At 48.6% G+C, this 42088-nt stretch carries 38 protein-coding genes and 1 rRNA gene; 33 read left to right on the forward strand and 6 right to left on the reverse strand.

All coding sequences use genetic code 11. The features are described from left to right. Window positions 1-5 precede the first annotated feature (5 nt). The 12 genes from rrf (at window position 6) to LBW89_RS26395 (ending at window position 10562) form a co-directional block, all read left to right on the forward strand. A 5S ribosomal RNA gene (rrf, locus tag LBW89_RS26340) occupies window positions 6-122 on the forward strand. A gap of 566 nt (window positions 123-688) precedes the next feature. Continuing rightward, window positions 689-1114: a GNAT family N-acetyltransferase gene (locus LBW89_RS26345; protein WP_225040850.1), complete on the forward strand. Its 426-nt coding sequence runs from the start codon at window positions 689-691 to the stop codon at window positions 1112-1114. A 200-nt stretch (window positions 1115-1314) separates the two neighbouring features. Further along, window positions 1315-1710, forward strand: coding sequence for an RDD family protein (locus LBW89_RS26350; protein WP_148457421.1), 396 nt, complete (start codon window positions 1315-1317; stop codon window positions 1708-1710). Window positions 1711-2019: 309 nt separating this feature from the next. Then, entirely contained in the window at window positions 2020-3291 is a 1272-nt protein-coding gene (locus LBW89_RS26355; protein ID WP_225040851.1) for an ABC transporter substrate-binding protein, read from the forward strand. A 153-nt stretch (window positions 3292-3444) separates the two neighbouring features. Then, window positions 3445-3834, forward strand: coding sequence for a hypothetical protein (locus LBW89_RS26360; protein WP_225040852.1), 390 nt, complete (start codon window positions 3445-3447; stop codon window positions 3832-3834). Window positions 3835-4060: 226 nt separating this feature from the next. After that, window positions 4061-5203, forward strand: coding sequence for an ABC transporter substrate-binding protein (locus LBW89_RS26365; protein WP_225040853.1), 1143 nt, complete (start codon window positions 4061-4063; stop codon window positions 5201-5203). 164 nt (window positions 5204-5367) lie between these two features. After that, on the forward strand, window positions 5368-6747 hold the full coding sequence (locus tag LBW89_RS26370) for an LTA synthase family protein (protein ID WP_225040854.1): 1380 nt from the start codon (window positions 5368-5370) through the stop codon (window positions 6745-6747). Window positions 6748-6791: 44 nt separating this feature from the next. Next, a complete protein-coding gene (locus LBW89_RS26375; protein ID WP_225040855.1) occupies window positions 6792-8090 on the forward strand; it encodes an erythromycin esterase family protein in 1299 nt (432 codons plus the stop codon). Window positions 8091-8145: 55 nt separating this feature from the next. Then, window positions 8146-8313, forward strand: coding sequence for a hypothetical protein (locus tag LBW89_RS26380; protein WP_170287187.1), 168 nt, complete (start codon window positions 8146-8148; stop codon window positions 8311-8313). A gap of 148 nt (window positions 8314-8461) precedes the next feature. Further along, window positions 8462-9241: a TetR/AcrR family transcriptional regulator; helix-turn-helix transcriptional regulator gene (locus tag LBW89_RS26385; RefSeq protein ID WP_225040856.1), complete on the forward strand. Its 780-nt coding sequence runs from the start codon at window positions 8462-8464 to the stop codon at window positions 9239-9241. Window positions 9242-9351: 110 nt separating this feature from the next. Continuing rightward, window positions 9352-9972, forward strand: coding sequence for a class I SAM-dependent methyltransferase (locus LBW89_RS26390; protein ID WP_225040857.1), 621 nt, complete (start codon window positions 9352-9354; stop codon window positions 9970-9972). 80 nt (window positions 9973-10052) lie between these two features. Further along, window positions 10053-10562 carry a DinB family protein gene (locus LBW89_RS26395; protein WP_148457438.1) on the forward strand — a complete coding sequence of 170 codons (510 nt, stop codon included), beginning with the start codon at window positions 10053-10055 and terminating at the stop codon, window positions 10560-10562. Window positions 10563-10634: 72 nt separating this feature from the next. On the opposite strand, the gene LBW89_RS26400 is transcribed toward LBW89_RS26395, so the two are convergent. The 3 genes from LBW89_RS26400 to LBW89_RS26410 are packed head-to-tail and all read right to left on the reverse strand — an operon-like array spanning window position 10635 to window position 13533. Next, window positions 10635-11630: a CobW family GTP-binding protein gene (locus LBW89_RS26400; RefSeq protein WP_225040858.1), complete on the reverse strand. Its 996-nt coding sequence runs from the start codon at window positions 11628-11630 to the stop codon at window positions 10635-10637. A gap of 27 nt (window positions 11631-11657) precedes the next feature. Continuing rightward, complete coding sequence (locus LBW89_RS26405; protein ID WP_225040859.1) at window positions 11658-12590, reverse strand: TIGR03943 family putative permease subunit; 933 nt, start codon at window positions 12588-12590, stop codon at window positions 11658-11660. 13 nt (window positions 12591-12603) lie between these two features. Beyond that, window positions 12604-13533 carry a permease gene (locus LBW89_RS26410; RefSeq protein ID WP_225040860.1) on the reverse strand — a complete coding sequence of 310 codons (930 nt, stop codon included), beginning with the start codon at window positions 13531-13533 and terminating at the stop codon, window positions 12604-12606. 176 nt (window positions 13534-13709) lie between these two features. On the opposite strand from LBW89_RS26410, the gene LBW89_RS26415 reads away from it, so the two are divergent. The 8 genes from LBW89_RS26415 (at window position 13710) to LBW89_RS26450 (ending at window position 21284) form a co-directional block, all read left to right on the forward strand. Beyond that, window positions 13710-14327 (forward strand): DUF421 domain-containing protein, encoded by a 618-nt coding sequence (locus LBW89_RS26415; RefSeq protein WP_148457446.1) that lies wholly within the window; start codon window positions 13710-13712, stop codon window positions 14325-14327. Window positions 14328-14519: 192 nt separating this feature from the next. Beyond that, window positions 14520-15509, forward strand: a complete 990-nt coding sequence (gene bioB / locus LBW89_RS26420; RefSeq protein WP_225040861.1) for a biotin synthase BioB — start codon at window positions 14520-14522, stop codon at window positions 15507-15509. A gap of 74 nt (window positions 15510-15583) precedes the next feature. Next, window positions 15584-16276, forward strand: coding sequence for a response regulator transcription factor (locus LBW89_RS26425; RefSeq protein ID WP_148457450.1), 693 nt, complete (start codon window positions 15584-15586; stop codon window positions 16274-16276). Continuing rightward, complete coding sequence (locus LBW89_RS26430; protein WP_148457452.1) at window positions 16273-17280, forward strand: sensor histidine kinase; 1008 nt, start codon at window positions 16273-16275, stop codon at window positions 17278-17280. Before LBW89_RS26425 ends, LBW89_RS26430 begins: the two co-directional genes overlap by 4 nt. A 110-nt stretch (window positions 17281-17390) precedes the next feature. Beyond that, entirely contained in the window at window positions 17391-18146 is a 756-nt protein-coding gene (locus LBW89_RS26435; RefSeq protein WP_148457454.1) for an ABC transporter ATP-binding protein, read from the forward strand. Next, on the forward strand, window positions 18143-20080 hold the full coding sequence (locus tag LBW89_RS26440; RefSeq protein ID WP_148457456.1) for an ABC transporter permease: 1938 nt from the start codon (window positions 18143-18145) through the stop codon (window positions 20078-20080). The genes LBW89_RS26435 and LBW89_RS26440 overlap by 4 nt, the downstream gene beginning before the upstream one ends. A gap of 52 nt (window positions 20081-20132) precedes the next feature. Next, the gene (locus LBW89_RS26445) at window positions 20133-20987 is read left to right on the forward strand and encodes an undecaprenyl-diphosphate phosphatase (RefSeq protein WP_148457458.1); all 855 of its coding nucleotides are present in this window, start codon (window positions 20133-20135) and stop codon (window positions 20985-20987) included. A gap of 90 nt (window positions 20988-21077) precedes the next feature. Continuing rightward, the gene (locus tag LBW89_RS26450; protein WP_211373367.1) at window positions 21078-21284 is read left to right on the forward strand and encodes a hypothetical protein; all 207 of its coding nucleotides are present in this window, start codon (window positions 21078-21080) and stop codon (window positions 21282-21284) included. 78 nt (window positions 21285-21362) lie between these two features. On the opposite strand, the gene LBW89_RS26455 is transcribed toward LBW89_RS26450, so the two are convergent. Further along, complete coding sequence (locus LBW89_RS26455) at window positions 21363-22388, reverse strand: hypothetical protein (RefSeq protein ID WP_225040862.1); 1026 nt, start codon at window positions 22386-22388, stop codon at window positions 21363-21365. Window positions 22389-22578: 190 nt separating this feature from the next. Here LBW89_RS26455 and LBW89_RS26460 point away from each other — a divergent pair, with 190 nt between their 5' ends. The 7 genes from LBW89_RS26460 to LBW89_RS26490 all read left to right on the forward strand — a co-directional run bounded on the left by LBW89_RS26460 (window position 22579) and on the right by LBW89_RS26490 (window position 32445). Further along, window positions 22579-23223: a hypothetical protein gene (locus tag LBW89_RS26460; protein ID WP_225040863.1), complete on the forward strand. Its 645-nt coding sequence runs from the start codon at window positions 22579-22581 to the stop codon at window positions 23221-23223. A 161-nt stretch (window positions 23224-23384) separates the two neighbouring features. Continuing rightward, window positions 23385-25592, forward strand: a complete 2208-nt coding sequence (locus LBW89_RS26465; RefSeq protein ID WP_225040864.1) for a bifunctional alpha,alpha-trehalose-phosphate synthase (UDP-forming)/trehalose-phosphatase — start codon at window positions 23385-23387, stop codon at window positions 25590-25592. 207 nt (window positions 25593-25799) lie between these two features. Beyond that, window positions 25800-26675 carry a UTP--glucose-1-phosphate uridylyltransferase GalU gene (galU, locus tag LBW89_RS26470; protein ID WP_148457467.1) on the forward strand — a complete coding sequence of 292 codons (876 nt, stop codon included), beginning with the start codon at window positions 25800-25802 and terminating at the stop codon, window positions 26673-26675. 165 nt (window positions 26676-26840) lie between these two features. Next, window positions 26841-29480 carry a PAS domain S-box protein gene (locus tag LBW89_RS26475; protein WP_225040865.1) on the forward strand — a complete coding sequence of 880 codons (2640 nt, stop codon included), beginning with the start codon at window positions 26841-26843 and terminating at the stop codon, window positions 29478-29480. A gap of 181 nt (window positions 29481-29661) precedes the next feature. After that, the gene (locus LBW89_RS26480) at window positions 29662-29910 is read left to right on the forward strand and encodes an ArsR/SmtB family transcription factor (protein ID WP_412067034.1); all 249 of its coding nucleotides are present in this window, start codon (window positions 29662-29664) and stop codon (window positions 29908-29910) included. An 80-nt stretch (window positions 29911-29990) separates the two neighbouring features. Beyond that, on the forward strand, window positions 29991-31172 hold the full coding sequence (locus LBW89_RS26485; RefSeq protein WP_225040867.1) for an MFS transporter: 1182 nt from the start codon (window positions 29991-29993) through the stop codon (window positions 31170-31172). A 19-nt stretch (window positions 31173-31191) separates the two neighbouring features. Then, entirely contained in the window at window positions 31192-32445 is a 1254-nt protein-coding gene (locus tag LBW89_RS26490) for an ISL3 family transposase (RefSeq protein WP_225040868.1), read from the forward strand. A 138-nt stretch (window positions 32446-32583) separates the two neighbouring features. Here LBW89_RS26490 and LBW89_RS26495 read toward each other — a convergent pair whose 3' ends face one another. Further along, entirely contained in the window at window positions 32584-33486 is a 903-nt protein-coding gene (locus LBW89_RS26495; protein WP_148457475.1) for an aldo/keto reductase, read from the reverse strand. 659 nt (window positions 33487-34145) lie between these two features. On the opposite strand from LBW89_RS26495, the gene LBW89_RS26500 reads away from it, so the two are divergent. The 6 genes from LBW89_RS26500 (at window position 34146) to LBW89_RS26525 (ending at window position 40515) form a co-directional block, all read left to right on the forward strand. Beyond that, window positions 34146-34487: a hypothetical protein gene (locus LBW89_RS26500; RefSeq protein WP_148457477.1), complete on the forward strand. Its 342-nt coding sequence runs from the start codon at window positions 34146-34148 to the stop codon at window positions 34485-34487. A gap of 401 nt (window positions 34488-34888) precedes the next feature. Next, window positions 34889-35581, forward strand: coding sequence for a hypothetical protein (locus LBW89_RS26505; protein ID WP_225040869.1), 693 nt, complete (start codon window positions 34889-34891; stop codon window positions 35579-35581). A 736-nt stretch (window positions 35582-36317) separates the two neighbouring features. Beyond that, window positions 36318-36494, forward strand: coding sequence for a group II intron maturase-specific domain-containing protein (locus LBW89_RS26510; protein WP_225040870.1), 177 nt, complete (start codon window positions 36318-36320; stop codon window positions 36492-36494). A 407-nt stretch (window positions 36495-36901) separates the two neighbouring features. Further along, a complete protein-coding gene (locus tag LBW89_RS26515; RefSeq protein WP_170287188.1) occupies window positions 36902-37078 on the forward strand; it encodes a hypothetical protein in 177 nt (58 codons plus the stop codon). 274 nt (window positions 37079-37352) lie between these two features. Then, complete coding sequence (locus LBW89_RS26520; RefSeq protein WP_148457481.1) at window positions 37353-40145, forward strand: glycoside hydrolase family 3 C-terminal domain-containing protein; 2793 nt, start codon at window positions 37353-37355, stop codon at window positions 40143-40145. 217 nt (window positions 40146-40362) lie between these two features. Beyond that, window positions 40363-40515, forward strand: coding sequence for a response regulator (locus LBW89_RS26525; protein WP_148457483.1), 153 nt, complete (start codon window positions 40363-40365; stop codon window positions 40513-40515). A 147-nt stretch (window positions 40516-40662) separates the two neighbouring features. Here the strand turns inward: LBW89_RS26525 and LBW89_RS26530 are convergent, their stop codons facing one another. Then, window positions 40663-41553 carry a DUF2268 domain-containing protein gene (locus tag LBW89_RS26530; protein ID WP_148457485.1) on the reverse strand — a complete coding sequence of 297 codons (891 nt, stop codon included), beginning with the start codon at window positions 41551-41553 and terminating at the stop codon, window positions 40663-40665. Between the last annotated feature and the right edge of the window lie 535 nt (window positions 41554-42088).

Genomic DNA, 42088 nt, shown 5'->3' on the forward strand with positions numbered 1-42088 from the left:
TCATGTTTGGTGGCGATGGCGGAGGGGTTCCACGCGTACCCATCCCGAACACGACCGTTAAGCCCTCCAGCGCCGATGGTACTTGGACCGAAGGGTCCTGGGAGAGTAGGACGCCGCCAAGCGAACTGAGAAAGAGCACTACCGTATGATGCGGTAGTGCTCTTTTTGTTTGTTAAAAGCGAAATACCTGCAAATCTGCAGGAATTTCCGAGCGTTTTAGCCTCGAAAAGCGAAAAAGATGCAAAAGTGCAGGGATTTTCGGCCATTCCGCCCGAATGGAGCCCCTACAGCGAAAAAAGCCTGCAGATTTGCAGGAATTTCGCTCAGCGGGGGCTATTTCCCCAAAAATTCCTGCACATTTGCAGGAATTTTTCCCTCCGCAAAAGTTTTCTCCTATCTAATGACTTATTATCCTTATAAGCTACAATAGGAGGGGCTGCTGTGAAAAAGCGACAGGGTCAGTGAGTAGAACACCACATTATTTTGCTGCGAGCTACCGTCCCTAGGTTATTATATGTATAATCATGGAAGAAAGAAAGTAAGTAAGTATCTACTGGACATGGGGGAGAGATCCAAATTCCAATGAAAGCGAGAATTTAGATATGAATTTACACATTCGTAAAATGACTGAGAAAGATCCTAATCATTATTTTCAATGCTTTTGAAGAACAAGGTTGGCATAAGCCGGTTGAGTTATATCACAAATATTTTTAAAGAGCAGGGTTGTGGTGAAAGAATTTCTTTGGTTGCTGAATCAGAAGGGGAATTTGCTGGGTACGTTAACGTTCTTTGGAGTTCGTATTATGACTATTTTAGAGAATGTAATATACCTGAAGTGTGTGATTTTAATGTCTTAAAGAAATACCAACGACGGGGTATAGGATCAAAACTTATGGACAATGCAGAGGAAATCATCCGTGAGAAATCTCGGGTAGCGGGTATTGGTGTTGGTCTGTTTTCAGATTACGGTAACGCCCAAATACTTTATATAAAACGCGGATATATTCCGGACGGTAAAGGGATTCACAATGGTGAACAATATGTAAAGCATGGTGATAGCATTATAGTAGATGGTGACATCGTTTTATATTTAAAAAAGCAGTTAATGAACTAATTAAACAGAGTATCCGCGCTGTTGCCTTGCTGACTAAATGAAGGAGAAAATTTCAACGGGCTTCCCCGTCTATTAAACACAAGCCCAAGATTAATTTCTCCAGCAACGAGGCAGGTATAGAATCTCAAGCAACCCGGAAACAAATCGTCAAGAGGATCATAAATTTAAAATAATCTACTTTATAAGGAGTGTGACCAACAATGCAAGCCGGATTTTGGATAAGGTTGGGGGCAGCGATCCTGGATGCAATCATCGTGGGTATTCCTTTGGCTATTCTTTCCTATATTGTGACCGGAGATTTTGATGATAATATTATAACCAACCTATTGTCCTTCTTATATACATTGCTCTTGCCTGTTGTATGGGGAGGGTATACGATCGGGAAACGGATCTGCGGAATAAAAATCAGAAAGGTGAGCGATCTATCCCCGCCTGGGATTGGTACGATGTTATTGCGTAATGTAGTTGCCGGCATAATTTATGCAATAACCTTCGGCATTGCAACCATTGTCAGTGCATTTATGGTTGGGCTCCGCGAAGACAAAAGATCGATTCATGATATTATTGCGGGAACGGAAGTCGTATATGAAGGGTAGTATGAAATTTTAGTAGGAGTATGATGCTAGCTTAAAAATAAAAAAGACTCTGGACGAAGAAGATAAGAGCAGGCGCCTCGATCGGAGGCGTCTTTTTAATTTGAGAGCACGGAATCCGAGACGGATGGACGCAAACGGTTTTGAATGATTGCTTGGGGTCTGTCATATGGAAAAGCGCATATGCAATACTATTTTTGAATCTTGACGCAATACTAACAAATAAAGTAAGATTGCTACAAAAGTAATTATATACCAATTAAATAAATTTTTAACTTATGCTTGCTCGTTGGAAATGGAGGTTTTGCAAGATTGTCTTCGAAGATAAAAATGATAGTCTGCACTCTGCTATGTACGATTCTAATTTCCGGCTGCTCCAAGGAAACTGGATCTTTTACCAAGGACAAAGATGTAACATTGGACGTTGGATATACCAAAGAGGAGCATTTCAAACAAAGGTATTCGGCTTTACTCGAAGACGATTATCCGAACTTCAGGGTTAATGTTGTCTCGACGAAAGAGCTGTTAAATCCCGATACGAACCCTGTACAATGGGTAAAAGAAAATCAGGTGGATCTCATTTATTTGCCTTCGGAACTTATGGATTCATTTGTACAAGAAGGGTTGCTTGCGGATATCGGTCCATCGATTCAAAAGGACGATTTTGACTTGGAACGATTTGTGCCCAGCGTCATTGAATTAACTAAAACGTATGGTAGCGGAAAGATCTATGGTTTACCGACGAATTTTTATGGCAGCGCCATTGTTTATAATAAGAATTTGTTTGAGAAATATAAAATTCAATATCCCGAGGATCAAATGACATGGGAGAGCATTCTATTGCTATCCAGCAGATTCCCGTCAACCGATTCTAACAATATCAAAGGAATTTCGCTTAAGAATACGAACTTATTGGATTTGATTTTACATATTGGACAAACATCCGGCCTCAAGGCATACGACCGCCAACAACAGCAAGTGTCTTTTAACGGCAAATCATGGATTCCTATTTGGGAAAACGCTATTCAGTCCTATACTAATGGGGCTTTAGATATCAACGCGGATCAAAACTCCTATTTGACTCCTTTTTTGGCGGGAGAGAGAGCGATGGCCGTAGTAAGTTACGATGACTACAAGCGTCTGGAGCAAGAGAAGCTTCCTTTCGATTGGTCAACCGTTACCATGCCTATTGATCCGGCTCAAGCGGATCAGTCCGATTCCTTACGGGTACCCGGATTTTTCGTCATTCTAAATTCCTCGGACGATATGGACGCGGCTTGGGAACTACTTAAATTTTTCTGTTCCGAAGATGTCGCCCGTTGGGAATACCGTTCCGATTACGGATTTTCCTCTTTATTGGATCAAGTGGTTTCCGAATTTGAAGATAGAGAAAAAGTGACCCCTTTTTATAAATTGTCACCGAAGCTAGATCACGATCATGATATGTTGCCAAACGAGTTATTGACGATCTCACAGCAGACTTTAGACCAAATTTTAAGTCGCACGCTCTCCGTACAAGAAGGATTGGATTCATTACAGACGAAGGCCGACCAAGAATTAAAAAGGATGACACCAATGGATTGATGTAGGTGGAGTCGATTGACTTCTGATTGCATAGATGAAGCTTGCAAGCTAATTACTAGTGTTAGTTTGTAAGGATTTTTTCATCATGTTCGTACCTACATGCTTACTTCCGGAAAAATCAGAAAAATTAATTTTGGGAGGAGACCTGATTTTATGAAGAAAAGGCGGAGTATTGCCGCATTTGCCGTTGTAATGGCTGTAACCGCAGCTATTCCGGTTTTTGCCGCCAAAGATTCGGACGCGACTACCGATGCGTATATCGGTTATTCGCAACAATCGAGCAGTTACGTCAGGGGCAAGGCATATGCATCATCAGCAAATTCAAAATTCAAAAGTATTAACGTGACCGGAACATTTTATCAAGGTTCTACAAAAAAGGAGTCGGGGAGCTCATCCGCAACGAAAAAGGGATATGAGGCGGCATGGTACACAAAAGACAGCACGTATTCTAGCTCCAATTCCTATTCTTTGAATGCCGCATCGCGAACATATTACACCGATGGAACATCCAGCGATCAATCCTACGCTTCAGCTAGTTGGTAAAATTCGATCTTAAGAAAAGGGGGAGCATTCCCCCTTTTTACAGTGAGGGAAACAGTAGATGTTACGTAAATGGACCATCATTTTTTTATCAATAAGCCTGCTGATGGCGTCCGGATGTTCGATCCGTCCTATGAAGGAGCCTGTTACCATTACGATAAATTTTCCTTCCGAGAAGCTATTCTATCAAATGTATGGGCATGATTTTGAGGACAAATACAGTCATATCATGATTCAAGTCATCAACGAGGATCTGGGCGACAAGTCGACGGTGCCCTCTGCCGATGTGCTGTTTATGGATCAAGTTACCGTCTACAACCGGCTGGTGGAGGAAGGGAAACTTCTTAATTTGAAACAAAAACTCAGTGATAAAAAATATCCGATCTCGGAGTTTAGCCCTGTCGTCGTGAATGCATTGCGATCGGAAGCGGACGGTCACTTATACGCCCTAAGTCCATCTTTTATCAGTCATGCTCTCTATTACAATAAAGATCTTTTTAGGCAATACGGGATTCCGCTACCCCAAAACCGAATGACCTGGGAAGAAGTGCTTGCTCTTGCAAAAAGGTTTCCGGAACAAAATGCGGACGGTGAGACCTTGTATGGTTTTAAATCAAATTATTACATAAATATACCGTTCTCGATGATCCTTAGAATCGGTCAGACGGAAGGCCTGACTTTTGTGGATGCTCGAACATTGCAGGTGAATATGGATTCAGCCGCATGGCATAGCATATTTCAGATGGTCGTCGAGGCTTTTCGGGATAAAGCCGTATATGACAAGGATGACGATCCAACGGGTGAAATCGAACCGGCACCTATATTGACCGGCCATGCCGCGATGGAAATTCAGTCTTACACGACAGCCTATAATTTTGAAAATTACGGCCGGTTTATCGGTGCCAAACCTATCCATTGGGACATGGTAACCGTTCCGGTAGGTAGCAGAAGTCGAGGGCAAAGCGATTATTACGAGGTACAGGAGATTTACGGAATCTCCTCTCAAACGCAGCATGAAGAAGAAGCTTGGGAGTTACTCAATTTCATAACGAACGATACGCAGAAATTGACAAAGAATCAGCAAGATCAACTATCCATGGGCTTGCCCGCAAGAATGGATGTGATTAAAGCTGTGCAGGGCCACGATTTATCTCCCTTGTACGAGCTGGAACCCGTAACGAAAAGCAACAATCCCTATGACTATATCCATCATGAAATCATAAACGCTTTTAAAGAAGTGGGACAAAACGTGATCGAGGGAGCCATAGAGAATAAAATCACGGTAGACGAAGCGATTGAAAGGATTGAAACAGAAGGACAGGCGGCGATTGACGAAATGAAATTAAAGCTGGAGCAAATGCCTGACGAGTAGTGGCGATTGAAGCTAAAGAGCTTCGAGTCAAATGCGAGCACGAAAAAAGCGCCGAAACACGGCGCTTTTTCTTTTGCATCGGGAAGGCGTAAATTTAACACATAATCCGAACCGGACGGCGGCAAATTATTGAGATACTAATGTCTGAACGGAGTGGTTTTCGTATGGGAAAAAGCGCCGGAAATATATTGGCCGTTCTGGTACTCGGTGCTTCGCTGCTGTATTGGTTTCATACCGTTGGTGAACCTTGGCTCCGGCCTTCCCCGCCCGCTTCACAATCCGAATGGGTGCAAGCCTTGAACCAGCATCGCAGTCTTGATGAAAACGGCAAGGGAAAAGTGTTTTTTGGCGCGGCGAAGGGCTGCAATTTGATCATGATTCAATTGGAATCGCTGCAAAACTTTATGCTTTACGCTTCCATTCAAGGGCAGCAGGTCACCCCGGTTTTAAATCGGCTGGCTCGGGAAAGTTTGTATTTCCCGTATATTTTTCAGCAAATCGGACGTGGGAATACGTCGGATGCGGAATTTATAAGCAATACGTCCCTTTACCCGATCGGGGGCAAAGCGATGTCGGAAGCCTTTGGAGACCGGATCATCCCGAGTCTTCCCCGGCTGCTCAAGACTTCGGGATATACGTCCCGGACGTTTCATGTGAATGAAGCGAGCTTTTGGAACCGGGATGAGCTTTATCCGGCATTAGGTTTCGATCAATATTACGACAAGCCCTATTTCCCGGCAACTTCATTTAACCATTTCGGTGCATCGGACGAGGAATTATTCCGGGTAGGTATTCAGAAGATCCGGTCGTTCCGGGAGAGGGGACAAAAGTTTTACACGCAGTTCGTGACGGTATCCAGCCATTCTCCTTTTGTCATTCCCAAAAAAATGAAGCGTATCAAACTGACGAAGGATTTGGACAAGACACGCCTCGGCGACTATATCCATGCCATTCATTACGCCGACTATGCCTTAGGCACTTTTATTGAGCAATTGAAACGGAGCGGGGTTTGGGATGAATCCGTGGTGGTCGTCTACGGCGATCATTTTGGGTTAAACAGACAGCTGCACAAACCGGAAGAGGTCAGCAAAGGCTTGGGGGTCCCCTATCACGAACCGATCAGTCGATTAAACGTTCCTTTGATCATTCATTTGCCCGGTCAGGAGCAAGGCCGGGTGATCGAGCGGACAGGCGGACAAATGGACATTTTGCCGACGTTGGCGAACCTGATGGGAATCGATCTGGTGCAGCGAAAGTTTACGGTGTTCGGGCAGGATTTGCTGAATGTGAAGCATCATCTGGTAGGGGGGCGGTATTATTTGCCGGAGGGCTCTTTTTTCAAAAATGAGGTGTTGTTTATACCGGGAAAAAACGGATTTCGGGACGGGCGGGCGGTGTCGCTGCGAACGTTCCAGGCGATTGAAGACAGGACTTCGCTCAAGGAGGATTACGAATCCGTTTTAAGGCTGCTCAAGCAGTCCGACTCCTTTGTGAAGCAACTGCCGCGGAGAAGCGAAAATATTGCCATACATAGAACGCCTTGAATTTTCGAAAAGTATGGAAAGAAAGCGGCGAAAGGAGGAAGATCATGCAGCGGTTGGTACAGGATGCGCCGACGGTGGAACAACTCCGAAGCAGGATTCTTCGTTATCGGAACCCGGAGGATCTCCGGCCTATCGTTCAAGCTGCGAGACGGGCACGTGTGGTGCTCTTGGGTGAAGCGTCTCACGGAACCTCGGAATTCTATACGACGCGCGTGGAGTTGACCAAGCGGTTGATTGCCGAATCCGATATCCGGTTTATCGCGGTCGAGGGAGACTGGCCTTCCTGTTTTGAATTGAATAAATACGTAAAGGACCTAGAGGATAATGAAGCCAATTCAGCGAGGGAAGCGATGGAGGCCTTTAACCGGTGGCCGTCCTGGATGTGGGCCAACCGGGAAGTCGAGGAGTTTGCGGAATGGCTCAGAGCTTACAACTTGCAGCGGTCACCGCGGGAGAGGATCGGTTTTTACGGTCTGGACTTGTACAGTTTATGGGAATCGATGCAGCAGATCATCGGGTATTTGCAGCGTACGGGTTCGCCGCTTCTGGAGCAGGCCCTTCATGCTTTCGCCTGTTTTGAGCCCTATGGTGAAGACTCTCAGTCTTACGGAATCTCGGCCGGCCTGCTTGGTGAGAGCTGTGAGGAAGAAGTGATTCGCTTGCTGCAGGAGATACGTACTTCGGACAGAGGGGCCGGAGGACACCAAAGCCATCGCGGCGGGGAAGCGGAGCTTAGTGCGGAACTCAATGCCCTGGTTGCTGCGGATGCCGAGCATTATTACAGAACGATGGTCCGAGGCGGGCCGGAGTCCTGGAATGTGCGGGATCGCCATATGGTTCACGCCCTGAAGAAACTTCTGGACTTTCATGGCTCCGATGCGCAAGCGGTGATTTGGGAGCACAATACGCACATCGGTGACGCCCGGGCAACCGATATGGCCGAGGACGGCATGGTGAATGTAGGCCAACTCGTTCGGGAGCAGTATTTGAAGCATGATACGTTTAGCGTGGGCTTCGGCACCCACCACGGGGAAGTTCTGGCCGGGTCCGCCTGGGGAGCTCCGGTCGAAGTGATTACGGTTCCTCCCGCAATGAAAGGGAGTTGGGAAGATTTATTGGCGCAGGCCGGGGAAGGAGAAGATCTGCTGCTCCTTTTTACGGAGGAACATTCCCGTGAGGCGATTCCTGAACTCGTGGGACATCGGGCTATTGGGGTGGTGTATGATCCTCGGCATGAACGTGGGAATTATGTGCCTTCCGATATAGCGGCCAGGTACGACGCTTTTATCTATCTCCATGAAACCCATGCTCTCCATCCGCTTCCTTTGGAGTCCCTGGTTTAAAAACCGACGGATTCCCTTTTGCCCTCAAACTCGTACTGGGAGGTGACAAGAACCGATGAGCAACAAAATCGAAGCCATTCGGGCGGACCATCAAAATTTCCTCGACAAGACCGAGGATGAAGTAAAGGAAGTTCCGGCGACGACAAATGTCAACGATGCTGTGGAAGCGATCACGGCACATATTAACAAATACGACGTTCCGGAAGAAAAAGAAGACAAATGAATGAAGCAAGAGTGCAAAGGAACCCGCGCGGGTTCCTTTTTTCCGTTATGCACGGCGCTGAACTTGACACCCTATTTTGCATAGAATATTATATTAACATACTTATAGGTATTTATAAAACATGCCGACGGGCAGGAGTGAACGCGAATTGACAGTACGGGATCAGGTTTACAAAGCGGCCGGGGAACTGGTAAGAAGCAAGCCATTCGATCAAATTACTTTTGCCGAAATCGCAAAGCGCGCGGGGGTGCATTGGACGGCGGTGCGCCGGCATTTTGGAGACAAGCAGGGAATGCGGAAATGGCTGATGGAACAACAGATGGAGCGGCAGGGCTCTCTTGCCGATACCCGCACGCGAATACTTGAGGCGGCCGCCAAAGTGTTTGCCGAGCAGGGATATGCCCAGGCCTCGTTGGAGAAAGCCGCGGCGGAAGCGGGTTTGACTAAAGGAGCCGTTTACTGGCATTTTCCGAGCAAGCAGGATTTATTTCTGGCCATTATCGAGCGTAACTTGACCCAGCAACTGCAGCAGTTACCGCTGGATATCGAACAGCTGTTGGGAGCGGAGAATCCCGAAGCGGCCTTGATCGCATGGCTCTATGCCCAATTTGCGTGTTTGGAGGACGGCGATGGCGGGTCGATGTTGTTCTTTGAATTTGTAACGTCGAGCCGGGAACCGGAAATTCGTGCGAAGCTTCAGCAGGTATATGGTAAAAGTCTGGAGGCGATCGGGGATTTCCTGGCGCAAATGCAGCAGAAAGGCTACATTGCCGAGGGGCTCGACCCGCGAGCGATAGGAATTATGGTTGACGGTCTAATCAAAGGCCTGCTCATCGAATGGCTCATTGATCCGGTACGCTGTGAGTTGAAGCCTTTGCTTGAGACGGTGGCCCAAGTATTGTGGCGTGGAATTGCGCCAAGAACCTAAGAAACGACCCGTAATACATAGCTTCTGTATATACGGGTTTAAATTATAACGTCAACATACCTTTTGGTATTTTGATAGATATCTTTGTAGTATGCTATGGAGGGGAGACAATGAGCGTAAACAAAAATATCCGTAGGTTTGAGAAGCAAGCGGTCGTTTATGATAAAAAAAGAGAAAAACGTGAACTCGGCACCTTACGAAGGCGGCTTTTGGATTCCGCAAGCGGAAAGGTGTTGGAACTTGGCATCGGCGCGGGGAGCAATCTTCCTTTTTACCGGAAAGAAATCAGATTAACCGGCGTTGATTTTAGCCCGGCCATGCTGGGGAGAGCTAAGGCGGCGAATGACCGTTTATATGGCATTGAGGCAAATTTTATACAGAGCGATATAGACACGCTGGAGTTGAAAGAGAAATTGTATGATACGATCGTCTCGACCCTTACCCTGTGCGCTTATCGGGATCCGGGCAAGGTATTACGGCGGATGAGCCGATGGTGCAAACCGGGAGGCCGAATTCTTTTGCTGGAACATGGGTTGAGTTCGAATTCAGTTCTGGCGTTCGGACAGAAGCTTGTCGATCCCCTGGCTTACCGCTTTGTCGGTTGCCACCATAGCCGGGATATCATGAAGCTGGTTGCGGATTCTCCGCTCCAAGTCCAGCATGCCGAGCATGCGATGGCCGGGATGGTTCATCTCATATGGTGTGAACCGCCCGCATCGGATCAAGGCTGATCATTTGAGAAGCCCTTCCGCCAACTGGTATACTAATAGTACATTCTTACATATCCATATCAAGGAGGTTAGATTAGTCTATGTACCATACAATCCAGGAATTTTTGGACGATTGGCGGCAGGAAGAGGCACTTACGATTAAAGTGCTGGAACGGTTGACGGACGCTTCCTTAAAGCAAGCGGTGTCGGAACAACAGCCTCGCAGCTTGGGCGATTTGGCTTGGCATCTGCTTGGCGGACTTGGGGGCATCTTGGGAGGTGCGGGGCTTCGGATCGAAGGTCCCGATTTTAAAGCCCCCGCACCGAGCAGTGCGGCGGAAATCCTGGAAGGCTACCGGCAAATGAGCGCCGCGGCTACTAACGCGTTGAAAGCGCAATGGAATGATGCAAAACTGTCTGAAAGTCTGAAGCTGTTCGGGTTTATCGATACAACCTATAGCGGCGTCTTGACCACGGTAGTTCGGCACCAAATCCATCATCGCGGCCAAATGACCATTTTGATGCGTCAAGCCGGCGTCGTGCCACCGGGTGTTTACGGGCCCAATGAGGAAGAAGGGGCTGCCATCCGCGCGGCACAAGGCGGAAAATAGGCGGGCACCGCAAAAAGCAAAGCCTTCTAATCGCAGGGGTTATACCCTTAGGTTAGAAGGCTTTTTGCCGCATTAACAGACGGAGCGCCACTCCTCAAGCAGCCGGGCTTCGTCCAGTTCATAACCGATGACGACCAGATAATGCGGGCCATGGTACGGGGAGGTTTCTTTCCGCATCCGTTTGCCCGCAAACTGAATCAGAGAGGCGTGGGGGGATCCGTCCAGGGAAAGGTAGCCTTTAGCTCGCAACACTCGGCCCTCCCGGTGTTTAAGAAACTTTTCGAGCTTTTTCTCGGAGAAAGAGGCTTGTTCCGGGATCGGGATAAAGATGCTCTGAATGCGGGAATGCGACTTATGCCCATGCCCATGTTCATGTTCATGCCGGTGCGAAACATGTTCCGGGAACCGACGGGATGCAGGTGCGAGGTTGCCGGTTTGCCGCAAAGGCTGCAACCCATGAAGCAGCAGGTCAAATTCGACTTTGGCGTTGACGGCGGGAAGCCGCGGCGCGAACGGATTATGCTTCTCCACCAGCTTCGTCACCTTGGCCAGATGTGAAGAGTCCACAAGATCCGTCTTATTGATGATTACCGCATCGGCCACATCGATTTGCCGGCGCAGCGTATGAACGAGCTCTTTATCCGTGGAAAATATACTGTTGTAATCCAACGCGTGTTCCGCATCCAGGACGGTAATGATTTTGTCCAATATCACGCTGTCGCGAAGGCTCGGATCGGCCATGGCGTCCACGACTTCCTCCGGATTGGCGACTCCGGTAAGTTCTATGACAAGCAGATCGGGGGCAGGCCTCAGGGCAAGGAGATGTTGGAGTGCCCCGGAAATCTCGCTCTTTTTGCTGCAGCAAATGCAGCCGTCCAACAATTTCTCCAGCGGCAGCCCATCCAGTGCTTGGGTAAGAATCAAGCCGTCCACATCCTGGCGTCCGAGCTCGTTCATCAGAATCGCGGGCTTAAGCCCGCGTTGGCGGATTTCGCTCAGCAATTGCAGCAGAAGGGTCGTTTTTCCGCTGCCCAAAAAACCGCTGATGATAAGAACGGGGGTCTTCAATGATTATCGCTCCTGACTTTTTAGATTTTAAGGGAGGCTGACGTTCAGAAACTCGAAGTTAGGGTATATATATGGATTTTCCGGAGCTTCCATGACTTCGATTTGCTGCACATCGATTTTGATGACGGAGTTCCCGTTATACACGGTATGGCCCAGGGTGCCTTTAACCTTGACCCAGGTATCGTTCTTAAATTCGGCGGCTTTCTCCGATTCCGCAAGTACGCCGTACGGGGAGGCGTCGGCGGTACAGCACTGGACGGCGATCCGTCCGATGACGAACTGGTTGGCGGCCAGGTCCGGCTCCCGATATACAAAGCCGGTGATTTCTATCTCTCTCCCCATAAAAGGGTCGGCAAACGTAATAATCGACGATAGAATTTCCATGTAGATCTCCGGTTTGACTTCGATCGCGGGCAGGACGTAAAGCTTTTTCGCCAGTTCGGCCAAATCCCGGTCGAAGTCATTGTCCGCCTGAAACAGCTGGTCCAGGTCAGGCTCTTCGGCCTGGATCAAAGCGCCGGTAACGATTGAATCGCCGGGTGTCGTATTTCCTGGGGAAGTTGCCGGGTTTACCTGCCTGAGCGGCACTGTCCCGAGCTGCATCCCTTTTTTATTCGCCAACGAACCGCTTAGCACCGTGTCCGGCAGCGTAAAGCCGAGCAGAAGCGGAAGAATGAACAGCGCATAGAGCAAGCCGCTTCCGAATCGACTGGAGGTTTGCGGTACTTCGCAGCAATCGCATTCGGCCATTTGACCTTTATAGGAACGGTAGGCGATAAAGCCTTGAATCACGGCAAGGGCGTACAAGACGAGGGCCGACCCTTTGACGAGCGGCATAATTCTTGTTCCGATATACAGTTGAAGGGCATCCGTTTCCACCAAATAGGCGATATAGCCGGACAGGGCCAGCAAAAGGACGGTTTTGGTTACATTATGGAAAAGCAAACGTTTATTTTTCAAAGTACACCTCCTCCTACCGGAGCAGCAGATGATCCAGACCTACGCTGAAGACCAGCACCAGCACGACGATCAAAGCTCCCAAAGTAATAACAAACCTTGTTTTAAATACAGACAACAGCATAAGCGTGCTTTTTAAATCGAGCATCGGACCCAGCACCAGAAACGTAATAAGCGAACCCGCGGAAAATACATTGACGAAGGAGGAAGCGACAAACGCGTCCGAGTTGGAACAAATCGACAACACATAAGCGAAGCCCGCCATCAGAAAGTGGGATGATAACGGCCCTTGGCCGTAGGCCGACAATCGGGCGGTATTTACGAACGTATGAATGAGGGCCGTAATGCATGCGCCAAGCAGCAAAAATTTACTCATCTCGAAAAATTCCTGGCTCATATGGTTGAAAAAGCCGGTAAGTTTGGCCGTTCTCCCGCCGGAATGAGGAGTTCCCTGTCCGCTGTTTTCCTGAGCGTAAAGATGTTCCGCCCGAATCCGCAGAGGCGGATACCGGACGACTCGATAGATAATCAATCCGATGCAGAAGGCGATAATCAAAGCCAGCCCCATGCGGGAAGCCCAAATTTCGGGACGACTCCGGAAAGCGGTGTACGTGGCGAAGAAGACGATCGGGTTTAGGATCGGTCCGCTTAATATAAAGACAGTGGCTATGTACACAGGTATGCCTTTGGCGATGAGACGCCGGATGACGGGAATCATGCCGCATTCGCAGATCGGGAAGAGAATCCCCAATAAACATGCCGCAAGGACGCACAATACCGGGTTCTTCGGAATCATTCGCGCAATCCTCTGTTCGGAGACGAAAACCTGCAGCAAGGCGGAAAAGACCACCCCCAACAAAATAAACGGCAGCGCCTCAAGAAAAATACTGATGAACATCGTGCGGAAAGTAAGCAGGTCCTCATAGGGTAAAGAGAATGAAAGCATGAAGATATAACTCCTTTTAATAGTACGCGTCAGATAGAGTAAGGAAGATTATGGATTCATTTTAATAGTAATGTTTACAAATAACAACCCTAGTTTTTGCATTCACCGGATTGCAGCGAATAAGATGCTTAGAAAATCAACATGCTATGAATCATCCTACGGAATGAGGGATTTTCATGAATGGGGTAGCGATTTGGAATGAAGTCTGGAAATCGGTGGTCGTGATTCTAGGCGGAATGGTGCTGCTGCGGTTTGCGGGCCGTAAATCCATTTCCCAAATGACAATTCCGACCACAGTCATTATGATTTCCATCGGGACGGTCATCGTTCAGCCGATTGCCGAAAGGAGTGTGTGGCTTGCGCTCTTGGCCGCCACCGTATTCGTCGTGTTGTTGATCCTTTTGGAGGGACTGCAACTGAGATGGAATTTCTTCGAACGGGTCATGCAGAATAAAGCCTATATCGTGATTAAGGATGGAGAAATCCAGCCGCAGGCCTTGAAAAAGATAAGAATGACCGTAGATCAACTTGAAATCAATTTGCGTCAAGCGGGGATTCGGCGGCACAGCGACGTCAAAACAGCGACGATCGAACCGAACGGGCAGCTTGGCTATGAACTTCTTGAGGATGCCGCTCCCGTTACCTTAAAGCAATTGAAAGAGTTGCTGGATCAGTATTTTTCCGGGGCAAACGCGACGGCAGGGTCACAGGGCGGCTCGAATTCCAAAGAAATCTCAGTCTTTGCGGAAATCGAACAAGCCGGCGCGAATACAAAAAATAAAAAGTTGCAATAGCTTTACCGAATGGATCATCCGGAATCATCATGAGGGATGGTCTTTTTTGTATGTCATCCGTTTGCCTGCCGCTCCGTTTCTCGGTCGTAACGAAAAATTTTAGTGGACTAATTGTCAACTTAAGGTTTATTATTTTGGTTGACAATTAACGCAAGCTAACTAAAATATCCACTAGAAGGGGAGAAACGGTTGATGCACCATCGGCGGGATTGGAAGGCGTTTACGGAAAAAGCGCTGAACGGCGGGCTTTTGACGGTTGAGGAGGGCCTGAGCGTACTTGCGGCGGCGGATGATCAGATCTTGAGCATCCTGGAGGCGGCCTACCAGGTGAGGAGGCATTATTACGGCAATAAAGTGAAGCTGAATATGATCATCAACGCGAAAAGCGGATTATGTCCCGAGGACTGCGGTTACTGTTCGCAGTCGGTCATTTCTCAAGCTCCCGTTCCCAAATATACGATGCTGGATAAGGAGACCCTGTTGGCCGGGGCCAGGGAAGCGATGGCCAGAAAGGCCGGAACTTACTGCATCGTGGCGGCCGGAAGGGGGCCTACGGAACGGGAGCTGGGACAGGTGATCGAGGCGGTGAAGGAGATTCGCGAAACGACGCCGCTAAAAATCTGCGCCTGCCTGGGGCTCCTTGGCGAGGAGCAGGCCCGAAGGCTAGCGGAGGCGGGGGTTCACCGATATAACCATAATTTGAATACAAGCCGGTCGAACTACGGCTCCATTACGACGACGCATACGTACGAGCAGCGGGTAGAGACGGTTGAGAAGGCCAAGGCACAGGGAATGTCGCCTTGTTCCGGGGTCATCATCGGGATGGGCGAGTCCGATCGGGAAATCGTCGAAATGGCTTACGCGCTGCGCGAGCTTGACGCGGATTCGATCCCGGTCAATTTCCTCAATCCGATTCCCGGAACCCCGCTGGCTCGGGCCGAGCGGACGCCCGCCGCCAAAGCATTAAAGACGCTCGCCTTGTTCCGTTTCGTTTGTCCGTCCAAGGAAATCCGGGTGGCGGGCGGACGCGAGCTGACGCTTCGGACGCTGCAGCCGCTGGCGCTGTATGCGGCAAACTCGATTTTTGTGGGTGACTATTTAACAACCTCCGGGCAAGAGATAACCCTCGATCACCAAATGATCGAAGACCTTGGATTCGAGGTTGAAGAATGCGCGCTATAACCGGAAGGATGGCGTATCTCGCTGATTTGCTATACACTGGGTAATGATGCAGATGATAAAGCGTGGTGACTTCAGTGTTTAAGGTTATGCTAATTGAAGATGATATGACTCTTTTTCAAGAGGTAAAGGACCGTTTGCAGCAATGGTCTTATCAGGTATACGGCGTGGAGGACTTTAGCCGCGTGCTTCAGGAGTTTACGGAGATCCGGCCGGATTTGGTCATCATCGACATTCAATTGCCTAAATTCGACGGGTTCCATTGGTGCCGGATGATTCGCGCCCACTCCAATGTGCCGATCATCTTTCTGTCCTCCCGCGATCACCCGACGGATATGGTCATGTCCATGCAGCTCGGTGCCGATGATTTTATCCAGAAGCCGTTCCATTTTGAAGTGCTGGTCGCCAAAATTCAGGCCACCCTGCGGCGGGTTTATAACTATAATACGGAGCGCGTAGAGTTAAGAACGTGGCGCGGGGCGACCGTGGAATACGTGAAGAATACGGTTGCCGACGAAAAGGGTTCCGTGGAGTTGACGAAGAACGAGATGTTCATTTTAAAAATGCTGATCGAGCGGAAGAATCAAATCGTCAGCCGGGAGGAATTGATCCGCAGTCTTTGGGATAACGAGCATTTTGTCAGCGACAATACCTTAACGGTCAACGTCAACCGCCTGCGGAAGAAGCTGGAGACCCTCGGGCTGGATGCTTACATCGAAACCAAGGTGGGGCAGGGCTACATGGCGACGGAAGAGGCCGGCTCATTATGATCGGTAAATACATACGGGAGCGGCTAAGCTGGATTTTGCTCGTGCTGTTCCTCCAAGGGCTGCTGTTGTTTGTCGCTTATTTGGACAATACGATCCCGTTTCTGCCGATGGTGTATATCGCGTTTTTATCGCTGTTGATATTCACGGGCTTCCTTCTGGTCCGTTATACCAAAGAAACGAAGTTCTATAAGACTCTCGATTCCTGGGAGGATACCTATGATCTTTCCTCCATCGCTCCCCCGGAGAGCCCGTTCGAAACGATCGCGCTGGACCGGCTGACGCTGCAAACCGAGCGGTTCAAAAAGGAATCCTCGCAGCACCTTGTCGAGCTGGAAAGGGAGAAGGACGACCTCCTTTCCTGGATCCACGAAGTGAAAACGCCGCTGACCACCCTGCAGTTGATCATCGACCGGATGGATGACGAAGCGCTCAAATCCCAGCTGATGTACGAGTGGCTGCGCATTCATCTTTTGCTGGATCAGCAGCTCCACCAGAAGCGGATTCCTTTTATGAAAAATGACGTGTATATCGAGCGGACCACCTTGGAAGCCGTCATTCACAAGGAAATCAAAGCGCTCAGATCCTGGTGCCTGCAAAAAGGGATCGGCTTCGATGTGTCCCTCGCGGCGGAGGAAGTGCTGACGGACGAGAAGTGGCTGGGCTTTATCCTCAGGCAGCTTCTGACGAACGCCGTGAAATACAGCAGCGCCTCTTCCGACATCGTGATTGAAAGCGAGGAAGAGGAGGGGCGGGTCCGGCTGCGGATTCGCGATCACGGCCGCGGGATTGATCCGAAGGACATGCCGCGTATTTTTGATAAGGGCTTTACGTCGACGACGATGCACAAGGACACCGCTGCAACCGGTATGGGACTCTATTTGGCGAAAAAGTCCGCGGAAGCGTTGTCCATCCGGATTGAAGTGGAGTCCAGACAGGGAGAGGGAGCCACCTTCTCGCTCGTTTTTCCGAAGAGCAATGAATTCGTAAGTTTGAGTCAGCTGTAGCGAGGCATGTGACAACATTGTCACATGCTTTTCTGCTTTGTTCGTCGAATCGAAGGAAAGAGCCGGGCCTCTCGCTTATGATTAGAGCATGAACTGAAGGAGTGGTGGAAATGGCAATTTTGGAAGCCAGTAAAATTTATAAAAGCTACGGAAATAAATTCAATAAGCAGGAAGTGCTGAAAGGCATCGATTTAAGCGTGGAGAAGGGCGAGTTCGTCAGCATTATGGGCGCCTCGGGATCGGGGAAAACCACCCTGCTGAACGTGTTGTCTTCGATCGACAAGGTCAGCCTCGGCAGCATCAAAATCGAAGGCAAAGAATTCACAGGCCTGAAAGAAAAGGATTTGGCCGAATTCCGAAAACATCATCTGGGTTTTATATTTCAGGAGTACAATCTGCTCGACACGTTGACCGTAAAGGAAAACGTACTCCTTCCATTATCGATCAAACAAGTCTCCCGGAAGGAAGCGGACCATAAATTCCGCGAGGTGGCCACGGAGCTGGGGATTTACGAACTGAAAGACAAGTATCCGAACGAGATCTCCGGCGGTCAAAAACAGCGGACTTCGGCGGCGCGGGCCTTTATTCACGAGCCTAGCATTATTTTCGCGGACGAACCGACGGGAGCACTGGACTCCAAATCAGCCTCCGATCTGCTGAACAAGCTGAGCGAGTTAAACCGCAAGATGGAGGCCACGATCATCATGGTGACCCATGATCCGGTGGCGGCGAGCTATTGCGGCCGGGTTGTTTTTATCAAGGACGGACAAATCTATACGCAGCTCAATAAAGGTGAGGAAACGCGGCAAGCCTTCTTCAACGACATTATGAAGACGCAGGGCGTATTGGGCGGTGTTCAGGGATGAACATCAACTACCTGATTTTTCGCAATTTAAAGAAAAACCTGAAAAACTACTATTTGTACGTATTCGCCTTAATTTTCAGCGTGGCTTTATATTTCGCGTTCGTTACGCTGCAGTATGATCCGGCCATGGAGGAGATTAAAGGCTCCGTTAAAGGCGCGGCCGGACTTGCCGCCGCCTCGGTTCTTCTCGTCGTGATCGTCGCCGTATTCTTGCTCTATGCGAACAATATTTTTATCAAGCGGCGGGGGAAAGAAATCGGCTTGTTCCAGTTGATCGGCTTGACGAAAGGAAAAATATTCCGCATCCTGAGCAGCGAAAATTTGATTCTCTATTTCGGTTCGATGTTGATCGGTATTTTCCTCGGCTTTGCCTCTTCCAGGCTGTTATTGATGATTCTGTTCAAGATCATCGGCGTGGATGCCCAAGCGTCGCTGAATTTTTCGGTACAAGCTTTAGTGCAGACTGTCATTGTCTTCGCGGCGATCTATTTGTTGATTATGCTGATGAATTATTTGTTTATCAGACGGCAGAGCATACTTTCCTTGTTCCGTGTCGTTTCCACGACCGAAAATACGGTCCGCAGAATGACATTATCGCAAGTGATCATCGGTTTTTTGGGAATTTCGCTTATTTTGTTCGGCTATTATGTGTCCACTAAGCTGTTTAGTGGCGCTTATGACCAGATGAACAAGTTATTTATGGCGATGCTTCTGATCCTGGGCTCGGTGATTGTGGGAACTTATCTCTTCTATAAAGGATCGGTAAGCTTTGTTTTCAACCTGATCCGCAAAAGTAAAGGCGGTTATTTGTCGCTCAATGAAGTGCTCTCGCTCTCGTCCATCATGTTCCGGATGAAATCGAACGCTCTGCTGCTCACAATTATCACAACGGTGTCCGCATTGGCCATCGGGTTGTTGTCGCTCAGCTATATCTCCTACTATTCGGCGGAAGAGTCGTCCAGGCAAACGGCGCCGAATCATTTTACGCTGTTGGAGGAAAAGGATATAACGGCGTTTACCGCGGCTCTGCAGAAAGAAGGCATCGATTACACGGTGATTCGCCGGGATGTGATTGTGATGGATGCCGATGTTTCCCGGTTAGTCGGGGTTAGCGTGGCGGAAGGGTCAAACGGGATCATGTCTTTGCCCATCGTCGATGAGAAATCGGTCGCAGGGGCGGAGCTTTTGCCCGGAGAAGCCTTGTTAACCGGCTCCAGCGATGCCATGAAGCAGTTTATGGGAATCCAGTCCACGGGGGATTTGGAGCTGAAGGGACGGACGCAATCGTTTCCTTTGCATGTCAAGGGATTGAATAAAGAATCGGTGGTTTCTTTGTATTTTTCCAAGGGGGTTCCGACGCTCGTCGTGAACCATACGGTGTTCGAGCGGCTGGACAAAGAGAAGGTGCCGGACCTGCAAAGAATGCCCAGCGTATACATGGGAATCGATATCACCGATCAAAGCAGGCTGGAACAGGCGAATGATCTCTACAATGAGTTGAGGGTTGACGAAAAAAATGGCTATATTTCCCGATTGAACAGCATTGCCGATCAAAAAAGCAGCATGGGGCTCATCATGTTTATCGTGGCTTTTCTCGGTCTAACTTTCCTCATTACCTCCGGCTGCATTTTGTATTTCAAGCAAATGGGGGAGGGCGAAGAGGAGAAGCCGAGTTATACGATCTTGCGCAAACTCGGGTTTACGCAAGGCAATCTGCTGCGCGGTATTAAGATCAAGCAGATATTCAGCTTCGGCATTCCGCTCGTGGTTGGGCTATCGCACAGTTATTTTGCCGTCCAATCCGGCTGGTTCTTCTTCGGAACCGAACTATGGACGCCGATGTTCCTGGTCATGCTCCTCTATACATTGCTTTACAGCATCTTCGGCATTTTGTCGGTGCTGTTCTATAAGCGGGTAATTAAGGAGTCGTTGTAAGGAATTGCGTAAAATATGTGACCGCTAAATGGAAAAAGGAGATCTCAAAGCTATGGAAACCATTTTTTCAATCCTGAAATCGATTATTTTGGGGATCGTGGAGGGAGTTACCGAATTCCTGCCGGTCTCTTCCACGGGCCATCTGGTCATCTTTGAAAACTTGCTGGGCTTCAAAGGGACGACCCCGTCTTATGTGGAGATGTATACGTACGTTATTCAACTGGGAGCGATATTGGCGGTCATCGTCCTGTATTGGGGCAAAATCAAGGATACGCTGGTCAATTTCTTCCCGCAGAAGGTCGGTTTTGAAAAGTCGGGATTCCGCTTTTGGCTGATGCTGGCGATCGCCTGTATTCCGGGAGGCGTGTTCGGCGTCCTGCTGAACGACTGGTCGGATGAGCATCTGTTTACGCCATTTATCGTGGCGTTCACACTGTTTTTCGGCGGGCTGTGGATGCTTTACGCGGAGAAAAAATTCCGCAACAACGGGCTGGGCGGCGGAGGCGACGAGTTGAACGTCACGGTCAAACAAGCGCTGATCATCGGCGCTTTCCAATGCCTCGCCATTATTCCGGGCATGTCGCGCTCGGCTTCGACCATCATCGGCGGCTGGGTAGCGGGCTTGACCACGGTGGCGGCGGCGGAGTTTTCGTTCTTCCTGGCGATTCCGGTCATGGTGGGAATGAGTTTCCTGAAAATCATGAAGATCGGTGGATTTTCATCGATGACTTCGACCGAACTGATTTCGCTCGGCGTCGGCTTTGTCGTTTCGTTTCTCGTCGCGCTCGCCGTCATCAGCAAGTTTATTTCGTATCTGCAAAAGAAACCGATGAAGGTATTCGTATACTACCGGATGATTTTTGCGATTATCGTCCTGATCGCCGGGCTGGCCGGCTTGTTCCACTAAACGAATCCGTGAGACTATAACGGAAATTCCACCTTCTTAGACATGTTGTGTCCGGCATATAGCTATGAAAAAGATAATAGCGGGGTGGGAATGGTGAAGGCGGCAACAGCGGATGGGGAGTTTCGCGTTTATGTGATGGAAGCGTCGGCGGTCCGGGATTTTATCCTGATCGAATTCGGTCTAGGCACTTTGTTTTACAAAGCTTGGCTGCTTCTAATGCATAACGCTTTTCTGGCCGGAACAGGGAGTTGGCTGACAACGGAGATGGTGAAAAGGGTATATAAACGGCTGATATAATAAAGAGGAGATTTTGGCCAAAAAATAGGAAGCTTCGACGGCGATGTCGAAGCTTCCTTGTTTTTAGAGAAGAAACAATTAGGACTTTATGCCATTAGCAGGGATAAGCTCCAACGAATAGAATTTCCCCTTTTTATTGATTTTGCCGAGAAGCGTAGGGGCGCCTTTCTTGGTAAACGTATATTCATTGTTCTTAATGGTGACGCTATACCCCTTCAGATTCAAACCAAACAGGCTGGACGCTTTCGTCTTGACCGCCGCGATCGCCTGGTTCTTGGAGAGCTTCGGTTTGGCGAAGGACCGCGCAAAGTCCTTGTCATCGGCCCAATCCTTGCCGAATTCATTGACAACAGCCCAAGTTTTCCCTGTTTTCGCCCCGATCACAACCCGATTCAGGTCATTGTCGTCACGATAAATCCACGTAAACTCTTTTTCCCCTTGCTTATACTTGACCGCGTATTCAAAGGCGATCGTCTTTGTGATCCCCAAGGATTTTAGTGCCCGGTTCGCCTGGTTCGTGAATTTCGAATTAGCGCTGCTGATCGGGGTTGAAATCTTTGCCGTGATTTGGTTGTTACGGTCCAGATCGATTTCCAGGCTTTGGTTAGTCCCCCAGATCACCCAATAATTGCGGGGCTCGTTGTCCTGGTATGGGAAGTAAACCCGCCATAACGCCTCGGGCTTGAAGACATTTCCGGTATCGAAAGTTTTCAAAAAAGAGGAGACGCCGGTCTGTAACGCGGGGTCCAAAACTTGCTTCAGCCCCTCCGCTTTGTAGTAAATGGTGGTGGATTCAACCCGTCCTTTTGTCGGGTTATATTGCTGAATAAACTCCGCATCCGATTTACCGGTCAAGGTCCCGTTGATTTGCCACATCGATTCGATGTTCTTATCGACACCCGTGAACTGAATTTGTTGTCCCGGTGCGACTTTGTTTAGAACACTCGTTAGCTGCAAAGTGACGTCTTGATCCAGCTCAACGGCCGAAATGCCCTGCTGATAATCGGTCCCGGCCGGAGTTTCCGCGGCATATAAGGGGGCGCTAGAGAGCAGAAGAGAGGTGATTGTGGTGGTAAGTGCGATGGTTCTCCATTTTTTTTGCATGTGTAATATCCTCCTGTACTAACAATAAAAATCTCACAAAGCAATAAACGTTCAAACTATGGAAAAAGTTGCATAGACAAAAAGAACCGTTATTTTATTGGGTTCAACGCCCCAAAAAATATTATTGTTAGGTCTATGGTCCTTGTGTTAATGTGGTAGTATTACCAATTGACTAGCAAGGAGAGGCAGCATGAAGAAATTTAATATGATTCTAAGTATTATAATGGCGATGATGATCTCCTTTCTGGCCGGGGTTTATGCGGCTCCAGCCCTTCAGAAGAACGGGTTCGGGCCGCCGGCCGCGGAGGGAGAAACGGTTGAAGCGGCGGCCAACGGAAACGGCGACAAGAGCGCTGACGTGAAGCAAACCGGAACAAATGCGGGGGCATCCGATCCGGATTCCGGTTCGACGGGGGGCGATCAAAACCCGACCGACGCCGCGCAAGAGAAAGGCAAATCCGCCACAGTGGTAACCGGGGGAGAGATCGGGGAGCCGATTACGTTCAATTACAGCATCAACAGTGCCGATGGCGTCAAGCTGACGTGGGAAGGGGATAACCTGACGGGGAAAACCATCAATTACTACACTGCCGAGATCAGCACGTTCAACCCTGTGGGCGATCCTTCTCACGATCAAATGACGGGCGACAGCACATTTAAGCTGAAATACGTGGGTCCGGTAAAACCCGGCGATAAAATGCTGTTATTCGATCTGTTTACATATCAGGGCGCCTTACATACGATTCGAATCGACAAATTTACTCTGGAATACGATGACGGTACGACGGAAACGATCGACTACGGTTACGAAACCAGCGACAGCAGCGGACTATAAAAAGCGAGCCTCATTAAGGATTTAATCCTTAATGAGGCTCGCTTTTTTAGTTATTAACCGGGAGGAGGCCTGCGTCTCTTTTGAAAGAAAAGGGTAAATGAATTACCGAATGGTTCACCGGAAACAGGTGTTCGTGATCCAAGTAAAGGAGGGCGAGTTCGTTGAGCAAAATCATCTTTGTATCCAACCGATTGCCTGTTACCGTAAAAAAACAGGAAACCGGGTTGATTTATAACGAGAGCATCGGGGGTCTGGCCACCGGCTTGAAGAGTTACCATCAGCAAGGAGGCAGCCTTTGGGCAGGCTGGCCGGGGATCGCAAGCGATGCGCTTGCGGTGGAAGATCGGCAGACGATCGGGAAAGAGCTGCGGAAGAAGTACCAGTGTCTACCGGTCTTTTTGTCGGAGCGGGAGATCGATCAGTACTATCACGGCTTTTGTAACGAAACGATTTGGCCTTTATTTCACTATTTCACGGGCCATACGCAGTACAGTCAGGAAACCTGGGAGGCTTATAAACGGGTTAATGAAAAATTTTTTGAAGCTCTTATCCCGGTCATAGGGGACCAAGATACGATTTGGATCCACGATTACCAACTCATGCTGCTGCCTCAAATGATTCGGGAGAAGTATCCGGAAGCCCGGATCGGCTTTTTCCTGCATATTCCTTTCCCGTCTTTTGAAATATTCAGACTCTTGATCTGGCGGGAGGAGATATTGCAGGGTCTGCTGGGCGCGAATCTGATCGGTTTCCACACCTATGACTATGTACGCCATTTTGTCAGCAGTGTGCGGCGGATCTTGGGCATCGAGCATAATCTTTACAAATTAAATTGCGAAATCCATACCGTTCGAGTCGACGCGTTTCCGATGGGGATCGATTATGATTATTTCAATAAGCATCGCACCGAGCAGGTTTCGGCAGAATTGGAGGCGTTCATCGAAAGCACCCAGGAGATCCGAAATATCGTCTCGATCGACCGGCTGGATTACACAAAGGGAATCCCGGATCGTATCCGCGCCTTTAAACGGTTTCTGGAGGATTATCCCGAATATCACGAGCGGGTCCGCTTGAACCTGATCGTGGCTCCTTCGCGGGTTGAAGTGGAAACGTACGACCGCCTTAAACGGGAAATCGAAACGCTGGTCAGCGAAGTGAACGGGCGGTTTGGCACCGTAAATTGGATGCCCGTCTGGTTCTTCTTCCGCACCTTCAGCCAGGAGGATCTGATCGCGTTCTATCGCCACAGCGACGTCTTGCTGGTGACCCCACTGCGGGACGGAATGAACCTGGTCGCCAAGGAGTACATCGCCGCGCGACATGACTTTAAAGGTATGCTCGTCATGAGCGAGACCGCCGGCGCCGCCAGTGAGCTGGGGGAAGCCGTCATCGTGAACGCCAATGACCACGGGGCCATCGCCAGAGGGATCAAGGCCGCCTTGGATATGCCGGAAGCGGAGATCATGGAACGGAACCGGCGGATGCACCACCGCATTTCGCGATACCATGTGCGTTTTTGGGCGGACGAGTTTATCCATGCGCTTAGCAGCGCGGAGCAAGATGCGAAGCCGAGCAAGCCCCTACTCCAACTGACGGGGGATTCTCCCTTGGAAGAAGCTTACCAAAGTGCCGAGCATCGTCTGCTGTTCCTCGACTACGACGGCACGTTAGTCGGCTTTAAAGCGACGCCGGATCAAGCGAAACCGGATGAAGAATTGAAACGCCTGTTGACCGAATTAAGCAAAGATACGGCAAATAAAGTAGTCATCATTACAGGCAGAGACCGGCATATCATAGAAAAGTGGCTCGGGGATCTGAATGTCTATATCATCGCCTCGCACGGCCTGTGGTTCCGGAAGCCGGGTGATTCCTGGGTGAAGACGATCAATGTGGACGATGCGTGGAAAGAACCGATTCGCCACATTCTTGAGATGTATACCGACCGGATGCCGGGATCCTTGATCGAGGAGAAGGATTACTCGCTTGCTTGGCATTATCGGCAGTGCGAACCGGATACGATCGCGCAGAAACGGGACGAACTCCGGGAGGCGCTGATTTCCATTACGCAATCGATGAGCCTCGGTGTTCTTGAAGGGAACAAGGTGCTGGAAGTTAAGGATGCCAGAGTGAACAAAGGACACGGCGTGCATCTTTTGACCCGAAACGACAAGTATGATTTCATTCTCGGCGTGGGGGACGACCATACGGATGAGGATTTGTTTGCGGCCCTGCCCGAGGAGGCTTACTCCATCAAAATCGGATCCGGGAATACGCATGCCGCTTATCGTCTGAAGTCCCCTAAAGAGATGCGCGTATTGCTCCGGAAAATGGTGGAGTTCAGTAAGAACAAGAAATTTGCATCTATATAAAAATTGAACTTAAGATTTACCAATAGGCTAGAGTGTAAAATGATTCTGGAGAAGCGAAGCGTTCGCCTTTGTGACCGGATTTCCTACCTAATAAATTTAATTAAAGAAATCAGGGAGCAACAGCGATCGGAAGAACATTTTACACGGCGGCCGTACATGTAAATCAATAGATTCAATTTAAATAGATTTTGTATAGGAGGAAGAGAGATGAAGATCCGTAAAGCCATTATTCCCGCAGCCGGGATGGGAACGCGATTTTTGCCCGCCACCAAAGCCATGCCCAAAGAAATGCTGCCGATCGTCGATAAGCCGACCATTCAATATATTGTGGAAGAAGCGGTCGCCTCGGGGATTGAGGACATTATCATCGTAACCGGAAAGAGCAAACGGGCGATCGAGGATCATTTCGACAACTCCTTTGAGCTGGAATACAACTTGGCGGAAAAGAAAAAATGGGAGCTGCTGAACCAGGTTCGGCGTTCCTCGGAAATGGCGGATATTCATTATATCCGTCAGGGGGAGCCGCGCGGTTTGGGTCATGCGATCTGGTGCGCCCGCAAATTCGTGGGCAACGAACCGTTCGCCGTGATGCTGGGCGATGATATTGTGGAGTCGGATATACCTTGTCTGAAGCAAATGCTGGACATTTACGAACAATATGAAACTTCGATCGTGGGGGTTCAACCGGTTCCTTGGGAACAGGTTTCCCGGTACGGTCTGGTCGACGGGGAGCAACTCTCCGAACGCGTATTCAAGGCGCGGCGATTCGTGGAAAAGCCTAAACGGGAAGAAGCTCCGTCCAATTTGGCGATTCTGGGACGCTATATCCTGACGCCCGAAATATTTGATATTTTGGGAGAACTCCCCGCGGGAGTTGGCGGCGAAATCCAATTGACCGACGCTTTGGCAAAGCTTGGCGCCGAGCAGGATCTAATCGCCTACCACTTTGACGGCAACCGTCACGATGTGGGTGAAAAATTCGGTTTTATCCAAACCACGATCCACTATGCCCTTAAAAATGAGGAGCTCAGGGAGGATTTGATGAACTATCTGAAAGAGATAGTGAATCCAGTTCCGCAATAAATTTATTTAAAATTTTAGATTCATCTGTCGAATAATTGGGTATAAACCAGAGAGTGAGTCGTTTAAACGAATAAAACATAACCAGGAGAGCTAAGCTCAAATCTCGATTTGGCTTGGCTCATCCCTGTTTATAATTTGAGCTGATAAGCAAAAGGAGAGCGTCTGATGCAGGTTCAAAGGGTCGATCATCATGAGCTGTTCGAACAAATTTATACACAGGCACCCATTGGGATTGCGCTTGCTTCTCCTGAAGGGCAATGGACGAAAGCGAATCCCGCTTTCTGTCAAATGCTTGGGTATACGAGCGAAGAACTTCTGACGAGGACTTATCAGGACATTACCCATCCTGACGATTTGGCGGGCGACTTTGATTATGTTTGCGGATTGCTGGAAGGGAAATCCAAAGGATATCAATATGAAAAGCGTTATGTCCGGAAGGATGGTCAGACTCTCTGGATCTCCTTGCACGTCGCCCTCGTTCGGGATGAACCGACGAACGAACCGCTTTATTTTATTTGCCATGTCGTTAATATTTCCGACCGCAAGGCCATCGAGCAGAAGATGGCTTACAAGGAAGAAATTTTTAATCTGATCTCAACCCACGCCCAAGAGATCATCTACATCGCCTCTACGGATGGCAAGTGCCAATTCTGTTCGCCTTCCGTCCAACAACTGCTCGGAATATCGCCGGATGACGTTTTAGGGAAGACCAATTTCGAATTTTTTCATCCTCAGGATCTGGAACGGATCAAGCATATCAATTTCACGAACGGCAGCCTTCTCCGGCTTAGATTGCGCCACAAAGACGGACATTACCTCTGGATTGAAACGACCTGTAAAATGATTGGCGAGGCCGGACAAAACCAAAAAATTCTGGCGATCGGCCGCGACATTTCGGAACGGAAAAAGCATGAAGAAATCAGCGCGGAGGCCGAACGGATCGCTTCCATCGGCAGTTGGGAATGGGATATCCTCAACGACTACATTTCGTGTTCCGATCAAATTTTCGAAATCTTCGAACTTGAGCGCAGCCGGGGGCCATTGCGATCGGGCGATATTTTCAAATTCATCGACCCGGCCGACGGTAAGCGGCTCAGGGAACATATCGAATGGGCTATAAAAGGGGAACCACTGGATTTCGAATACCGTTATGTAAACGCGGATGGTAACGAGAAACACTTGCATTTACGCGGAATTATGTCGTTTGACGAAGACGACCGGCCCATTCGGATCAACGGGACTTTACAGGACATAACTGAACGGAAGCTGGTTGAATTTAAACTCCAGGAATCCGTTGAACGTTATACATCGCTCAAGAAATACAACCATGATGCGATCATTTCTTTCAATATGAAGGGGAACATCATGAACGCCAACCCCGTCGCGATCGAGATGACCGGATGCCCGGTGTCTGAAATGGCAGGGACCCCGATCGCCCGCTTTATCGGCGAGGATAACTATCGGCATATCGAGCAAGGGCAATATGAACTGGCGGAAAAGGAAATCGATAAAATCCTGCATGTGGGCGGACATGAAACGGAAGTGCTGGCCACGTTGGCCCCGATTATCATCAATAACAAAAATGTCGGCTTCTACCTGATTGCCAAGGATATCACCGAACAGAAAAAGCTTCTCATCGCGAAGGAGACCGCCGAGCGCATGAGTCAGGCCAAAAGTGAATTTTTGGCGATGATGAGCCACGAAATCCGTACGCCTATGAACGGAGTCATCGGTATGACCGACTTGCTTTTGGAGACCGAAGGGCTCAGCGGCGAACAGAAGGAGTATATTGAAATTATCAAGAAGAGCGGAGAATCGCTGCTTGCCATCATTAACGATATCCTCGATTTTTCCAAGATCGAATCCGGGAAGACGGACCTCATTGACGGTCCATTTGATCTGAAGTCCGTGGTGCACGAAACCATCGATATGGTAAAGCCGGGGATTCGCGAAAAAAAGCTGAAAGTCGGCTTAACGCTGGATGACAAAATTCCGACGCCCCTGTTCGGAGATGCTTACCGGTTGAAACAGGTTTTGACGAATGTGATCGGAAACGCCGTAAAGTTCACTTCGGAAGGACGTATTGACATCGACGTCCGTCTGGAAGAGGTTAGGGAGTTTGATGCCTGCTTCCGATTCAGGGTGAAGGATACGGGAATCGGCATTCCTGTGGAAAAACGGGAACATCTGTTTCAACCATTCTATCAGTTGGATAATTTTATGACCCGGAAACCGCAAGGAACGGGGCTGGGGCTTGCCATCAGCAAAAAATTGGTCCAATTGATGCACGGGGACATCTGGATTGAAGAGAACAAGGAACCGGGAACGACCTTTGTATTTACAGTCTGGCTCAAAACCAAGACTTCCGAGGAAATCAGTATCTATCAACACGAGTATGAGAGGACGCGAACCGATTCATTACGCATCCTGATCGCCGAGGATAACGAAGTGAATCAATTGGTTCTCCGGAAAATGATCGAGAAAAAAGGCCACCATGTCGACAATGTGGTTAACGGCAAGGACGCGGTGGAGGCCGTAAAGCGCGCCCATTACGATATTGTATTTATGGATGTCCATATGCCTAAGCTCAATGGATTTGAGGCGACAAGGCAGATCAAGGAAACGCTGCCGGAGAACGAATGCCCCTTTATCGTGGCTGTCACCGCGAATGCTTTAAGAGGGGATAAAGAGAGATGTCTGGAAGCGGGAATGGACGCGTATGTAAGCAAACCGATCCGAAGTGAATCGGTGCTGCCCCTGATCGAGGATTTCAGTAACAGGAAAAAAGCGAGTAGTTGGCGATAAGCGAGAAGTGAAAAGCACATCCGACTCGAAGTTTGAAGCGGATGTGCTTTGTTGTTTTTAGAATTGCTTATAAATCGGAGAATTTGGTGGTTTTTTGAAAAAGACTTGAATCGTAGCAAATTCTTAGTACAATGGTTTTATGATTACTCAAAAATCACTGAATAATGAGCAAAGAGTCAAAATGTTTCAAGCACTAGCTGATGAAACAAGATTAGAAATCATACGAGTTCTATACGCCAACAGGAAGGAGATGAATTGCGGAGAAGTTGGGGACATTTGCAATACTTCCAAGTCGAATACTTCGTATCATTTGCGGACTTTAAGGGAGGCGAAATTGATTAAAGTGCGAAAGGAAGCCCAAACGAAGTATACAAGTATCGACATGGATACCTTTGACTCTTACTTGCCGGGATTTCTTGATACGTTGTAGAAAAGAAATCCTTTTTTTTCTTCATTAGTTCAAAAGTTTTTTTACAACAAAACTAGGAACGATAGGAGAAGATGAATCACATGATTAAGTTAACAATCTTACTTTTTCTCATCATGTTTGTTATCGGTACGGATACATTTTTGATTTCTCCGCTCATCCCCACTCTTCAGAAATTGTTTGATATCCCGACTGAATATGCCGGTTGGATGGTCGGGGCCTATGCGCTGGGATATGCCATATTCGCTCTGTTAGCCGGACCGCTTTCCGATGGATGGAATCGTAAAAAAGTAATGTTTTTAGGTATGGTTTGTTTCTCGGTGTCAACCATTTTATGTGGCTTTGCGACAGGGTTTTGGACGATGTTTTTATTCCGTTTTTTAGCCGGAGTCAGCGCAGCATTCACAGCGCCGCAAGTCTGGGCTTCTATTCCCGCACTGTTCCCTGCGGCAAAGACCGCCAAAGTATCAGGAATCGTAATGGCAGGCTTGGCTGCTTCCCAAGCGTTCGGCATACCGATTGGAGGACTGCTTGCTGTAAACCACTGGTCTTATCCTTTTTTTACAATCGGTGCATGCTCGTTGTTGGTGGCTATTTTTATCCTGTATGCTTTGCCCGAAATGAAACCGAAACAAGACCCAAGAACCAGGCTTCCGATATTTAAAAGATACGTCCCGCTATTGACAAGCCGCATCGCGAGAAGATCTTTCCTGGCTCATTTCTTATTTCAATGTGGATTTTTTGCTGCCTTTTCTTTCATTGGAAGATGGATGACGGACCGCTTTCACCTTTCGGTTGATCAAGTGGGGTACGTCATGTTTTTTCTTGGCCTAGGGAATATAGTGGGAAGCTTTAGCGGTCCATATGTGATCAAAATATTGAATCGTTTCAATACGATGGTTGTGAGCATTCTCGTCTCTATTGCATGTTTTATTGCTTTATCTCACCTTCCATCGGTTGCGTTATTCGAAGGGGTATACTTTTTCATATTCGCAACCATGGGCATCGTATTTCCGCTCATCATGGGAATGCTGAATTCACTAGATCCGACAATTCGCGGTACGATCTCTAGCTTGGCCAATTCGATAATGTACGCCGCGACAGCGCTCGGCTCTTGGTTCGCCGGCTTGGTTTATGCGACATTTAACGGTTTTTCTGCCGTAGGTATATTTGCGGCTATATGCTTTGCCGGTTCCTTGTACTCATTTATAGCAAGTGGCATTTTGACTAATCACGTTAAAACAAAAAAAGATTATGCATCATAAATGCATAGAAGAAGTTCGAATGATGGATATTCTAAATCTTCCCAAATTCAACATCCTAAGTATTCGTGAGCATGAATATGATTTTCTAATACAAGTGGTGACGAACTCTCCACCTTTAGCTTGCCCCCATTGTGGATGTCAAGCGAACCTCTACAAGCACGGTAACAGGGAACATGTTTGTATGGACTTACCTATTCACGGTAAGCGTGTAGAACTTCTCGTAAAGCGTCAGAGGTATCGTTGTCGTGTTTGCACTCAAACCTTTTGGGAACGCTTGGACCACACCATTGACGAAAGGCGGAACTGTACAAAACGATTGTTGTCCTACGTGGAGAAGCAGAGCCTTAAACGTACATTCGTCAGTATTGCAGAAGACGTAGGGCTTAACGAGAGGACGATCCGCAACATCTTTCGCGATTACATTAACTACCTCGAGGAAACATTTCGGTTTGTGACACCCAATTGGCTTGGCATAGAGAAAATTCATATTATCAAGCCTCGTTGTGTATTAACCAACATTGAAGGACGAACATTACTGGACATTCTGCCTAATCGCAATAAGGAAACGGTTGTTGAATTTCTCTCAAGCCTTCCGAACAAAGGGCGAATACAGTATTTCACGATGGATATGTGGAAACCGTATAAAGACGCTGTGAAGGCTGTATTTCCAAAAGCTACTATAATCGTCGATAAGTTCCATGTTGTCCGTTTGGCGAACCAAGTGTTAGAGAACATACATAAACAGCTAAGAGAGGATTTATCGGCAACGGAGCGGCGTGGGCTCATGCACGATCGACTTATCCTTCTGAAACGCCATAATGAGCTTACAGAGACGGATAAAATAACACTTGATCTATGGACGAAGAATTACCCCATTCTCGGTATTGCGTATAGCTTGAAGGAATCGTTCTTCGATATTTGGGATGGCGATTCAAGACAAATGGCATTCATTAAATATAACGATTGGAAAGCCAAAATACCGAAGGAACTCCAATCCGCTTTTGTGCCTCTTATAGAAGCCATGATGAATTGGGAGGAGGAGATATTCGCTTACTTCGACCACCGTATTGCTAACGATTATACGGAGTCTCTGAACAGCCTTTTCCGTGTTATTAACCGTTTGGGTAGGGGCTATTCATTCGAGGCTCTGCGAGCCAATATTATCTTTACAGAGGCGCTTGCGGAGGATTGTAAGCCTAAATATCAAAAGCGACCGCTTCGTGGTACTAAGATTTCCACCTTGATTGAGAAGTTGGAGAAGGGTGAATTATAAACCCTTTTCCGCAATAATTACCGAATACCCGAAAGTTTCTAAAGGGAACATCCTGTGCGGTTCCTTAAAATAAACGCCCGCTCATGGCAATCCAGCGGGCGCTATACGAGCTTTACAAAGTCTGTTTATGCGGACTGATCACCGATGCTGCCGGTACAAGTTTGGTTTGCTCCATTGCCGGATCAGCCCCAGTTCCTCCTCATTCAGCTCCGGGATGTCCGCGGCGGCGAGGTTCTGCAGCAACTGCTCGCGGGAGCTCGCCCCCGGAACCGCGGTCGCTACGGCGGGCTGGGAGAGGGTGAAGCGAATCGCCAACTGCGTCAAATTCCGGCCCGGTGTCTCCAGTTGCTTCAGCCGGGAGCGCAGCTCCTGCAGTTCGGACAACTCATAGTCCGGCACGCCCTTGACGGGTTCCCGACCCGCAGCCAAAGCTCCGCTCGCCAGCGGGCCTCTCGCGATCGCGCTGATCCCTTTTTCGCGCAGGAGAGGAAGAACGGTCTCTTCGGCCCTGCGATCGACGATGCTGATCGGGTTCATAACACTGACGATGGAAGAGCGCGATACATATTCCCGAATGACGTTGGGACGAATGGAGGAAATGCCATATTCCCGGATCAGGCCTTCCTGTTTGAGTTGTTCGAACGCTTCGATCGTATCGTCGATCGGGTCGTCGATCGTCCCACCATGCAGCTGATACAAGTCGATATAGTCCGTCCCAAGTCTGCGAAGACTGTCCTTGACCGCGGATAAAATATACGCTTTGGAGGGATCCCAAACCCAGCCTTCCTGTCCGGGAATGCGGCGGTTTCCCGCCTTGGTGGCGAGGATCACCCGATCGCGGCGCCCCCGGATCGCTTTGCCGACCAGTTCTTCGTTCCGGCCGCTGTCATATAAATCGGAGGTGTCAAGCAGGTTGACCCCCCGGTCCAAAGCTTCATGAATCAGCGATACCGCTTTGCCTTCGTCCGTTCCCAAGGACATGCAGCCAAGGCCGATCTCGCTAACGATCAAATCGGAATTCCCCAGTTGATTTTTCTTCATTCTGACCTCTCTCCTTTAGTCCCAGAGTATGAGTTTCTAGGGTCTATCATATCTTTAAGCCGAGAGAGAAGTAAAGGAATTGATGGGCTAGCCACTATACGGATATAGAAGTGTAGGCACTTATTATGTTCAGAAAGGGGAGGTAGTTGGTTGGAAGACGATTTGCTCTATAAAAATGCAATGAAACGGATTATTGAACTTGTAGAGGAGTATTCCAGATTAGTGATGAAGTTGAAGATGAGAACCGCTACGAAAGGGAATAGGTTTTGGATCGATTTAGAGAGTCGGCAAACGGGCTGATAGCGTGTATGAGACCGACCGCCGATCAAATGTCCTTAAAATACGTAGCAAAAGTGTAGTTTATAAGCGTTACACTCTAACTAACCCAACCATGGTATCATAACCTATTCCTCCATAGCCGTTCCTTCGGGAGCGGCAATTTTTATGAGATATAGTCGAGAAATATTCAATATATTTTTTTTCGGATACTCCACTTCTTATGAATGAATAACGGCAGTGTTGATTAAGTCGCTCCATAAGCGGCTTTTTCTTTTCAGTTTGATTAACCGGAGGGGAGTGAGGTGATCACACCTCGACTCGCATCTTGGGTGGTTATTGCATAAAATAGGCAATAAACCCAAAAGAGGAGTGTATCGGGGATGTATTACTACCAATATTACCCTGACAGAGTTTGTGTGATGTACTACCCTTATTATCATTATCCTGTTAATACAGGTTATTTTTATTATCCTGTAAATTTAACCGCTGATTGTGATTGTGAAGGTGTGCCCACTGAAGAAGGGGACGTTAATGATTTGTATAATAAGTGGAGAGAATGTGAAGCTAATCCTAAACCTGGGCAAATTTGCATTCAATTGTGCTACGATCCTCAAGTGGAAGCGGGTCCAACTAGCTGTTGTTGGGAATTGTATTGTTCTTATAGACGGGCGAGGGAGGCATGGTACAAAAATTGGATTCAAGGAACTATATCAACCCCTTAATAACCTGATGTTGTTTGAATGGCTCCTGGCGAGCGCCTCATCGAAGAGGAGCGTAAGCACCCGTATAGGGTGCTTTTTCTCTTGTGCATATGGCTAAACAGGAGGTGTTTCGCACACCTTTTCGGATACAAGCTGAAGTATATAAAAGGGCAGAAGGGGCAGCGTTAATACACAGCCCTTTTTTTGTTTGCACCGCATATAAAAAACTATTCAACTCAAAAGGGACCAACCGCGATCTCCTAGCCCCCATTTATGGTGATAATTATCGCTCTACAAAAGGACATATATTAAGAGTGATAGGTAACTATCCTAACACTACTACAGACGAAGGCATAAGATAAGGATATTCAGGAGGATGGGATAGAAAATTACCGTCTTGGGAAGGGAGTTTGGTAAAATACATGGTCAAGAATAATCTTCAAAAACGAGCGAGGATAACCCAATCATACACTTTAGTTACAATTCCTGTTCCTTCAGCTCCAGCAGGCGTTACATTGCCCAGTACAATGAGGTTTGGAATTGACAACAGATTTTCAACTGCTCAAAGATATAGAATTCAAATAATGATTTCGGGAGTTCTTGCTTTTTGGAATACGCACTATACTCAGAGATCATCGGGTGCAAGATCGAGTTTTCAAATCTGTGCAAACAAATATGCTAGATTCAATCTTAGTCCTGTTTGGTTTACTGGGAGAATAGCAAATGGGGCAGGAGCAGCGAATGTGATGATGGGTGGGTTAACCCAACAAATAGTAGCCAACGGATTTAACCGAGCTCCAAGAGCTCTTATAAGGTATCAGGTGCCGAGTTCGACAATACCAAATTTCACTGTAAAAGCCGTTAATGGTACTAGACCAGACACCGTCTCTTTGAGTGTTACAATTAATCCAAGAGTATTAAATCGAACAGATCTTCCCAATCAGACTCTTTTTGGATCTTTATTTCATGCATGGCTTCACCGACAAGGTTACAGGCATCCAACCGGAGTCTATACTTCCTACATGGCAGGCGAAGCAGCTATGTGCGTAATGAGGAATAATGCTAATAAGAGTCCAAATGTGCCAGACAGCATTTATACAACTTTTTTAGACTAATGAAAAACGAATTGATTCTGCAGTCCGAGCGGGCGAGGAAAACCGCAACGGAATGATGAAGATAAGGGAAAACGTGGTCATCCTTTGACCATGTTATAATCTAAAATTAAGTTGGCTCAGGAAAATTTTCCTGAGCCTAATTGTGTATTGAAAAAGAAGCGTGTAACGTTACAAACGAAACAGGCTTAAACTCTTGTAAAATAAAGCCTTTCATTTCAAGAAGCAAAGAACGCCTTTATTGTTGCTCAGGACTCAAGCGCATCGGAAAACCTTTATGACATGTTCCGGCTTTATTATGACTACATTCCCGAGCAAATTAAACCAATGCGCAAGCGGAATAACAGCCGACGTCTCACGTTTGAAAATCCAGCCTTGAAGGACAGTGAGCGCAAAAAGAGCCCGCCCTTAAATCAAAGATCACGGTTCAATCGGCAGAAAATAAAGTATTGGCTCGTTCTGAGACCATTCATTATCTACACGCCTCAGAATTGGCATTCTGGCCGGAGAATCGCAAGAAAAAGCACCTGGGATCCTTGTTTGCTGCTCTTTCTAAAGAAGCCGGTACGGTCGGTATTATTGGATCCACGGCAAACGGGTCTAGTTGATGCTCTAATTGAAGGCTCCGTGAAGGAGTAGGGAAAATCAATGATGCTAACTTAATCGGAGAAATGAAGACGTTTGTTCGTAACAGGGCAGGCAAGCCGCAAGCAATGGGCAAGGGAACGGTCGGCGGAGTATACGCGGCTGGGTCAGGTATTTCTATGAAGCGGACATGAAACGAATTCTGCAAAGCTGGAACGAGTGGCTAAGAAGACGCCTTCGCATGTACATCTGGAAGCAGTGGAAGAAACCGTGGACAAAGGTACAAAACCTACGGAAGCTGGGGATACCGGAGTGGCAGGCCTACCAATAGCAACCGAGAGGTTGCGCTGAACCTACAGTAGTCAGCAGTAAGTACGAGACGCCGGAAAGCGGAAGGGCGTAAGCCGAAAGGAGAGAGGAAACCGATTCGTTCGAGTGAAGAGCAAAGACAGTCAAAAATCCCGGAAGGGAGCTGCCAGCAAAGAGAAATGGTGAAGCCGTCAGGGTATGCTGAAGCACCGAGCTATCCACCGGCACATATCGCCCTTCCTCTCGCGAAGCAAAGAACGACTTGCTAGAGCGAATGTTCGAAGGAGAGAACCTCAGGCTCGCCTATAACCGAGTGGTGCAAAGCGGAGGGATCCTGGATCCCGGCACGTTTCTCCTTGTAGTTATCGCATGAAAATCCGAATAGGGGGAAGGCTAACAAGGCGAATTAACATAAGGAGGTTGCTGATCATGCCGTATAATCCGACGACCGACGAAACCGACGGAGACCCCAACACAATTTACGAGGACACAAGCCCGCATACGAAAACCGGGTTTATGCCCGAGCAGGATGACATCACGACCTACCCTTCCGATCAAGTCAGGGACAGGAACGACAAGTCTGCGGGTAAGAATAACCGCTCTTAATCCGACCGCTCCAACTTTGAAGTCCATAACGGCAGGCCGCCCCACCAGGGACGGCCAAATTTGCATTTTACTGGATGTAATCTAGTTTTATTCGGATAATATAACATATTATGTATGTAAAATTCGATCAGAAAACGATTTCCCTCTTGAAAATGTTTTCAATATTGAGAATAATGGAGAGAGGTTATAGATAAAAAAAGGGCTGGTCCCGGGGAAATACATAGGGATAGGTAGTCCGAAAACAGAGCAGATAACTAGATGTGGAGGGAATAAGTTGAACACAGAGAAACTGGGCATTACATTAAAGGGCTTTGCGGAATTCAGCAGGAAGGTAGCCGCGGACGGCGCGGTGCTTTTGAAAAATGACGATCAAGTTCTTCCGGTTCAAAAGGGCGAAAGCGTTTCGATTTTTGGGAGAATTCAAGTGAATTACTATCGCAGCGGTACGGGATCGGGCGGCAGTGTGAATGTGCCTTACACGACCAATCTATTGGACGGCCTGCGCGGCAAGAAGGACATTTCCGTCAATGAGGAGCTGGCCGCGGTCTATGAGAAATGGATTGAAGAAAACCCGTTCGATAACGGCGGCGGGGGTTGGGCGGCGGAACCTTGGTTTCAGAAGGAAATGCCTTTGACCGACGAACTCGTTGCCGGAGCCAGACGGAAATCGGACAAGGCCATTATTGTCATCGGACGGACCGCCGGGGAGGATCAGGATAACGCCAACGAACCGGGAAGCTATCAATTGACGGCGCAGGAAAAAGAAATGCTGAAGGCGGTTACCGCTCATTTTGAGAAGACTGTCGTAGTATTGAACGTATCGAATATCATCGACATGAGCTGGCTTGACGACTCGGACTATGTCAACCCGATTTCTTCCGTCATTTACGCTTGGCATGGCGGGATGGAAGGGGGCAACGCAATTGCGGACGTGCTTGTGGGCGAGGTGACCCCCAGCGGGAAGCTGACCGATACGATCGCCTATTCCATCGACGATTACCCGTCCACCCGCAATTACGGCAATGAATTTAAAAATCTGTACGAAGAGGACATTTACGTAGGTTACCGGTATTTTGAAACCTTCTGCCCGGACCGCGTTCAGTTTGAGTTCGGCTATGGTTTGTCGTACACGGAATTTCAAATCGAACCGGAAGCGGCGAAGCGGGTTGAGCGGGAAGGCGAGACCTTCCTTGAAATCGGGGTAACGGTAAAAAATACAGGAACGGTTTATGCGGGGAAAGAGGTCGTCCAAGTTTATGCGGAGGCCCCGCAGGGCAAGCTTGGCAAGCCGGCTCGCGTGCTGGTCGCGTTCGGGAAAACCAAACTGCTGCAGCCGGGTGAATCGCAGCGGCTGACCCTCGGTTTTCCGGTCAGCACCATGGCTTCTTATGATGACGGCGGTGTGACAGGACATCCTTCCGCGTATGTCCTTGAGGAAGGAACTTATGTCATCTATACCGGAAACAGCGTCAAGAAGCTGTCCCCTGTTTCTGTGGACGGTCAGCAGGGTTACACGCTAGACCGGCTTCAAGTCGTGGAGCAGTTGGAAGAAGCTCTGGCCCCTACCGAGAGCTACCGGCGCATGAAGCCGGGTGTCAGAAAGGCGGACGGTTCTTACGAACTCGTTTATGAAGAGGTGCCGAAACGAAAAATTTCTTTGGCGGACCGCATTCAAAACAACCTGCCCAAAACGCTTGAGCAAACCGGGAACCGCGGTTACAAATTAAGGGATGTGTATGACGGTAAGGTCAGCATGGAAGCGTTTATCGCCCAGCTCTCGGATCATGATTTGGCCACGATTGTAAGAGGCGAGGGGATGAGCAGCCCGCTGGTGACCCCGGGCACCGCTTCCGCCTTCGGCGGCGTAAGCGACGCTTTGTTTAACTACGGCATTCCGGTAGGTTGTACGGCCGATGGCCCGTCCGGCATCCGGATGGACAGCGGTTTGAAAGCCACCCAGGTCTCGATTGGAACTTTGCTGGCCGCGACGTGGGACGTGGACCTGGTGGAAGAGCTGTATGTTATGGAAGGCCAGGAACTGGTCAGCAACGACATTGATACGCTGCTCGGGCCGGGGCTGAATATCCGGCGCAGTCCGCTGAACGGGCGGAATTTCGAGTATTTCTCCGAGGACCCGCTGGTCACCGGGCTGTTTGCCACCGCCTGCACGCGGGGGATCAAGAAGGGCGGCTCGAACGCTACGCTGAAGCATTTTGCCTGCAACAACCAGGAGAAGCACCGCAGCAAAGTGGATGCGGTCGTGTCCGAACGGGCGCTTCGCGAGATCTACCTGAAAGGTTTTGAAATCGCGGTAAAACAGGGCGGCGCCAACTCCGTCATGACCGCTTACAACCCGGTCAACGGGCATTGGTCGGCGTCGAACTACGATTTGAACACCACCATTTTGCGTAAGGAATGGGGCTTCAAAGGCATCGTGATGACGGATTGGTGGGCCATAATGAATGACACGGTAAACGGCGGACCGGCCGATCGGAAGTACACTAACTGGATGGTTCGGGCACAAAACGATCTGTATATGGTGGTCAGCAATTATGGCGCCGAAATCAACGCTTGGGACGACAATACGATCGAATCCTTGGAGAACGGAACGCTTACCCGGGGGGAACTGCAGCGCTGTGCCATCAATATTTGCGAGTTCCTGATGCAGGCGCCGGTCTTCTTCCGGAAGCAAGAGATCGTGGAAACCGTCCATGCCTTCAAAGCCAATCCATCGCTTACCGGCGAAGGGGCACAATCGTTGGCTCAAAATACGCAGGTCAAGCCCGCGGCGGCCGGTTCGACAGTATTCCGGGCGGAGCAAACCGGCGAATACCGGATTATCGTGAACGTGATGTCGCCGGAATCCAATTTGGCACAGAGCGCCTGCAATGTCCTGCTGAACGGCGAGCTGATGACGACCGTACAAACGAACGGGACGGAAGGGAACTGGGTGAGACAGAAACTGGTGAAAGTCCAGTTGGAAGCCGGAGTTTACGAGATGACTCTCGAGTTCATCAAACCCGGCATTCAAATCGATTGGATAGAATTTAAGCCGGTACAGGTGTAATATTGATTGATCGGGTAAGGAGAACCGTCGTCGCCGTGAACACGCGGCGGGTTCTCCTTTTTTTGGTTCAGACCAAGTTCGCAAAAAATATCAAAACGTACATATCGGTTTCAATTAAATTAATTGCTGTGCCCTGGAGGAGAAAAGCGTGAATGTTGGTCGGAACAGGGCAGTACAAGCATTAAAGTCATATTGCCGTACTTAGAAAGGAGATTTCATGAGGATTTTTTTGGCGGATGACCACCCGCTTTTTCGCAGCGGGGTTCGGAATTTAATTCATAGCACCGGACAGCTTGAGGGGGTCGGCGAGGCGTCGAATGGGGAGGAGGCGGTTCATCTCGCTCTGGAGGAAGCCGCCTCGTATCTCTAAAATCACCAGAAATGCCTGCAGATTTGCAACTTTTTTTGAATTCCCTCGAGAATCGGCCTAAATACCTGCAGATTTGCATCTTTTTCGAGTGGAAGAGTTGGAAGTGCGCTAGGCCCTCTTGGTAGCGGTCCCTGACTGTCTATTAAGTTAGAAAATACCACAGTTTTTTATAATCTTGTCTGTGTCAAGCAACGAGGCTTCCGCTATGCCAACCTGATTTAGCCGCATAAAGGACTGGACCGCACGATAACCTACCGCATATCCGGCGAACGGCGATAAGCCTACCGGCGCGTATCCTTGTTCTTTGGCCAGACGGTCACCGAACATATAGCTGCTTACCTCGGCAAACCCCTTTATATCCAGGGCCCCTTTCACCACTTCAATCGAATATGCCAAGTCTTCTTCATCAAAAGAAGTCACCCAGGGCCCTAAGTGGTCCGCTCCATACAATTCTTTGGCGAAAGATTCGGCCAGCCCCTCAATAATTAAATAATCGCCCACCGTGACATTTCCGTGATCCCAGTCAAAATAGGAGAACCGAAGATTATGATGAAACTCGTGGGCGATGACCGCCGGCAACCTCGGGATATTGTACTCATTCGGATAGACGGCTATATGAATGAACCCCGGTATTCCGCCAAAGCCGCAGTAGCCTTTTTGCAACTCAAGTGTTAAGGGATCGGCAATATACAGCCCGAATTTTAAATCGTCGGCACTAATCTTCAGATCGTGCTGGCGAATAAATGCTCCGCAATCATTTAAAGCACGAGCCGCCGTTTGCAGCGCCTGTATCTCCTTCAATGTCCGCAAGGCGGCAACTCCGGTTTCGGTTTCATTTACATCAAGGTAACCGAGCATACGGGAGGCCATCATCACATCGTAACCCTGCGGCTGCTTGGCCAGCAAAGGAATGTTTATCGCACTCCACATCCGCTCGAAAGGCTTCATCATGGTATAGCGAAAGTAGTCTTCCCGTTCTCCCTGCAAGGAGAACAGCATTTCATATTGTTCAATCGTGTTCTCTATGATGATATTCATTGGATATCGCCCACCTTACCAATCGTCTTCTGTCAGACTCACTATAAAGCATGACGCAGCGGCAAGGTCAAATCTCAATTTCTTGATTTTGATTACAGAATTTCAAATTCAAATATTTAAAAATTGCAGAATACGCCTGATGCTCCATCACCATCGGCTATATGCGCGTTAGTCGGAATTCGGCGCCCCGCAATTTCAGCCACCCGCAGCAATAGCGGCCTTTTGGGCTGTTATTTCGGTTCATTCACCCATTCAGGGATAATAGCGGTCAAAAGGCCTTATTTCCTGTCGTGTGGCACTAGCGTTGCATTAGCCCGAAGGATCTAATGGCTGTAATCGCCTCTCTTTGAAGCCGGGCGGGTGGATAAGTGCCATTTGCGGCCTTATTTTGTCGAATTCGTCCCTTCGGTGCAGCAATCTTGCAAAAAAAATGACATAACAAGTAAGAAGAATAATTTACAAAAAAAGGAGACCCCAGTTATCGTAGAATTGTACAGATACATACGAAAGGAGGTCTCCTTGAATACAAAGATAC

It is taken from the genome of Paenibacillus sp. alder61, assembly GCF_020179875.1.
In the GTDB taxonomy this organism is placed as follows: Bacteria; Bacillota; Bacilli; order Paenibacillales; family Paenibacillaceae; genus Fontibacillus; species Fontibacillus faecis.

What these genes read in the sequence shown, in the direction of transcription:
- LBW89_RS26350 (WP_148457421.1), top strand. Translation starts at nt 1,315, where the DNA reads ATGCAAGCCGGATTTTGGATAAGGTTGGGGGCAGCGATCCTGGATGCA.
- LBW89_RS26360 (WP_225040852.1), top strand. Translation starts at nt 3,445, where the DNA reads ATGAAGAAAAGGCGGAGTATTGCCGCATTTGCCGTTGTAATGGCTGTA.
- LBW89_RS26365 (WP_225040853.1), top strand. Translation starts at nt 4,061, where the DNA reads ATGATTCAAGTCATCAACGAGGATCTGGGCGACAAGTCGACGGTGCCC.
- LBW89_RS26370 (WP_225040854.1), top strand. Translation starts at nt 5,368, where the DNA reads ATGGGAAAAAGCGCCGGAAATATATTGGCCGTTCTGGTACTCGGTGCT.
- LBW89_RS26375 (WP_225040855.1), top strand. Translation starts at nt 6,792, where the DNA reads ATGCAGCGGTTGGTACAGGATGCGCCGACGGTGGAACAACTCCGAAGC.
- LBW89_RS26380 (WP_170287187.1), top strand. Translation starts at nt 8,146, where the DNA reads ATGAGCAACAAAATCGAAGCCATTCGGGCGGACCATCAAAATTTCCTC.
- LBW89_RS26390 (WP_225040857.1), top strand. Translation starts at nt 9,352, where the DNA reads ATGAGCGTAAACAAAAATATCCGTAGGTTTGAGAAGCAAGCGGTCGTT.
- LBW89_RS26395 (WP_148457438.1), top strand. Translation starts at nt 10,053, where the DNA reads ATGTACCATACAATCCAGGAATTTTTGGACGATTGGCGGCAGGAAGAG.
- LBW89_RS26410 (WP_225040860.1), bottom strand. Translation starts at nt 13,533, where the DNA reads ATGCTTTCATTCTCTTTACCCTATGAGGACCTGCTTACTTTCCGCACG.
- LBW89_RS26415 (WP_148457446.1), top strand. Translation starts at nt 13,710, where the DNA reads ATGAATGGGGTAGCGATTTGGAATGAAGTCTGGAAATCGGTGGTCGTG.
- bioB (WP_225040861.1), top strand. Translation starts at nt 14,520, where the DNA reads ATGCACCATCGGCGGGATTGGAAGGCGTTTACGGAAAAAGCGCTGAAC.
- LBW89_RS26430 (WP_148457452.1), top strand. Translation starts at nt 16,273, where the DNA reads ATGATCGGTAAATACATACGGGAGCGGCTAAGCTGGATTTTGCTCGTG.
- LBW89_RS26435 (WP_148457454.1), top strand. Translation starts at nt 17,391, where the DNA reads ATGGCAATTTTGGAAGCCAGTAAAATTTATAAAAGCTACGGAAATAAA.
- LBW89_RS26440 (WP_148457456.1), top strand. Translation starts at nt 18,143, where the DNA reads ATGAACATCAACTACCTGATTTTTCGCAATTTAAAGAAAAACCTGAAA.
- LBW89_RS26445 (WP_148457458.1), top strand. Translation starts at nt 20,133, where the DNA reads ATGGAAACCATTTTTTCAATCCTGAAATCGATTATTTTGGGGATCGTG.
- LBW89_RS26450 (WP_211373367.1), top strand. Translation starts at nt 21,078, where the DNA reads ATGGTGAAGGCGGCAACAGCGGATGGGGAGTTTCGCGTTTATGTGATG.
- LBW89_RS26455 (WP_225040862.1), bottom strand. Translation starts at nt 22,388, where the DNA reads ATGCAAAAAAAATGGAGAACCATCGCACTTACCACCACAATCACCTCT.
- LBW89_RS26460 (WP_225040863.1), top strand. Translation starts at nt 22,579, where the DNA reads ATGAAGAAATTTAATATGATTCTAAGTATTATAATGGCGATGATGATC.
- galU (WP_148457467.1), top strand. Translation starts at nt 25,800, where the DNA reads ATGAAGATCCGTAAAGCCATTATTCCCGCAGCCGGGATGGGAACGCGA.
- LBW89_RS26475 (WP_225040865.1), top strand. Translation starts at nt 26,841, where the DNA reads ATGCAGGTTCAAAGGGTCGATCATCATGAGCTGTTCGAACAAATTTAT.
- LBW89_RS26480 (WP_412067034.1), top strand. Translation starts at nt 29,662, where the DNA reads ATGTTTCAAGCACTAGCTGATGAAACAAGATTAGAAATCATACGAGTT.
- LBW89_RS26485 (WP_225040867.1), top strand. Translation starts at nt 29,991, where the DNA reads ATGATTAAGTTAACAATCTTACTTTTTCTCATCATGTTTGTTATCGGT.
- LBW89_RS26490 (WP_225040868.1), top strand. Translation starts at nt 31,192, where the DNA reads ATGATGGATATTCTAAATCTTCCCAAATTCAACATCCTAAGTATTCGT.
- LBW89_RS26495 (WP_148457475.1), bottom strand. Translation starts at nt 33,486, where the DNA reads ATGAAGAAAAATCAACTGGGGAATTCCGATTTGATCGTTAGCGAGATC.
- LBW89_RS26500 (WP_148457477.1), top strand. Translation starts at nt 34,146, where the DNA reads ATGTATTACTACCAATATTACCCTGACAGAGTTTGTGTGATGTACTAC.
- LBW89_RS26505 (WP_225040869.1), top strand. Translation starts at nt 34,889, where the DNA reads ATGGTCAAGAATAATCTTCAAAAACGAGCGAGGATAACCCAATCATAC.
- LBW89_RS26515 (WP_170287188.1), top strand. Translation starts at nt 36,902, where the DNA reads ATGCCGTATAATCCGACGACCGACGAAACCGACGGAGACCCCAACACA.
- LBW89_RS26525 (WP_148457483.1), top strand. Translation starts at nt 40,363, where the DNA reads ATGAGGATTTTTTTGGCGGATGACCACCCGCTTTTTCGCAGCGGGGTT.
- LBW89_RS26530 (WP_148457485.1), bottom strand. Translation starts at nt 41,553, where the DNA reads ATGAATATCATCATAGAGAACACGATTGAACAATATGAAATGCTGTTC.